Source organism: Anoxybacillus sp. FSL W8-0104 (genome assembly GCF_038004465.1).
GTDB lineage: Bacteria > Bacillota > Bacilli > Bacillales > Anoxybacillaceae > Anoxybacillus > Anoxybacillus flavithermus_G.
This window is the reverse complement of sequence record NZ_JBBOQU010000001.1, coordinates 1,976,696-2,034,366: the sequence shown is the minus strand read 5'-3', so window position 1 is coordinate 2,034,366 and position 57,671 is coordinate 1,976,696. Positions and strand designations below refer to the sequence as shown.

The following is a 57,671-nucleotide window of genomic DNA, read 5'->3' as shown; positions in this document are numbered from 1 at the left end:
AAAAGGGGTCGCATGGGACGAAAACGCTCGTGCGCGATTAATAGAAAACATGTAACCGTTCACGCCCTTCTTGCATACGATATGTCGACTAAATATATACCCATCCGTTTCGGTCTGGTAAAAGCAAGGAGGGTTATTCACTTGAATCAGAAGCCGCTGCTCACAAAAAGAGAAAGGGAAGTATTCGAACTGTTGCTCCAAGACAAGACGACGAAAGAGATTGCTAGTGAGCTCTTCATTAGCGAAAAAACAGTTCGCAACCACATTTCGAATGCGATGCAAAAGCTTGGAGTAAAGGGGCGCTCACAAGCTGTTGTTGAATTGCTTCGAATGGGGGAACTTGAACTATAGAGAGAACCGGCTCGCCTTTTCGTTTTAGGCAGCCGGTTCTCTATTGATTTGATGTATGATATAATGAAAAATGTTTTGTCATACATCAACAAAGAATGAGGCGAATACATTGGAAAGACCTATTGGAGTAATTGATTCAGGTGTTGGTGGATTAACAGTCGCAAAGGAAATTATGCGCCAGCTACCAAAAGAACAAATCGTATATTTAGGAGATACAGCACGTTGTCCATACGGACCGAGGTCGCGAAAAGAAATTCGGCAGTTTACGTGGGAAATGACGAACTATTTACTTGGATATGATATAAAAATGCTCGTCATTGCATGTAATACTGCCACAGCTGTCGCTTTAGAAGAAATTCGTGATACGCTCAACATTCCTGTGATCGGTGTCGTTCATCCTGGTGCACGCACCGCATTGAAAATTACAAAAAACTATCATATTGGTGTTATCGGCACGGTTGGAACGGTGAAAAGTGGTGCTTATGAGCAAGCATTAAAATCGATCAATAGCGATGTGAAAGTAGAAAGTTTAGCTTGTCCAAAGTTTGTTCCTTTAGTGGAAAGCGGACAATTTGAAGGAGAAGAAGCAAAGCAAATTGTTGCCGAATCTCTTGAACCATTAAAAGACCGACCAATTGATACGCTTATTTTAGGATGTACGCACTATCCACTTTTAAGCCCACTCATTCAACAATATATGGGCGAGCACGTGAAGCTCATTTGTTCTGGCGATGAAACAGCGCGTGAAGTGAGTACAATTTTACATCATAGCGGTTTGCTTTATACGGGGAATAAGCGCCGCGAGCACATATTTTTCACGACTGGATCGAAAGAAACGTTCCAACACATTGCATCGAAATGGTTCGGTCATCCGATTGAACATGTCGAAACGATTCGATTATCTTAAAAAATCCTTCGCATTCGCCGAAGGATTTTTTGTTCTATTTTTTTGAACGGCTCGTATACATAGTAGTACAAACCGTGTGAGGAGGGGAGTCCATGCGCCGTGCGTGGGTCATTGTAACAATGTTTATCTTTATGTTATCAGGATGTGGGCTATTTGGAGGTGAAAAAGCAACAAAGGAAATTGATCCGCCAAAAGATGTAACATACGTAGAAGATGAGAAGGCGCTGCAAGAGCAAGAAACGGCAGAAAAAGAAAAAGCGATAGAGACGGTACAACGCGAATTATATTTAATTGATAAAAATGGCTTCGTCGTCCCACAAACGTTTGCCTTACCAAAAACAAATGCAGCCGCAAAGCAAGTACTTGAATATTTAGTAGAAAACGGTCCGATTTCACAGTTGCTTCCGAACGGATTTCGTGCTGTTCTTCCTGCTGATACACAAGTATTAAGCGTTAACTTAAAACAAGACGGCACGCTTGTCATTGATTTTTCGAAAGAATTTGCGAATTATCGTCCAGAAGATGAAAAGCGCATTTTACAAGCGATCACATGGACAGTGACGCAATTTGATAATGTGAAACGTGTGAAAATTCGCATGAACGGACATGATCAAAATGTGATGCCGGTCAATGGAACGCCAATTAGCGAAGAACTAAGCAGAGATGACGGAATTAACATTGAAACGAACGGTGTTGTGGATATTACGAATACACATCCTGTCATCGTCTACTTTTTAGCGCAAGATGGGAAACAAACATATTATGTCCCAGTAACACGCCGTGTACCGAATAGCGAACAAGATGAGTTAGCTGCAGTTGTGAAGGAACTTATTAAAGGGCCAAGTTACGGTTCTGGATTGTTAAGCGATTTTCAAGCAGATGCGAAATTGTTAGAAGCGCCAAAATATGAAAACGGAAAAGTGACGTTAAACTTTAACGAAGCAATTTACGGTAGCGTTGAGAAAAATGTTGTATCGACACATGTCCTTAATTGTTTAGTCTTGTCATTAACAGAACAGCCAGGTGTGGAAAGCGTCGCAATTACAGTCAACGGAAAGGCAGAATTAGTTGATGAAAGTGGAAAACCGTTATCAGAACCGGTAACAAGACCGCAAAATGTGAACACAGGTAGTTTTTGAAACCAATTTTTTGCTATACTATATAAAGATTCATCGTCGAGAGGCAGCATCCCTGCCTCTTATTTCGTGAACATATATTGAGGAGGATTTTGTGTGAGAGTAGATGGCAGAACAAATGACGAACTTCGTCCCGTACATATTGAACCGAACTATTTAAAACATCCGGAAGGGTCTGTGCTTATTTCAGTTGGTGATACGAAAGTCATTTGTGCAGCAAGCATTGAAGATAAAGTTCCGCCGTTTATGCGCGGAGGCGGGAAAGGGTGGATTACTGCGGAGTATGCGATGATTCCACGTGCGACAGAACAGCGAAACATTCGCGAAGCAAGTAAAGGAAAGCTATCTGGGAGAACGATGGAAATTCAACGATTAATTGGTCGTGTGCTTCGCTCGGTTGTCGATTTGCAAAAATTAGGTGAAAAAACGATTTGGATTGATTGTGATGTCATTCAAGCGGACGGTGGAACGCGTACCGCTTCAATAACCGGTGCATTCGTTGCAATGGCGTTAGCGCTCGGGAAAATGGTCGAAGACAAAAAGTTGCCGATGCTCCCTATTACAGACTTTTTAGCTGCCACATCTGTTGGCATTGATGAAGAACATGGTATTATTTTGGATTTAAACTATATTGAAGATTCAAAAGCACAAGTCGATATGAATATTGTCATGACTGGATCAGGTCGCTTTGTTGAAATTCAAGGAACAGGAGAAGAAGCAACATTTTCATATGAACAGTTGCTCGATTTACTAACTGTTGCTGAAAAGGGCATTTATGAACTTATCGCCTTGCAAAAAGAAGCGCTCGGATCGCTCGCTGAACAAATTTTGCAAAACCGTTCGGAAGGAGAAGAAACGAAGTGAAACGAATGATTATCGCCACAAAAAACAAAGGGAAAATCGCTGAGTTTCAGCAACTGTTTGCCAAAAAGGGAGTCGAAATTCGTTCGCTTCTTGACTACGATGACGTGCCAGATGTTGAGGAAACAGGAAAGACGTTTGCAGAAAACGCGATATTGAAAGCGACGACAATAGCGAACATGTTTCATGAACCGGTCATTGCAGATGACTCAGGATTAATCGTTGACGCGCTAAACGGCGAGCCGGGCGTATACTCGGCTCGCTACGCCGGCGAAGGAAAAAATGATCAAGCAAACATTGAAAAAGTGCTTACAAAGTTACAAGGTGTGCCTTTTGAACAACGAACCGCCCGTTTTCATTGTACGCTCGCTGTTGCCAAACCAAACGGAGATGTGACGACAGTAGATGGCGTATGTGAAGGATATATAACAGAAGAACCGGTTGGTGAAAACGGTTTTGGGTACGATCCGATATTTTTCGTTCCAGAAAAACAACGGACAATGGCCCAATTGACGAAAGAAGAGAAAAATGAAATTAGCCATCGGGCAAAAGCGCTACAACATCTTTTGCATATATGGGACAAGCTGTTTGAAAAGGAGAATGAGTCGTGAACGTATTAATTGTAAGCGATAGCCACGGATTAACCAAAGAATTACAGACGATCGTTTCACGTCACAAACAACATGTTGATGCAATCATTCATTGCGGTGACTCTGAGTTAACAAGCGACCACGAAGCGTTGCAAGGCATGCTTGTTGTGCGAGGAAATTGCGACTACGAGCAGCGTTTCCCGACCGATCTTGTTGAAGAAGTAAACGGCGTTCGCTTTTTCATTACACATGGTCATTTGTACAACGTCAAAATGACGCTCATGAATTTATATTATAAAGCGAAAGAAGTCGGGGCACGCATCGTTTGCTTCGGCCATTCCCATATTGCAGGGTGTGAACAAATCGATGACGTTCTTTTCATTAATCCAGGAAGCATTTTCTTACCGCGCATGCGTCGCGAAAAAACATACGCCATACTTCATATAGACGAAGCAACTACAACCGTACATTTTTACAATATCGACGGCAAACCGCTCCATGATTTAACAACGACATATACAACAAAATAGGGGCAAGAAAATTCCATCGCCCCTATTGACTTTTTTCATAAACATCATTACAATAACAATTGTCCAAACCACGATGATATGTTTGTGATATGTCTATATATGTCCCAGTAGCTCAGCTGGATAGAGCAACGGCCTTCTAAGCCGTCGGTCGGGAGTTCGAATCTCTCCTGGGACGCTGACGATCCTCTTGCATAGGCAAGGGGATTTTTTTGTTTAGTCAAAAAATGTTCAAATTTTTTATTTTCACTCTTTTCCTTGATGTATCAATTATGTAAGCGGATACAAAACGTTTTAACTAATCGAAATAATCAAAAAATTCGATGAAATGGTATTGACTGTTTCAGTAAATGAGCGTATGATAATCTTCAAATAAATCTAACAAAAGTCGTAATCAACAGAAGAGGCAAGAGACGGCGAGCAGGGGAAGAGGGGAAAAGCATTGAGTGAACAGTGGATTTTTCTAAACGATGAATTTGTGACAAAAGAAAATGCAAAAATCTCTGTATACGATCACGGTTTTCTTTATGGGGATGGGGTGTTTGAAGGAATTCGAGTATATAGCGGTAATGTGTTTCGTATGAAAGAGCATATTGACCGTTTATACAATTCAGCGAAATCCATTTTGTTAAACATTCCGTACACAAAAGAAGAATTAACAAATATTATCGTCGAGACGGTGCAAAAAAACGGTTTTGAAGATGCGTATATTCGTGTCATTGTGTCGCGTGGTGTTGGCGACCTTGGGCTCGATCCGTACAAATGTCCGAAGCCACAAGTTGTTGTTATCGTTGAACCGCTCGCGATCTTCCCAAAACATTTGTATGAAACAGGCATTGAAGTAATTACCGTAGCAACAAGACGAAATCGTCCAGATGTATTAAGCCCGAAAGTAAAATCTTTAAACTACTTAAATAACGTATTAGTCCGAATTGAAGCACACTTAGCAAACGTCAGCGAAGCGCTCATGCTCAATGACCAAGGATATGTGACTGAAGGGTCAGCAGACAACGTGTTCATCGTTAAAAATGGCGTGTTATATACACCACCAGGATATGTCGGGGCGCTTGAAGGCATTACGCGCGATGCGATTATCGACATCGCTAAAGATCTCGGCTATGTCGTCAAAGAAGAGCCGTTTACTCGTCATGATGTGTACACAGCAGATGAAGTGTTTTTAACGGGAACCGCAGCAGAAGTGATTGCGGTCGTTAAGGTCGATGGTCGTGTTATCGGTGACGGAGTGCCAGGCGAACATACGAAACGACTGTTAGAAGAATTTCGCAAACGTGTTGTTTCTGAAGGTGTAAAAGTATATGCTTCACAAAATGTCAATGCTGGGTAACAAATCAATAAAGAAAAAGCGTTGAAGAGGATAAGTAGCTGACGGGTTAGGCATCCACAGAGAGCCGGGGTAGCTGAAAACCGGTGATGTCTCCGTTTGTGAACTCCCCTCGGAGCGCCGTCCTGAACGATCGACTCTAGTAGGGACGGACGGGTGCACGTCACTCGTTATTAAAACGAGCGATGCGACGATCGTCGCGCGCTCCTGAGGTGGCTTTGCCACGAAGAAGGGTGGTACCGCGGGAAGGATGCAAGCCTTTTCGCCCCTTTGGTCCGCACGGACTGATGGAGGGGTGAGAAGGCTTTTCTTATTTCACATTTCTTTTAGGGGTGAAAAAATGGCAGCGAATATGAAAGTGAAAGAAAGAGTGGCAAAAAAACAAACGTTATGTGGAGCACTTATGTTGATCGAGGCGCTCAAGGCAGAGAATGTGAAGGTGATTTTCGGTTATCCAGGAGGAGCTGTATTACCAATTTACGACAAATTGTATGAGTCGGGTGTGTTTCACGTGCTCACGCGTCACGAACAAGGTGCGATTCATGCGGCAGAAGGATATGCGCGCATCTCTGGAAAACCAGGTGTCGTTATTGCGACTTCGGGACCGGGTGCGACAAATATTGTGACAGGTTTAACGGATGCGATGATGGATTCTATCCCTCTCGTTGTTTTTACAGGGCAGGTAGCTTCTAGCGTCATTGGATCTGATGCCTTTCAAGAAGCGGATGTGCTCGGCATTACCATGCCAATTACAAAACATAGTTACCAAGTACGTGATGTACACGAGCTGCCAAAAATCATTAAAGAAGCGTTTCATATCGCAACGACTGGACGTCCGGGACCTGTATTAATCGACATTCCGAAAGATATGGCTGTCGCAGAAGAAGAGTTTGACTATGAACAAGAAGTCCAGTTGCCAGGTTATCAGCCAACTACAAAACCGAATCATTTACAAATTCGCAAGCTCGTTGAGGCGGTCAGTCAAGCGAAACGACCGGTCATTTTAGCCGGAGCAGGTGTTCTTCATGCGAATGCTCATGAACAGTTAAAACAATACGCTGAACAACAACATATTCCCGTGATCCATACGCTCTTAGGGCTTGGTGGATTTCCTGCTGATCATCCATTATTTCTTGGAATGGCGGGAATGCATGGGACGTACACAGCAAACATGGCGCTGTATGAATGTGATTTGCTCATTAATGTCGGCGCGCGATTTGATGATCGGGTCACTGGCAATTTAGCACATTTTGCACCGAAAGCGACAGTTGCTCATATCGATATCGACCCAGCGGAAATCGGAAAAAATGTACCAACAAAAATTCCGATCGTTGGCGATGCGAAAGAAGCGCTTATTCAGCTTATTGAACAAAATGGAAAACGACCAGATGTATCGGATTGGCTTAAACAGTTGAACGAATGGAAACGGGAATATCCGCTTATGTATAAACGTGAACCAGGTGTATTAAAACCGCAACGGCTCATTGAAATGATTCATGAATATACAAACGGTGAAGCCGTTGTCACAACGGATGTCGGTCAACATCAAATGTGGGTGGCTCAATATTATAAATTTAAACAGCCGCATCGCTGGGTGACATCCGGTGGGTTAGGAACGATGGGATTTGGATTGCCAGCGGCAATCGGAGCGCAATTGGCACAGCCAGAGGCAACGGTCGTATCGATCGTTGGTGACGGTGGGTTCCAAATGACGTTACAAGAGCTATCTGTCATTCAAGAGCTAAATTTGCCGATTAAAATTGTCATTGTCAACAATCAGGCGCTTGGTATGGTTCGTCAATGGCAAGAAATTTTTTACGAAAAACGATATTCTCATTCCCTCATTCCGAATCAACCAGATTTCGTTCGCTTAGCAGAAGCGTATGGGATGAAAGCGATGCGTGCAACGACCGAAGAAGAAGCGGAATACGTATTGAAAGAAGCGCTTGCAACAAATGCGCCAGTTTTACTTGATTTTCACGTTTGTCCAGGTGAAAACGTATATCCGATGGTTGCGCCTGGAAAAGGATTGCATGAGATGGTGGGGGTGAAATGGTGAAGCGCATTATTACAATGACGGTAAATAATCGTCCGGGTGTGTTAAACCGTATTACAGGTTTATTTACAAAGCGACATTACAACATTGAAAGTATTACAGTTGGTCATACCGAATCAGAAGGCATTTCACGTATGACGTTTGTCGTCAATGTAGAGGATGAACGCATTGCCGAACAAATTACAAAACAACTGAACAAACAGATTGACGTATTAAAAGTGGTTGATATTACTGATCAAGCGATTATTGTTCGAGAGCTTGCTTTAATTAAAGTGGCGGTTACCCCAGCGACGCGCAGTGAAATTTATACGCTCATTGAACCGTTTCGCGCAGCGATTGTCGATGTAGCACGAGATAGTCTCGTTGTTCAAGTGACAGGTGAACCAGAAAAAATTGACGCGCTTATCGACTTATTAAAGCCATACGGGTTAAAGGAAGTCGCAAGAACAGGAACAACAGCGTTTCCGCGCGGTTCACAACGCGCATCATCAACAAACAAATCACTATTTATTATTTAAAAGGAGAGGATTTTATTATGGTAAAAGTATACTACAATGGCGATGCAAACGAAGCTTACATTCAAGGGAAAAAAGTAGCAATTATCGGATACGGTTCTCAAGGCCATGCGCATGCACAAAACTTACGTGATAGCGGTGTTGAGGTGATTATTGGGCTGCGAAAAGGGAAGTCGTGGGAAAAAGCAGAGCAAGATGGCTTTGTCGTCTTGCCTGTCAGTGAAGCGACAAAACAAGCTGACGTTGTGATGATTTTACTTCCAGATGAACATCAACCGAAAGTATATAAAGAAGAAATTGCACCAAACTTGCAGTCTGGAAACGCGCTCGTGTTTGCGCACGGATTTAATATTCACTTCAATCAAATTGTTCCGCCGAGCGATGTGGATGTATTTTTAGTCGCGCCGAAAGGGCCTGGTCATTTAGTGCGTCGCACATATACGGAAGGGGCAGGTGTACCTGCATTGATCGCTGTATATCAAGATGTGAGCGGTGAAGCGAAAGAAACGGCGCTTGCGTATGCGAAAGCGATCGGTTCCGCTCGGGCAGGTGTGATTGAAACAACGTTTAAAGAAGAAACAGAAACGGATTTATTTGGTGAACAAGCGGTTCTTTGCGGTGGATTAACTGCCCTTGTCAAAGCAGGATTTGAAACGCTTGTTGAAGCAGGATATCAACCAGAGATTGCATATTTTGAATGTTTACACGAGTTAAAGCTGATCGTTGATTTAATGTATGAAGGTGGTTTGGCAGGCATGCGTTATTCAATCTCTGATACAGCACAATGGGGCGACTTTGTGACAGGGCCACGCATCATTAACGATGCAGTAAAAGTGGAAATGAAAAAAGTGCTTGAAGATATTCAAACAGGCAAGTTTGCAAAAGGTTGGATTTTAGAAAACGAAGCGAATCGTCCAGAGTTTAACGCGATCAACCGTCGGGAAAACGAACATTTAATTGAAGTTGTTGGGCGCGAATTACGAAAAATGATGCCGTTTGTCAACGCTAAACAGAAAGATGTGGTGACGGTCGGTGCGAAAAATTAACATTTTTGATACGACGTTGCGTGATGGTGAGCAGTCGGCTGGCGTCAATTTAAACTTGCATGAAAAGCTAGAAATTGCTCGGCAGCTAGAGCGCCTCGGTGTTGATATCATCGAGGCGGGATTTCCTGCCGCATCAAAAGGTGATTTTCAAGCTGTTCAAGCGATCGCACAAACGGTTCGTAACTGTTCAGTCACAGGTCTTTCACGCTCAGTTCAATCCGATATTGATGCGGCATGGGAAGCGTTAAAGGACGGAGCAGAGCCACGTTTACACGTATTTATTGCAACGTCACCTATTCATATGCAATATAAATTGCGAATGACACCCGAACAAGTCGTTGAAACAGCTGTCGAATCTGTTCGTTATGCGAAAAAATATTTTCCAATTGTACAATGGTCAGCAGAAGATGCATGTCGAAGCGATCTCCCGTTTCTAGCGACGATTGTTGAGAAAGTCATTGAAGCTGGGGCAAACGTCATTAACATCCCAGATACAGTCGGTTATATTACTCCAAAACAATATGGTGACATATTCTCTTTTTTAAAGAAAAATGTTCGGAATATTGAAAAAATTAGTTTATCTGCCCATTGCCATGATGATCTAGGTATGGCGGTCGCAAACTCGCTTGCGGCCATTGAAGCAGGAGCGACACAAATTGAAGGAACAATTAACGGCATTGGGGAACGAGCAGGCAATGCGGCCATTGAAGAGGTGGCGGTCGCGCTTTATATACGAAAAGATTACTATCAAGCAGAGACGCGCTTGAACTTGCAAGAAATTAAACGCACGAGCAGTTTAGTCAGCAAGTTAACAGGAATGATTGTTCCGCCAAATAAGGCGATTGTCGGCAAAAACGCTTTTGCTCATGAATCGGGCATTCATCAAGATGGTGTGTTGAAGGAGAAAACAACGTACGAAATTATTTCTCCCCAGCTCGTTGGGGTGCAATCAAACTCAATGGTACTCGGAAAACATTCCGGACGCCATGCGTTTCGAACACGCATTCAAGAACTTGGGTATTCATTAACAGATGAAGAGGTCAATCGTTTGTTTGGCCGTTTTAAAGATTTAGCAGATAAAAAGAAAGATATTACGGATGATGATTTAATTGCACTTATTTTAGATGAAAAGCTAGACATGTATAAAAACTTTTATCAATTATGTTCGATTCAAGTGCAATACGGAACAAATCAAATCCCAACGGCAGTTGTTGTATTGAAAGATGGAGAAGGAAACGACATCCAAGAAGCAGCGACAGGGGCTGGTAGCGTTGAAGCGCTGTATAACGCTTTAGAAAAAGCGTTGCAAATACCTGTTACGTTGCTTGATTATCGCATTGAATCTGTCGGAAGCGGAAGGGATGCTTTAGCACAAGTGTACGTGAAAGTGTCGCTCGATAGGAAAGAAGCGAGCGGTCGGGGAACGGCACAAGATGTGCTAGAAGCATCAGCAAAAGCATATATTCATGCGGTTAATCGCATGTTCGTCATCGAAAAAATGCGAGAAGAACAAGCGCTTGCGGCGCAATAACAAAGGGGGATTTTTTATGTATCGTATCGCTATATTACAAGGGGATGGCATTGGAAAAGAAGTGACAAAAGGAGCGGTAAATATTTTACAGGCGATTGGTGATCGTTTCGGACATACGTTTCATTTTTCATACGGCTTAATTGGTGGAGAAGCGATTGACCGTGAAGGAACGCCGCTTCCAGAACAAACGCTTCACATGTGCAAACAAAGCGATGCGGTATTGCTCGGTGCGGTCGGAGGACCAAAATGGGACAATAATCCACCGCACCTTCGTCCAGAAAAAGGACTATTGCAAATTCGGAAAGAAATGAATTTGTTTGCCAATATTCGTCCTGTTACATTTTACGCGAGTTTAGCCGCTTCTTCTCCGCTTAAACCACATGTCATTGAAGGAGCAGATTTTGTGATCGTACGTGAGTTAACCGGAGGCTTATATTTCGGGAAACCGAGTGAACGCCGTGTTGAAAAAGGCGAAGAAGTGGTTGTTGACACGTTGTTTTATAAACGCGCAGAAATCGAGCGGATTATTACGTTTGCTTTTATGCTTGCGCAAAAACGAAAGAAAAAAGTAACATCGGTGGATAAAGCGAATGTGTTAGAATCAAGCCGCATGTGGCGAGAAGTAGCCGAGCAAGTGGCTAAACGTTTTCCAGACGTTCAACTTGAACATATGCTTGTCGATAATGCTGCGATGCAGCTCGTCCGCTCGCCAAAACAGTTTGATGTCATCGTAACTGAAAATATGTTCGGTGATATTTTAAGCGATGAAGCATCGATGTTAACTGGTTCACTTGGCATGCTTCCATCGGCTAGCTTATCCGTTGACGGCCCAGCGTTGTATGAGCCGATTCACGGTTCGGCTCCAGATATTGCAGGAAAAAACAAAGCGAATCCACTTGCAACGATTTTGTCAGCAGCGATGATGCTTCGTCTATCATTCGGTTTGACAGAAGAGGCGGATGTCATCGAACGAGCGGTGAAACAAGTGTTAAATGCTGGGTATCGTACAGCAGACATCGCTCAACATGGAGATTTTGTATTATCAACGACAGAAATGGTCGAAAAAGTAAAATATGCCATTTTAGATGATGTAGCTATTGAACGAATTATGCAAGTGTATGTGTAGGAGGGGTTGAATTGGCGCCAAAGACGATTATTGAGAAAATTTGGGATGAACACGTCGTTTATCGTGAAGATGGGAAACCCGATTTATTATATATTGATTTACATCTCGTTCATGAAGTCACATCTCCGCAAGCGTTTGAAGGATTGCGACAAAAAGGAAGAAAAGTGCGTCGCCCAGATTTAACATTTGCGACGATGGATCATAATGTTCCAACGATTAATCGGTCCGTTGTTGAAGATGAAGTGGCGAAAAATCAAATGACAGCATTGGAGCGGAACTGTCGTGAGTTCGGCATTCCGCTTGCCGATTTAAACAGCCCAGAGCAAGGGATTGTTCATGTCATTGGTCCAGAACTTGGGTTGACGCAACCGGGTAAAACGATTGTGTGTGGGGATAGCCATACGTCTACACATGGCGCTTTTGGGGCGTTAGCGTTCGGGATCGGAACGAGCGAAGTCGAACACGTATTAGCGACGCAAACGTTATGGCAACATCGTCCAAAGACGATGCAAGTGAACGTTACGGGGTCGTTAGCACCAGGCGTATCAGCAAAAGACGTCATTTTAGCGATCATTGGCAAGTTTGGAGTTGATTTTGGCACAGGTTACGTGCTTGAGTTTACAGGTGATGTTATTCGTCGGATGTCGATGGAAGAGCGGATGACAATTTGCAATATGTCGATTGAAGCAGGGGCGCGAGCTGGGTTAATTGCCCCAGATGATGTGACGTTTGCATATTTAAGAGAGAGAAAATATGCACCGAAAGGAGAAGCATTTGAGCAGGCAGTTGAAAAGTGGAAGCAGTTATGCACAGATGAAGGAGCGGTATATGATCGTGTCGTTCATATTGATGGAAGTGAAATTGCTCCAACAGTGACATGGGGCACAACGCCAGCAATGAGCTCTCCGATCGATGGAACTGTTCCAGATCCGAACGAATTCGCGACAGAAACAGAGAGAAAAGCTGTACAGTTAGCGTTGCAATATATGGGATTAAAACCAGGAACGAAAATGACGGATATTGCGGTGCAACATGTGTTTATCGGATCATGCACAAACTCGCGCATAAGCGATTTACGGGAAGCAGCGCAAATTGTAAAAGGAAAAAAAGTCGCACCGGGCGTCAGAGCGCTCGTCGTTCCGGGCTCACAACAAGTAAAAAAGCAGGCAGAAGAAGAAGGGATCGCGCAAATTTTTATTGACGCAGGCTTTGAATGGCGCGATTCCGGCTGCAGCATGTGTCTTGGAATGAATCCAGATACTGTTCCAGCAGGGGAACATTGCGCCTCAACGTCAAACCGCAATTTCGAAGGGAGACAAGGAAAAGGGGCGCGCACGCATCTCGTGAGTCCAGCAATGGCAGCCGCAGCTGCGATTTACGGGCATTTTGTCGATGTGCGTACATTGTATAAAGAAGTGGTAAGATAGGAGGGAAAAAGTTGGAACCATTCGTCGTTCATAAAGGAAAAGTGGCTGGCTTAGATCGAGCAAATATAGATACGGATCAAATTATTCCGAAACAATTTTTAAAACGAATTGAACGCACCGGATTTGGTCAATTTCTTTTTTACGATTGGCGTTATTTGTCGGACGGAACACCAAACCCACATTTTGAGTTAAACCGTCCTGAAAACGAAGGCGCGACCATTTTAGTTGCAAATGAAAATTTCGGATGTGGTTCATCGCGCGAACACGCTCCTTGGGCGCTTGCGGATTACGGATTTCGTGCCATTATTGCTCCTTCATTTGCTGATATTTTTTACAACAACTGTTTGAAAAATAGTTTACTTCCTATTAAACTTCCAAAAGAAGACGTCGCTTATTTGTTAAAACAAGCGGAACGGGCAGATTACGAACTAACGATTTCGCTTGAACAACAAGTCGTTTTTGATGATGAAGGGTTTACAAGCTCGTTCGACATCGATCCTTATCGAAAACAGCTCCTTTTAAAAGGTTGGGACGAAATTGATTTAACGTTCATGTATGAACCATATATTATCGCCTACGAAAAAGCACGCTCTTGACATTTTGTCGAGGGCGTTTTTCGTTGAATTTATTCGCAAACATTGCTAAACTGAAAGGCAAATGTGAACGAAGGTGAGTATATGTGAAAAATCGAAAAATCGTTCCACATCCTTATCTAAAAGAGCGATTGTTGGCAGAAGGGATGGAAGCGTTAAAAGGAAAGCGATATAAAGAAGCGTATACGTATTTCGTGCAGTTAGAACAACTTCAATGGCATGATGATGATGTACAAATGGCGCTTGTTGTTTGTTTATTTGAAATGGGACAGATCGAAGAAGCGAAAGAAAGATGTGAACAACTGTTAGAGCGCGGCAGCGGGGATTGGGCCGTATACATCTCGATGCTCGTCCATTTACAACAATACGACGAGGTGGTTGCAGTTATTCACAAAATTCAACGAAAAGGAATCGATTGCACTCCATTTTTACCGCTTTTACAGTTTAGTGAAAAAATGATTCGTTCACAGTACGAACAACAAGCAAAACAATATGAAGCCATTTTTGAAAGCGAACAATGGTCAAAACAATTGCGCATTCTTCACCAATTAGATTCGCCCATCGTTTTGCGCATTGTTCCGATATTCGCTCGCTATTTGTGTGATGAAACAAAACACCCGATTGTAAAGACGACCATGTTGCACATATTAAAGAAAGAACAAGTGACAGAGCTGATAATCGTAAAAAAATTTGGTCAAACGATGACCGTTGTTCCAGTCGAGCTTGATGAGCAAAAACAAAACGATTGGATTGAACAAGCACTTGATATTGTCGAACAAACGTGGGCGAAACAAAATCCGACAATGTATGAATGGTGCAAACAAATATGGCTTCGTTACATGTTTGTGATGTATCCATTTCTCCCAACAGAATCGGTACAACAATGGGCGAATGCGCTATACACATATATCGAGCAATGTGAAACGGGACAGACGATATCGACAAATCCGCTCGTTTCCAAACTTTATGAAGTAGAAAAATTATGGCTCTCTGTTGAAAGTATATGATTGTATGGTATAATATAGTGGTTGTATTACACATAAAACCGTGTATGCCTACATATATGTAGTTCATTTACATGAATTTTTATTTTTGAAGTTGGAGGGAAAGAAGCATGTCGGCGAAATGGGAAAAACTCGAAGGTAACCAAGGCGTTCTTACAGTAGAAGTAGACGCTGAAAAAGTGAATGAAGGATTAGATGAAGCGTTTAAAAAAGTAGTGAAAAAAGTACAAATTCCAGGATTTCGTAAAGGAAAAATTCCTCGCTCTCTATTTGAAAAACGTTTCGGCGTTGAGTCATTATACGCAGATGCGTTAGATATTTTATTGCCAGAGGCATACGCAAAAGCTGTCGAAGAAACAGGTATTGAGCCAGTTGATCGTCCAGAAATCGACGTCGAGCAAATAGAAAAAGGAAAAAGCTTAATTTTCACTGCAAAAGTAACTGTGAAGCCAGAGGTTACACTTGGCCAATATAAAGGTCTTGAAGTTGAAAAATTGGACGATACTGTAACAGACGAAGATGTGGAGCAAGAATTAAAACGCCTGCAAGAGCGCCACGCTGAGCTTGTTGTGAAAGAAGAAGGAACAGTAGAGAACGGTGATACAGTCGTCATCGATTTCGAAGGATTCGTTGATGGTGAACCGTTTGAAGGTGGAAAAGCAGAAAACTATTCGCTCGTCGTCGGATCAGGTACATTCATTCCTGGATTTGAAGAACAATTAATCGGCATGGCTGCTGGAGAAGAAAAAGATATTGAAGTAACATTCCCAGAAGAATATCATGCAGAGCAATTAGCTGGTAAACCAGCGGTGTTCAAAATTAAATTGCATGAAATTAAAACAAAACAACTTCCAGCACTTGACGATGAATTTGCCAAAGACGTAGATGAAGAAGTCGAAACATTAGATGCATTGAAAGAAAAAATTAAAGAGCGCTTAACAAACGAGAAAAAAGAAGAAGCAGAAGCAGCACTTCGCGATGCGGTTGTTCAAAAGGCGACAGAAAATGCACAAATGGACATTCCAGAAGTGATGGTGAAAAATGAAACAGATCGCATGATTCGCGAGTTTGAACAACGTTTACAAATGCAAGGATTAAACCTTGACTTATACTATCAATTCTCTGGACAAGATGAAGCAGCACTTCGTGAACAAATGAAAGAAGAAGCAGAAAAACGTGTTCGTGTAACGTTGACGCTTGAAGCGATTGTAAAAGCAGAAAACATCGACGTCACAGAAGAAGAAGTAGAAAAAGAATTGCAAGAAATGGCGAGTCTTTACAACTTATCTGTTGATCAGTTAAAAGAGCTTCTAGGCACATTAGATGGCTTAAAAGAAGACTTAAAAATGCGCAAAGCGATCGATTTCCTTGTTGAAAACAGCAAAGTTGTTGCATAATGAGAGGAGAAAGAACAAGGTGCCACACGTGCCTTGTTCTTTCCACATATAAATCACTATGGAAGTTTTCTAACTTTTCACGCACATTTGCATTTTTATTGGCATACTTTTAAAGATTTATGATAAAATGACGAATACATAACGTTTTTTCATTTTTATGTACATATGATCGTAAAGGAATAAGGGGTGAAAACATGTTTAAATTTAATGATGAAAAAGGGCAGTTAAAATGCTCGTTTTGCGGCAAAACGCAAGAACAAGTGCGCAAGCTTGTTGCTGGCCCAGGCGTATACATATGTGATGAATGTATTGAATTGTGTACTGAAATTGTGCAGGAGGAGCTTGGATCGGAAGAAGAAGTAGAATTTAAAGATGTACCGAAACCGAAGGAAATTCGCGAAATTTTAGATGAGTACGTCATCGGACAAGATGAGGCGAAAAAAGCGCTTTCTGTGGCAGTGTACAACCATTACAAACGCATTAATTCAAACAGTAAAATTGACGATGTTGAATTAGCGAAAAGTAACATTTTAATGATCGGGCCGACAGGAAGTGGAAAAACGTTGCTCGCTCAAACGCTTGCACGCATCTTAAATGTGCCATTTGCGATCGCTGATGCGACATCGCTAACAGAAGCCGGGTATGTCGGTGAAGACGTTGAAAATATTTTGTTGAAGCTCATTCAAGCTGCAGATTATGATATTGAGCGAGCAGAAAAAGGAATTATTTACATCGATGAAATTGACAAAATTGCGCGGAAATCAGAAAACCCTTCCATTACGCGCGACGTATCTGGTGAAGGGGTACAGCAAGCATTATTAAAAATTTTAGAAGGTACTATCGCGAGTGTGCCGCCACAAGGGGGGCGCAAGCATCCGCACCAAGAATTCATTCAAATTGACACGACAAACATTTTATTCATTTGCGGTGGGGCGTTTGACGGTTTAGAGCCAATTATTAAACGCCGCCTCGGTAAAAAAGTGATCGGATTTAGTTCGGATGCACAAACGGAAGTTGAAGAAAAGGACTTGTTGTCGAAAGTGTTGCCAGAAGACTTATTAAAATTCGGATTAATTCCAGAATTTGTTGGACGTCTTCCGGTCATTACGAGCTTGCAACCGCTCGATGAAGATGCGCTTGTTGATATTTTAGTCAAGCCGAAAAATGCGCTTGTGAAGCAATATGAAAAAATGCTTGAGCTTGACGATGTTGAACTTGAATTTGAAGAAGAGGCACTTCGTGAAATCGCGAGACGTGCGATTGAACGAAAAACAGGAGCGCGTGGCTTACGTTCCATTATTGAAGGCATTATGCTTGATGTTATGTTTGAATTGCCATCACGTGAAGATGTGAAAAAATGTGTCATTACTGCACAAACGGTACGCGGAGAAAAAGCGCCGCTTCTCATTTTACACGATGGAACAATCGTCGAGTACGAACGAAAAACATCTGCGTAAATGGAAAAAGATCGATTTTCCGAATCGGAAAGTCGATCTTTTTTTGTTTATTTCTTTCCTCGCTCGGAGATACTATGCATACAGTACATATGCAGGAGGAACGGCCGTCAACTACCCCCACTTAGCTAACGCTTGAAGTGAGGGCTTGCAACTCCCCAGAAGTGCAAACGGACTTCTTCCTCCTTCCTTGACTTGGGGTTGCATCAGGGGCAGGTTGACGACTACCCAACGACGCAGGTCATGCCTGCATCGTTACCGATTCTCTCGGTGTGTCTGTTGGCAGTACTTGGCTTCCACACACAACAGACGGACCTACGCTCGATGTTTTACGGTTACAACGTTTCCTGTAACCAACTCCATACATCGAGTAGCAGTTATTGGAGTGCCTTTATTGAACGGTTTTCTCCACGCCTTTATTATATCATACACAAAAGAAAGGGGGAACGCGCATTCCTCTCCCACTTACTCCCTTTGGTCGTTGAAGTGGGAGTCTCCTGCGCGAAATAGGATGAATTGGACAAATATTGCGCTGCTTATTCAGTTGTTTTTCGGGATCATTATCGGTCTATATTTTTTAAACTTATTAAAAAGTCAACGGACGCAAAAAATTTCGATTGACAAAGAAGCACGAAAAGAGATGGAACAACTTCGGAAAATGCGTTCGATTTCGCTCACGGAGCCGCTTGCTGAAAAAGTGCGTCCAAAGACGTTTGATGATATTGTTGGTCAAGAAGATGGCATAAAAGCATTAAAAGCTGCATTATGTGGACCGAATCCGCAACACGTCATCATTTACGGGCCACCAGGTGTTGGAAAAACAGCGGCCGCTCGTCTCGTGTTAGAAGAAGCGAAAAAAAATCCTCTGTCCCCTTTTCGAAAAGATGCGGTATTCGTTGAGTTAGATGCGACGACTGCCCGCTTTGATGAACGCGGCATTGCGGATCCGCTCATCGGTTCTGTGCATGATCCGATTTATCAAGGGGCGGGTGCAATGGGACAAGCCGGCATCCCGCAACCGAAGCAAGGGGCAGTGACGAACGCCCACGGTGGCATATTATTTATTGATGAAATTGGTGAATTGCACCCTATTCAAATGAACAAGCTATTAAAAGTGTTAGAGGACCGAAAAGTATTTTTCGAAAGCGCATATTATAGCGAAGAAAATCCGAACATTCCAAACCACATTCATGACATTTTCAAAAACGGCCTGCCTGCTGATTTTCGGCTCGTTGGTGCAACAACGCGAACGCCAAACGAAATACCGCCAGCCATTCGCTCGCGATGTATGGAAGTCTTTTTCAGAGAGCTAGAACAAGAAGAAATTGCTCAAATTGTGAAAAAGGCAGCAGAAAAAGTAAACCTCCCGATTGAAGAACAGGCGGTTCATGAGCTTGCGATGTATGTTCGCAACGGAAGGGAAGCGGTCAATACGTTACAAATCGCGGCGGGAATCGTCATTTCTGAGAAACGTTCTAAAATTTTACGCCAAGATATTGAATGGGTTATTCAATCAAGTCAATTATCGCCACGCTATGAGAAAAAAGTGGGACAAGAAGCGAAAATTGGATTAGTGAATGGATTAGCAGTTTATGGCCCAAATAGCGGAGCGTTGCTAGAGATTGAAGTGGCGGTGTTGCCGACAAAAGAAAAAGGGACGATCAATATGACGGGCATTGTCGAAGAAGAACAAATTGGTGGCCAGGGCAAGTCGATTCGGCGCAAAAGTATGGCGCGCGGCTCGATCGAAAATGTCGTTACCGTTTTACGTTCACTCGGTGTTCCGGCAGATCAATATGATATTCATGTAAACTTTCCAGGTGGTGTTCCAATTGACGGCCCTTCTGCTGGTGTAGCGATGGCGATTGGGATTTACTCTGCGATTTATCGCTTACCTGTTCATCCAACAATAGCAATGACGGGAGAAATTGGTGTACATGGAAACGTGAAGCCAGTTGGGGGTATTTTTCCAAAAGTGAAGGCAGCGAAACAAGCTGGTGCAAAAACGGTTATCATTCCACGGGAGAATATGCAGTCAATTTTAAGGCAAGTAACGGGCATTGAAATTGTTCCAGTTGACCATATTGGCGATGTTCTTTCTTTCTTATTTCACGAACACGTTCGTTCTGTTCCGATGCGTCATCATTTACCAAAAACAGAGCGGATGTGAAAGCGATCGGCTTCAACGGAGCGTTGAAGTCGATTTTTTACGATGAAAGATTTTACAAACTCTATAATGTACTATACAATAGGGCAATAGAAGTATGATGGAGGTGCGGGTTGTGGCGAGAAAGAAAAATAAAGTGATTCCACTCTTGCCGTTAAGAGGATTACTTGTGTTCCCGACGACAGTATTGCATTTAGATGTTGGACGGGAAAAATCCGTGCAGGCGTTAGAAAAAGCGATGGTTGAAGACAATCTCGTGTTATTAACGTCGCAAAAAGACGTACAAATTGATGATCCGGAACTTGAAGATTTATATGATATGGGGACGGTTGCGCGGGTGAAGCAATTATTGAAGTTGCCGAACGGGACATTTCGTGTGCTCGTTGAAGGAATATCGCGCGGAAAAGTATTAAAATGGGTAAGTGAAGATCCTTGCTATGTCGTGCAAATTGAACAGTTTACCGACAATGAAAAGGACGATATGGAACTTGAAGCATTGCGCCGTACGATGCTTGAATATTTTGAGCAATACATAAAACTATCGAAAAAGTTGTCTGCAGATATTTATACATCTGTCATGGACATTCAGCAAGCGGGACGAATGGCGGATATTATCGCTTCCCATTTGCCGTTAAAGCTTGAAGAAAAACAACGATTGCTTGAAGCGGTCGATGTGAAAGAGCGTGTGCATCAAATCATTCAAATTCTTCATAATGAAAAAGAAATTTTACATTTAGAGAAACGAATTAGCCAGCGCGTGAAACAGTCGATGGAGCGGACGCAAAAAGAATATTATTTACGCGAGCAAATGAAGGCCATTCAAAAAGAGCTCGGCGAAAAAGAAGGAAAAGCTGGCGAGATTGAGTTGTTGCGTGAAAAAATTGAACAAGCAGGAATGCCCGAGCATGTTAAAGCTACGGCGTTAAAAGAATTAGATCGCTATGAAAAAGTACCTGCTGCTTCGGCAGAAAGCGGGGTCATTCGCAACTATTTGGATTGGTTGCTTGCCTTGCCATGGACGAAACAAACAGAAGATATTCACGATATTCACCGTGCAGAAAAAATTTTAAACGAAGAACATTACGGGCTCGAAACAGTGAAAGAGCGCGTTCTTGAATATTTAGCTGTGCAACAACTGACGAACTCGTTGCGAGGTCCAATTCTTTGTTTAGTTGGTCCGCCGGGAGTTGGAAAAACATCGCTCGCTCGTTCGATTGCAAAAACGTTAAATCGACATTTCGTTCGTATTTCGCTCGGTGGGGTGCGAGATGAATCGGAAATTCGTGGACATCGCCGCACGTACGTCGGGGCTTTACCGGGACGCATTATTCAAGGAATGAAAAAAGCAGGAACGATCAATCCTGTATTTTTGCTTGATGAAATTGATAAAATGTCAAGCGATTTTCGCGGTGACCCTTCTGCTGCACTATTGGAAGTGTTAGATCCGGAACAAAACCATTCCTTTAGCGATCATTATATTGAGGAGCCATATGACTTATCTAAAGTGATGTTTATTGCAACAGCGAATACACTCGCGACAATTCCGCGTCCACTGCTCGATCGAATGGAAGTTATCACGATTCCGAGTTATACAGAAATTGAAAAATTGCACATTGCAAAAGAACATTTATTACCGAAACAAATGGAAGCACACGGTTTGCAAAAACGCATGCTTCATATGCGCGATGATGCGATCATGCAAGTGATTCGCTATTATACACGCGAAGCAGGTGTGCGCAACTTAGAGCGCCAACTTGCATCGATTTGTCGCAAAGCTGCAAAAACGATCGTGTCAGAAGGACGAAAGCGCATCGTAGTCACAGAAAAAAATGTAAGTGAATTTTTAGGAAAACCGAAATATCATTACGGGCAGGCAGAGAATGAAGATCAAGTCGGGGTAGCGACAGGTCTTGCATATACTACAGCTGGTGGAGATACGCTAGCGATTGAAGTGTCCATTGCTCCTGGAAAAGGAAAACTGACGTTGACGGGTCAATTAGGCGATGTGATGAAAGAATCTGCTCAGGCAGCATTTACATACATTCGCTCGAAAGCAAAAGAACTCGGCATTGATCCGGAGTTTCATGAAAAACTAGATATTCATATTCATGTGCCAGAAGGAGCGGTACCAAAAGACGGTCCATCAGCAGGGATTACGATGGCGACAGCACTTATTTCTGCATTGACGGGAAAACCAGTCAGTCGCTTTGTCGGCATGACAGGGGAAATTACATTGCGCGGTCGTGTGCTTGCGATTGGTGGTGTGAAAGAAAAAGTGTTAAGCGCCCATCGCGCCGGATTAAAGAAAGTCATTTTACCGAAAGAAAACGAAAAAGATTTAGAAGATATTCCAGAGGTTGTAAAAAAACAATTGCAGTTTGTTCTCGTTTCACATATTGATGATGTACTTGAACATGCTTTGGTAGGTGGAGAAAAATGAAAATTACAAACGTAGAAATGGTCATTAGCGCTGTGAGGCAAGAACAATATCCAGCAGGCCAGCTCCCAGAGTTTGCGCTTGCTGGGCGCTCAAACGTCGGAAAATCGTCGTTTATTAATAAAATGATTAACCGAAAAAATTTTGCGCGCACTTCGTCAAAACCTGGAAAGACACAAACATTGAACTTTTATCGCATTAACGATGCGTTTTATTTTGTTGACGTGCCGGGATATGGATTTGCGAAAGTATCAAAAACAGAACGCGAAGCATGGGGGAAAATGATTGAAACGTATTTTACGACACGTGAACAGCTGAAGGCAGCGTTGTTGATCGTTGATTTGCGTCATCCCCCAACGAAAGATGATGTGATGATGTATGAGTTTTTAAAACATTACAACATTCCGACGCTCGTCATCGCAACGAAAGCGGATAAAATTCCACGCGGGAAATGGCAACAACATGAGAAAGTCGCCAAAGAAACATTGCGTCTTATTTCAGATGACGAACTTATTATTTTTTCGGCTGAAACAGGACAAGGGAAAGATGAAGCGTGGGGAGCATTGCAAAAATGGATGTAAAAAATGTGGGTGATTGACCCACATTTTTTGTATAGTTAGCCTTTTTTTATGAATAATAAGTACAATCCGATCAAAATGAACGACAATGGCCAAATATGAATGAGTGAATCAAACGTTACGGATGTGAACACTTGTTGAAGCCGATGTGAAAATAAAAAAATGATCGACAAAACAAAAAGTAAAACGGTAGGAAGCAATGCTTGTTTCGTTTTTATGTACTGTAGCAACAATCCGAGCGCGATAATAAAGGTGACCATGCTTATATGATCCGGCCATGATGAAAGGCGCGAAGCGAGATGAAAATGAACGCCAATTCCTGTGAACACAACACCGGATAAAATAGCGGAGTAGTCTTTTCCGATGTACGCTTGACCTAAAAAAGCGATTCCGGTAATGAACAACAACGTTGGCCACGTATGAAAAGATGGAAAAAGTGAAAATCGCTCAAGTAAAAAATACATCCCAAAACCGATTAAGATGATGCCAGAAAAAATACCACGTTTTTTCATTGAAAATCCCCCAATTCCATGCGACACTTAAAACAGCATCTGTTCCTAGTTTACTAAATGCGCGCCATTTAAGAAAGATCGAAAGTTGTCAAATTGTATTCACAGTTTATAAGGAAAAAACAATGTAGACGTGCTATAATGAAATGAGATGACTTTAAACTTCGGGGTGATGGGAAATGTATGTCGTCGTTGTCAGTGTGAACTATCGTACAGCCCCTGTCGAAATTCGTGAGAAATTGACGTTTAATCAAACGGAACTTGCTGAAGCGATGAAAGCGCTACAAAAGCAAAAAAGTATGTTAGAAAACGTCATCGTATCGACGTGCAATCGTACGGAAATTTATGCGGTCGTCGATCAATTAAACACAGGGCGTTATTATATAAAAACATTTTTAGCGGATTGGTTTGGTCTTGATAAAGAACAAATCGTTCCGTATTTACGCATTTATGAAGAACGTGAGGCGATTGAACATTTGTTCCGCGTTGCTTGCGGTCTTGATTCAATGATTTTAGGTGAAACGCAAATTCTTGGACAAGTGCGCACAAGTTTTCTTTTAGCGCAACAAGAAAACACAATAGGCACGGTGTTTAAACAACTATTTAAACAAGCGATTACATTAGCGAAGCGTGCCCATGCGGAAACAGAAATCGGCGCCAATGCCGTATCTGTCAGCTATGCAGCGGTGGAATTGGCGAAAAAAATTTTTGGTGATTTAAAAAATAAACATGTGCTTATATTAGGTGCTGGAAAAATGGGAGAATTGGCCCTGCAAAACTTGTACGGAAGCGGGGTTAAACGCGTGACGGTCGTGAATCGTACGTTTGAAAAGGCGCAGCAACTTGCCGAACGATTTAACGGAGATGCCAAGCCGTTATCACAATTGCAATGTGCGTTGTTGGAAGCAGATATTTTAATTAGTTCGACAGGCGCAAAGCAATACGTCATCACAAAAGAGACGATGGTAGTCATTGAAAAAATGCGCAAAGGTCGTCCATTTTTTATGATTGATATTGCCGTACCACGCGATTTAGATCCTGCGCTTGCTGAGTTAGATAGCATCTTTTTATATGATATTGACGACTTGCAAGATATTGTTGAAGCGAATTTAGCCGAGCGGAAAAAAGCGGCCGAGCAAATTGAACGTATGATTGCTGAGGAAATGGACGAGTTTCAACAATGGTTGCATATGCTCGGAGTTGTGCCGATTATTGCAGCTTTGCGTGAAAAAGCGATGCTTATTCAAGAAGAAACGATGAAAAGTTTAGAGCGAAAATTACCGCATTTATCGGAACGCGATAAAAAAGTGTTAAACAAACATACAAAAAGTATCGTCAATCAATTGTTGCGCGATCCGATTTTGCGCGCAAAAGAATTGGCTGCAGAGGACAATGCGGAAGAAGCGCTTCAGTTGTTTATGAAAATTTTCAATATTGAACAACAAGTGAAGCAGCAACAAAAAGAGATAAGCTGTGTTCACGAGCGAGCGACAGAACCGTCTTTTCAATCGTAAGGGAGATCACATATGTTTGATATGACGAGATGGTATGAACTCTCGCTTCTTTTACATGCATCGTCCGTTTTATTTTATTTTATTGATTTTCTTCATCACAACCGGAAGGCAAACCGCATTGCTTTCGGGTTGCTTTCTATTGTTTGGGGGATGCAAACATTTTTCTTTTTTGCGAGAATGGTCGAGACAGGGAAATTCCCTGTTTTAACACTTGCGGAGGGGCTGTCGTTTTACGCGTGGTTACTTATTACGTTATCGCTCGCGATTAATAGGTGGCTGCGCGTTGATTTTCTCGTCTTTTTCACAAACGTATTAGCGTTTTTTATTCTTTCATTGCATACGTTCGCACCGACGCCCTACACTGTTGGCATCGCAGAGCAACTAATGTCTGAACTGTTGTTTATTCATATTACGATGGCTATTTTATCGTACGGGGTATTTTCGATTTCGTTTATGTTTTCGCTTTTATATTTGCTCCAATACGAGTTATTGAAGAAGAAAAAATGGGGAAAGCGGTTATGGCGGCTTGGTGATTTAGCCAAGTTTGATGACCTTGCGTACGTGCTTAATGGTGTCGGTGTTCCGATTTTGTTATTGAGTTTAATTTTAGGTGTTGTTTGGGCATATATGAAAGTAGATCATTTCGTTTTATACGATGCAAAAGTGCTCGGTTCGTTTACTGTATTGGCAACATACAGTTTTTATTTATATAAGCGAGCTGTCAAAGGGATACAAGGGAAAGAAATGGCAGTTTGGAATGTCGGCTCGTTCCTTATTTTGCTTATTAATTTCTTTTTGTTTGGTACGTTATCGCAATTTCATTTTTAGCGATTGTTGGAGGAAAGAAAAATGAGAAAAATTATTGTCGGTTCGCGCCGTAGCAAGTTAGCGCTAACTCAAACAAATTGGGTCATCGAACAACTGAAACAACTCGGGGCCCCGTTTGAATTTGAAGTAAAAGAAATCGTCACAAAAGGCGATCAAATTTTACATGTGACGTTATCGAAAGTAGGAGGCAAAGGGTTGTTCGTGAAAGAAATTGAACAAGCGATGCTAGATCGCGAAATTGATTTTGCCGTTCATAGTATGAAAGATATGCCTGCTGTTTTGCCAGACGGATTAATGATCGGATGCGTACCGAAGCGTGAAGACCATCGCGATGTGCTTATTTCCAAAGGGCATATTCCGTTTGAACAACTACCAAGCGGAGCGGTTGTTGGAACGAGCAGTTTACGACGTTCTGCGCAGCTGTTAGCCGTTCGTCCAGATTTACAAATTCAATGGATTCGTGGCAACATTGACACTCGTTTGGCGAAATTACAAACAGATGCGTACGATGCCATTATACTTGCAGCTGCTGGATTGCATCGCATGGGATGGGCGAAAGAAGTCATCACACAATATTTATCGACCGACATATGCGTCCCAGCCGTTGGACAAGGGGCGTTGGCTATTGAATGTCGCGAAGATGATGCGGAGCTTTTACATTGGTTAAATAAGTTGACCGATAAGCAAACGGAACGAGCCACTCGCGCAGAGCGAGCATTTTTACAGCATATTGAAGGTGGCTGTCAAGTGCCTGTTGCCGGTTATGCGTACGTTGATGAAGATGCGATTGTGCTTACAGCACTTGTTGCAACACCGAATGGAACAGAAGTATTGAAAGAAGTCGTGCAAGGAACAGAGCCCGAAAAAGTGGGTACGGAAGCGGCAAAACGGCTAATTGAACGGGGTGCAAAACAACTAATTGGGCGTGTGTTAAAGGAGATGCAGTAAATGCTTATGGGGAAACGGGTGCTTGTGACGCGTGAGAAAGCGCAAGCGAAAGCGTTATCGCAAACGTTGGAACGGTACGGTGCGATTCCGGTTGAATTGCCGTTGATTCGCATTGAACGGGCAAAACAAGTAGGTCAAGACTTATTACACAAATGGCATACGTTTGATTGGATTGTATTTACGAGCCAAAACGGAGTTAAATATTTTTTCGAGCTGATTAGCGAAATGAAACCACCAACGTGGCCGAAAGTGGCTGCAGTAGGGGAAAAAACAGCGAAAGCATTGCAAAAACGAAACGTTGTTGTCGACCTCATTCCAAATGAATTTGTCGCTGAAAGTTTAGTTGAAGCGTTAAAACCGTTACTTTCTACGCATGCGCGCGTGTTGCTTGTGAAAGGAAACTTAGCGCGCGATACGTTGCGAGAGCAATTAAGCAGCATCGCAGACGTGACAGATTGGATCGTATACGAAACGACGATGAATGAAGAAGCGAAGCCACAACTCATTGCGCTCCTTCAACAACGAATGATTGATGTCGTTACGTTTACAAGTTCATCGACGGTACATAGTTTTGCGCACGCGATCGCAGGGGAAGACATCAATTTGTCTTTTGTTACGATCGCATGCATCGGTCCAATCACGAAACAAACAGCTCTTGATTTAGGCATTCCTGTTCACGTTTGTCCACATACATATACAATTGATGCAATGGTTGAAGAGATTAATCAATATTTGAAGATAAGAGGTGAGTAAATATGCAATTTGCACGTCATCGTCGTTTGCGCCAAACAGCAAATTTACGAGCTATGGTGCGTGAAACACATCTTCATATGGAAGATTTCATTTATCCGATTTTTGTGATTGAAGGAGAAAACATAAAAAACGAAGTACCTTCCATGCCGGGGGTGTATCAGCAGTCGCTTGACTATGCGCTTGAAGATGTAAAAGAGGCTGTTCAATTAGGTGTACGGTCGATTATCGTATTTGGTGTACCAAACGAGAAAAACGAAATCGCTTCGCAAGCGTATTGTGAGCACGGTGTCGTTCAACGTGCTATTCGCGCGATCAAAGACGCATTTCCGGAACTTGTCGTGATTGCCGACACATGTTTATGCCATTATACGAGCCATGGACATTGTGGTATCGTAGAAAACGGAACGATTGTCAACGACGATACGCTTGAATTATTGGCAAAAACAGCAGTCAGTCAAGCGAAAGCGGGGGCGGACATCATCGCGCCATCTAACATGATGGACGGGTTTGTCGCAGCGATTCGCCAAGCGCTAGATGAAGAGGGATTTACATATGTGCCAATTATGTCCTATGCCGTAAAATACGCATCAGCATTTTACGGTCCATTTCGCGATGCAGCCCATAGCGCGCCGCAGTTTGGCGACCGTAAAACGTACCAAATGGATCCTGCTAATCGGCTAGAAGCGTTTCGTGAAGCAGAAGCAGATGTGGAGCAAGGTGCTGACTTTTTAATGGTTAAACCGGCGCTATCGTATTTAGATATTATTCGCGACCTCAAAAATCATTTTCATTTGCCGATTGTCGCTTATAACGTAAGCGGAGAATATGCGATGGTAAAAGCAGCTGCGCAAAACGGATGGATTGATGAAAAAGCAGTTGTGCTTGAAATGTTAACAAGCATGAAGCGCGCAGGCGCCGACTTAATTTTAACGTATTTTGCAAAAGATGTTGCTCGATGGCTAAAGGAGGGGAAATGATGCGTAGTTATGAACGTTCCAAAGCGGCATATGCTGAGGCAGTTAAGCTTATGCCTGGCGGTGTAAACAGCCCAGTGCGCGCATTTAAGGCGGTAAAAATGGATCCGATTTTTATGGAGCGCGGAAAAGGTTCAAAAATTTACGACGTTGACGGCAATGAATATATTGACTATGTGTTATCTTGGGGACCGCTTATTTTAGGTCATGCGAACGATCAAGTTGTTGAAGCATTAAAACGAGTAGCGGAAACAGGAACAAGTTTCGGTGCTCCAACGTTAATTGAAAACGAACTCGCCAAACTCGTCATGGAGCGCATGCCGTCTATTGAAATCATTCGTATGGTTAGCTCGGGAACAGAAGCGACAATGAGCGCCCTTCGTTTAGCACGCGGCTATACAGGACGAAATAAAATCGTCAAATTTGAAGGATGCTATCACGGACATGGCGATTCGCTTTTAATTAAAGCGGGGTCAGGTGTAGCGACACTCGGTTTGCCAGATAGCCCAGGGGTGCCAGAAACGGTTGCTCAACATACAATTACTGTACCGTACAACGATTTACAAAGCGTACGTTACGCGTTTGAAAAGTTCGGTGAAGATATCGCGGCGGTTATTGTCGAACCTGTTGCTGGAAATATGGGGGTCGTTCCGCCAGAACAAGGTTTCTTGCAAGGTTTGCGCGATGTGACGAACGAATACGGTGCCCTTCTTATTTTTGATGAAGTGATGACAGGTTTCCGTGTCGACTATTATAGCGGTCAAGGTTATTACGGTGTCAAGCCAGACTTGACGTGCCTTGGAAAAGTCATCGGTGGTGGACTACCAGTCGGGGCATACGGTGGTCGGGCTGATATTATGGAGAAAATTGCACCGAGTGGTCCGATTTATCAAGCCGGTACGTTATCAGGAAATCCGATGGCGATGACAGCTGGCTATGAAACGCTCCGACAACTGATGCCAGAAACGTATGAGCAGTTTAAGAAAAAAGCGAATCGTTTAGCAGAAGGGTTAAGCGAAGCAGCAAAAGCGTATGATATTCCACATACGATTAACCAAGCCGGCTCGATGATCGGCATGTTCTTTACGAATGAGCGCGTCACAAACTACGAAACAGCAAAAACGTCCAATTTAGACTTATTTGCTCGTTATTATCAAGAAATGGCGAATGAAGGCATTTTCTTGCCACCATCGCAATTTGAAGGCATGTTTTTGTCCACTGCGCATACAGATGAAGATATTGAAAAAACAATTGAAGCAGCGCGACGTGCGTTTGCAAAAATTAGCGATTGCCTCTAGGGCATCGCTTTTTTTATGCATACTTCTTTTTTTCTTCTCATAACCATAGTAATGTGAAATGACTTGGACGTTGAAGGAGAGATGAGCATGTTGCGTTTTTCAATTGAAGAAGCGATTGCGTTTCGACGTGAGCATCACGTTGATCAGTTATTATCGATTTCGCTACAACCGACAATTACAATCGAGGAACAAGAAGATTACGTGTATATTCGCGGTGTGCTAGAACTATCTGGAGAATATACAAAACATGAAGAAGATGGAGAAGATGTTGAAACATTTGAACTCGGGCGATACATTGAACAAGTGCGTATGCGTGATGAGGAAACGGGTGAATTTTTACATCAATTTCCAATTGACGTAACTGTTCCAAAAGAGCGAGTCGATGATCTTGAACAAGTGTATGTGCTGATCGAATCATTTGATTATGACTTACGGAAAAACGAATTACTTCTTATTGCTGAAGTGGCCATTCACGGTATTCAAATGGATGATGATCGAGAAGACGAAGAAGAGTGGGATGCGTACAACGTAGACGACTTTGAACCGTTTGAAGCTGTTGCCCATCAAGAAGTATATGAAGAAGAAAAAGAAGAACAAGAAGAACGAGAAACAATCGTCAATGTACCGACATTTTATATGCTCCATGAAGAACAGGTAGCTGATAATGACGAACATAAAGAAGAACGGATTGATGTTCAAGGGGAGCATGAAGAAGAACAGGTAGCTGATAATGACGAACATAAAGAAGAACGGATTGATGTTCAAGGAGAGCATGAAGAAGAACAGGTTGATACTCAAAAGGGATATGAAGAAGAACAGGAGAGCAAGCGAGAAGAAACGTCTTTTCAACTTGAACTAAAAGGAAGGGAGACGAACGAAAAGCGGAATGAAAATGCGTTATATTTAACAAAACTATTTGGTAAAAATGAAGAACAGGCATTTGCTCGTTTGAAAATTTGTATTGTCCAACAGGGCGATTCGTTGGACAAGATCGCCGAGCGATACGACGTATCTGTTCAACAGTTGTTGCGTACAAATCATTTAGAAAGCGGTGCGGATATACACGAGGGGCAGTTACTATACATTCCAACGCCAAGTAAAGTATAAAAGGGCGGCATGGTGATGAAACAAGCGAGCGTGCAAAAATGGGAAACGATAAATGGAACATACGCGATTAAACGCATCGATTCATTTGCTTATTGGCAGGTGATTGAGCAAGCTTACCGCTTACGCATTCCGCTTGCTATTCCGATTTATGAAGCGAAAAAGCGAGATGGGCAATGGTATTATATGATGCCTTGGCTAAAAGAAAAAACGGATCCAACATCGTCATTTTTTCACGATTTAGCGCGATGGCATAAACATTCGTTAAAAGAAATACAAACGACTGAAACGGAAATCGAATCTTATTATGAGGAACGAAAAAGCTCACTTGAAAAGGCAAAACAAACATTAACTCATCATATTGAACAATGTGAAAAACAATGGTATATGTCGCCGTTTCAACTGCAATGTTGCACTCATTTTCTCGATATTATGCGCGCCATCTCGTTTTCTGAACATACGTTAAATGAATGGCGCGAGCGCATGCGTGAAAAAAAGACGGTGCGTATTTGTTATATTCACGGTCGACCATCGTTTCAACATTATGTGGAACGAGAAGATGGCACTGCGTATTTTATTAGTTTCGAACGGGCGCGCTGGGCTCCACCATTTCATGATTTGCTTTTCTTTTTCCGCCAATATTTGTATACGTATCCGTTGACGTGTGATGAAGCGGTACAGTGGCTTGCACAATATGAACAAACATTGGCGCTTGAAGAAGATGAACGGTTATTGTTTTTTCATTTACTTGTTGATCCACATCGGTTTGTTCGTCTCATTCATCGGTACGAACAACAACGTCATGACCGGCAACTGACCGCTGCTTGGCAACGGGCATATTGGCAAATGAAAAATATTGAATATGTCATTGGAAAATGGGAAGAAGAAAAGCAACAACATCAAATCCAATCGTAATGTAAAGCGAAGGAAAGCAAAATAAAAATGGCGAGTAAAATGACATCAATGGTTGTTGGAAATAAAATGGTACGAATCGCCTGAACGACGGTAATCGGGATGATGCATTGTTCAGCAATAAAGCGAAGTTTTCGTAGCCACGGTGGCCAGGCGTACGGATTGTAACGCTTACGCATATGCTCACCTCCTTTTCAAATGATTAGCTCCACATATTGGAGCTTTTCTTTTTTACCATATGTATAAAGAAGTGAAAATGTGGCAAACCTTATTGACGATTCATATGATTTTTATATAGTATTATGTATGAATAGAAAAAAGCGAAGATAGGGAAGAGTACGGCGCAACCCGCCTAGCAGAGAGGGAAATCAGTAGCTGCGAGATTTCCTAGGTTCGTGGTCGTCGGAAGGTCGCCCTGGAGCTGCTTCTTCGAACGAAAGTAGAAGAGGCCGGTGCATCGCCGTTATCGATTTGAGTGCTTAAGCGTTGCTTAAGAAAAAAGGTGGTACCGCGAAAGAGTCTCCTTTCGTCCTTTTCGGATGAAAGGAGTTTTTTATTTTAGCGAAGGAGGGATTTGTATGTTACCGCCGAAGTACGACCACCGTGCTGTTGAGGCAAACCGTTATGAATGGTGGCTAAAAGGAAAATTTTTTGAAGCAACAAGTGACGAAAGGAAGAAACCATTTACGATCGTCATTCCACCCCCAAATGTGACAGGGAAACTTCATTTAGGACATGCGTGGGATACGACGTTACAAGACATTATTACGCGCATGAAGCGCATGCAAGGGTACGACGTGTTATGGCTTCCGGGCATGGATCATGCGGGTATTGCTACGCAAGCAAAAGTAGAAGAAAAGCTGCGCAACGAAGGAAAAACACGTTACGACTTAGGACGTGAAAAGTTCGTTGAAGAAACGTGGAAATGGAAAGAAGAGTATGCTGGGCATATTCGCTCCCAGTGGGCAAAGCTTGGGCTCGGACTCGATTATACGCGAGAGCGCTTTACGCTTGATGAAGGACTATCTAAAGCGGTGCGTGAAGTGTTCGTTTCGCTATATAAAAAAGGACTGATTTATCGCGGCGAATATATTATTAACTGGGATCCGGTGACAAAAACAGCATTATCGGACATTGAAGTCGTATATAAAGATGTGCAAGGTGCGCTATATCATATACGCTATCCGCTTGCGGACGGCTCAGGTTATATCGAAGTGGCAACGACACGTCCAGAAACGATGCTTGGCGATACAGCCGTTGCCGTTCATCCAGAAGACGAACGCTACAAACATCTTATCGGAAAAACAGTCATTTTACCGATCGTCGGTCGCGAAATTCCGATTATTGGTGATGAGTACGTTGACATGTCGTTCGGTTCTGGGGCAGTAAAAATTACGCCAGCACACGATCCAAACGACTTTGAAATCGGAAACCGTCACAACTTGCCTCGCATTCTCGTCATGAACGAAGACGGTACGATGAACGACAACGCTCTTCAATATAAAGGGCTCGATCGCTTCGAATGCCGTAAGCAAATTGTGAGAGACTTACAAGAACAAGGCGTGCTGTTTAAAATCGAGGAACATATGCATTCGGTTGGTCATAGTGAACGTAGTGGTGCTGTTGTAGAACCGTATTTATCGACGCAATGGTTCGTCAAAATGAAGCCGCTTGCTGAAGCTGCGATTGAACTACAAAAAACAGAAGGAAAAGTGAATTTCGTTCCAGAGCGATTTGAAAAAACGTACTTACATTGGATGGAAAATATTCGCGATTGGTGCATTTCTCGTCAGCTTTGGTGGGGGCATCGTATTCCAGCATGGTATCATAAAGAAACAGGCGAAGTGTATGTCGATCATGAGCCACCAGCTGATATCGAAAATTGGGAACAAGATCCAGATGTATTAGATACATGGTTTAGTTCTGCGCTTTGGCCGTTTTCAACGATGGGCTGGCCGGATGAAACATCGGCAGACTATAACCGTTATTATCCAACGGATGTGCTTGTAACAGGATATGACATCATTTTCTTCTGGGTATCGCGCATGATTTTCCAAGCGCTTGAGTTTACAGGAAAACGTCCGTTTAAAGATGTGCTTATTCACGGACTAGTACGCGATGCACAAGGACGAAAAATGAGCAAATCGCTCGGTAACGGCGTTGATCCGATGGATGTGATCGATCAGTACGGTGCCGACTCGCTTCGTTACTTTTTAGCGACAGGAAGTGCACCTGGTCAAGACTTGCGCTTTAGCACAGAAAAAGTTGAAGCGACATGGAACTTCGTCAATAAAATTTGGAATGCTTCTCGCTTTGCGCTCATGAACATGGAAGGATTCACGTATGAAGACATTGATTTACATGGTGAAAAATCGGTTGCCGATCATTGGATTTTAACACGTTTAAATGAAACGATTGAGACGGTAACAAAACTTGCCGATAAATACGAGTTTGGTGAAGTCGGTCGCGTATTATATAACTTCATTTGGGACGACTTATGCGATTGGTATATTGAAATGGCGAAATTGCCGCTATACGGCGAAGATGAACAAGCGAAGAAAACGACGCGCTCTGTTCTTGCTTATGTGCTTGATCAAACGATGCGTCTCCTTCATCCGTTTATGCCGTTTGTGACGGAAGAAATTTGGCAACAACTTCCTCATGAAGGAGAGTCAATTACAGTTGCTTCGTGGCCACAAGTCCGTTCTGAACTAAGCAGTCATGAAGCGGCCGAACAAATGCGCTTGCTCGTCGATATTATTCGTGCGGTGCGTAACATTCGCGCAGAAGTGAATACGCCGCTAAGCAAGCCAATTACGCTGCATATTAAAGCGAAAGACGAGCAAATTGCGAATACGCTTCAGAAAAACCGCTCATATATCGAGCGCTTCTGTAATCCTAGCGAGCTTGTCATCGACACGACGATTCCAACGGTCGAGAAAGCGATGACCGCTGTTGTGACAGGGGCAGAACTAAGCTTGCCGCTCGAAGGGTTAATTAATATTGAAGAAGAAGTGAAACGTCTCGAAAAAGAGTTACAGAAACTCGATCAAGAAGTCGAGCGCGTGCAAAAGAAACTAAGTAATGAAGGATTTTTAGCGAAAGCGCCAGCGCACGTAGTTGAAGAGGAACGGAAAAAAGAACGAGATTATCTCGAAAAGCGTGAAGCGGTCCGCGCCCGTCTTGCACAATTAAAACAATAGTTTTATGATGAAGACGAATCCATTTTGGATTCGTCTTTCACTTTAGTAAAAGGGGGATTTTTTTTCATGGTTCGTACATATAAAGAAGCAGTCGATTGGATTCATAGTCGCTTAACGTTAGGTGTGAAGCCGGGACTTAAACGAATGGAATGGATGATGGAGAAGCTCGATCATCCAGAGCGTCGCATCAAGGCGATTCATGTTGGTGGGACGAACGGAAAAGGATCGACCGTTTGCTTTTTACGTCACATTTTACAAGAAGCAGGCTATCGTGTCGGAACTTTTACATCGCCGTATGTGGAGCAATTTAACGAGCGAATAAGCATCAACGGCCAACCGATTAGCGACGTCGATCTCATTCGCCTTGTCCAAGTCATTCAGCCTTTAGCGGAAGAGTTAGAACAAACGGAATTAGGCGGGCCGACAGAGTTTGAAGTTATTACCGCCATGGCACTTTATTATTTTGGCAAAATGAACGTGCAAGACGTCGTCATTTTTGAAGTAGGACTTGGCGGACGCTTAGATTCAACGAACGTTATTTATCCGCTTTTATCGGTGATTACAAATGTCGGTTACGACCATATACATATATTAGGGAATACACTTGAACAAATTGCGTTTGAAAAAGCGGGAATTATTAAAGCAGGCATCCCTGTTATGACAGCGATTGATCAGCGGGAGGCTCTACAAGTAATAAAAGAGAAAGCGACATCGGTACGCTCAAAAGCATATGTGCTCGATCGCGATTTTACCATTTTCGCTCATGAACCAACAACCGATGGAGAACGTTTTTCATTACAAACACCTTTCGCTTCATATGACGATGTGACAATAACGATGCTCGGTGCACATCAAGTGAAAAACGCAGCGCTTGCGCTGATGGTTGCCGACTATTTACGTACGTATTATTCGTTTCTGATTGAGCGTGAACATATGTACAACGGCATTCGAAAAGCAGCATGGCTCGGGCGATTTGAAAAAATGGATGAACGTCCACTTATCATTATTGATGGGGCGCATAACGAAGAGGGAATTGATAGCCTCGTTGCGACAATAAACGCTCATTATCCGAATCGCGGTGTACACGTACTGTTTACAGCGTTAGGGGATAAACCGGTTGCTGCGATGATTCGAAAGTTAGAAACGATTGCCGAGACGATGACGTTTACAACATTTGATTTTCCGCGTGCCCTTTCTGCTGAGCAACTAGCTGAACAAGCGACGCATCGAAACGTTCAATGCGCAACTGACTGGAAACAATGGCTGAAAGAAAAGCGAAAACAAATCGCAACTGATGACATCATTTTAATTACAGGTTCACTTTATTTCATCTCAAATGTGCGAAATTTTATAAAAAATAAATATAACTAAACGAGAGATTGTTGGTATAATAGATAAAAAGTAGGATTTTTGAAAGGGGGAGAGGTAGGTGAGGAGAAGCTTGCTACATTTCTTTTTTGTTTTCTCTTTTGTTATCCTCTTCAGCTGTTATTTTCCTGTACTGGGTCACGCTCAGACATCTCCGTCATTAGATTTCACAGTTGTTCCGTCCCAAAATGAATATGCAAAGCCTCCTAATGAGGATGCTAAGGGACGGCTGGATATAACCATTACTCCAAAAGGAAAAATTGATAACATCGTTCGCCCGCCGATTGATGTCGTGTTTGTTTTTGACATCTCCGGCTCAATGGATGAATTGGGAACGGATCCTATGAAATTTCAAAGTGCTAAACAGGCATTAGCTTCGTCTATACATTATTTCAAGGCAAATGCTAATCCAAGTGACCGATTTGCTCTAGTCCCCTTCTCAGATGGTGTTAAGTATGATCGAGTTGTTCCATTTCCATCGGGTGTGTATAATGTTTCATCCCACTTAGAGACTATTTTAAAAACAGCCAATGGTTTAGTTGCTGGAGGGGGAACAAACTACTTAGCTGCGTTGCAAACAGCTCAGTCCTTTTTTGATGATTCTACTCGAAAAAAATATGTTATATTTTTAACTGATGGTAAGCCAACGGTATCAAAGGTAAAGGAAGAAGTGACATATAATAACCAGACAGCCAATTTAGATGTTGAATATAGATTGTTTAGTAATGGTATAACCTCTGAGAGAGTGATCTACTATCCAAGTGGAAGACAGTCAACTTTATCACGAAATTCAACAGATTATGCAAAATATAAAGAGAAAATACGTAGTCATGCGTTGAATATGTCTAAGGAACTTGGTAGTAGTAATGTCACACTTTACTCGATTGGATTCGGAAATAATCGAGATGTTGACTTAAATTATCTAGAGCGGTTATCGGCGATAACTGGTGGGATTGCCAAACAAGGCACAACACAAAACTTAGTAGAAATTTTCCGGGAATTTTCAAAACTTGCAATAGATCCAGTATTGTCAGGGACAATTCGCATTCCTCTTCATTCGTTCGATGGAAAGGTGCAAATTTTTGAAAATGGTAATGTATGGATTGATGATACTAAGACGAATGCTTACATTTCATTTAACGTCAATTATAACGTTGGTCAGTCTACACCTTCCCCAATAAATGTATCTGTGCCGATCGCGTTCAAGGAAAAAGGAACATATACGCTGAATGCAGAGATGGTTTATAGGGATGTGTATGGTGTAACACAACCGTCTATTAATAAGCAAGTTACGATAGTAGTAAAGGATGAAGTTCCACCGACATTTGACGGAAAAGTAGAGCTTCAAGGGGTTTCCCACGATGTTAGCGCCCTAATTAAATATGGAAATACTAACGGTGATTCTAACCAATTTGTTGCACGATATACGCTAATTCCTAGTGGCTATGTTGGAAGTGGTAAGTCAGGCTATTTAAGCAATATAAAAATTATTCAACCGCTTCCACAAGGAGTAACAACGGTGGCTTCTTCTCAAAATGTTAATGTTTACACTAAGGACGGTACAATGTATGCGGAACTTTTGTTTCCAGATAAGAAAGTTGATTATACAGAACTGAATAATACGTCGTTGAATGTTGATTTAAAATTACAGGTAAACTGGGCGATGGATGCAGTGCAATTGCCTCGGGCGACAGTTTCTTTTGAAGATAGTATCTATGGTCTAAGATCATCTGTATTGCCAATAGCTTCAAAGTTAATCGGGATGAAGGTGAGACTTTTAGAGTTCCCAAACATTTATTATGAAGGAGATAGCCGAGGACTCGTTTCTAAATGGCAGACACTTCCATTGACAACGAATTTGATTGCTGAAACGAAGCATCCTAATGATTATGGGTTACGAATGTTGCCAATCCAGTCATTATCGTTTAAGCCGGACAGCGACAATTATATTATTTTGGTAACTTACAAGGATGGCGAATCGGTTGAATTAAATCTTAAACCTCAGTTAAAAATATTGAAGTCTGACAACGTAGAGATTCCAAGTGGATCTGTGGTAACAGAGCCTGTGAAGGTTCGTATTGTTGGATTTGTGGCAGGTGAAAATGTTTCTTATCAATATCAAATGGCTAACTTAAAGCAAAATATCAATTGGAGTTCACTAGTTGAGCCGTATGAAATTCCGATTACTGTTGACGGTTTAACGACGATTTCTGTTAAGTCATTTGGTGGATTTACAAAAGAGCCTAGCCTCTCATCTGTTTCTGTGACATACAACAAGTTGATTAGTAGCATCAGACTTGAGTACAATAGGGAGATGAATGTGGGAGATGAGCAGATTATTCGACCAGTCATTTCTCCAATTGATGCAACGAACCAGCAGTTACAGTGGAGTTCAAGTGACCCGAATATTGCTACTATTGATCAACAAGGAAAAGTGGTGGCGAAGAGAACAGGTGTTGTGAACATCACAGTTAGAACATTAGATGGAAGTAATTTGTATGAAAGTGCACAAATTCGAGTCATAGATCCTATTGTTTTGCTAGAAGGAATTCGTTTTAAACGTTCGATTTTGTATGTAACAGTTGGCACGAAGGTTTACCTCAATGAAGAAATTGAATTCATACCGGGTAATGCAACAAATAGAAAAATTGATATGAGTTCGAGCTCTCCAAGTTATGTTGCTGTTTTTGAACAAAACGAAAAATGGGTTTTAGAGGCAAAGGAGTTAGGATATGCAACAATCACGGCGAGAGCTAGAGATAACGAGAGGATTTCGGCATCTATGCTTGTCATTGTAAGAGATGGGGATTTAGGAGATGAGTTTGAAGATAAAAGGAATAAATGGTAAAAAGCAGACGCGAGGGTTTAACTCGTGTCTGCTTTTTATTTTACGCTTAATTCATCAATAATTACATGCAACCTTTTTGAAAATGGAAGACCTAATCCGCGAGCGATCAAGACGTTTTTGTCGTGTCGAATGATAAAACGTGATTCGGACACATTTGTGAGTGTTGGATCGGAATTAGGAGGTTCTGACAGCGATGTTACCACTCCGCGATAAGCGTTTATGGTCACTCCCTCGCTGAATCCATCAGCGATTGTTTGTTCACTATTTCCCCTAGCGAACAATCCTCCTTTAATATTGATATACGAACCAACTGCATAAATTACAGCATTGCTCTCGGTATAGAAGTACCCTTGAAGATTTTCTTTTTCGAAACTGAAGCTGTTATTAAAATCATTCACTCGATAAAGCTCTAGACGTCCTTTTGAAAGAATGACAACTTGTTCATTATCTAGACCTGAAATATTGGTATCATATATTGACGTTTTCCCTGTCACGTATATTGTAGAAGCAAGCTGTACTCCGGATTTTCCATTTATAATCAAATCCCCAAACACAATGATGTTTCCCTTAAACTTACTGTTGTTTCCTAAATATAGATCCCCATCTACAATAAGCCATTTGTCTTCTAAGTTAAGCTCTTCGTTTTCAAACACATAGGAAGGAGCAGATTGTAGAACGATAGATTTGCTATTCTGGTTGTTTTTAATAAAGTCTTTAAAAAGCATGACATCATCTATAAGAGAAAAAGCATCATTTGATCTCAGTTGGTTAAAAAGGAGTTCAGGATCTCCCGAATTTTTAATGTAGTTAGCATACTCAGGGCTAAAAGGTTCAACTCCAGCTGCTAGCAATAGTTTATCCTTTAGCGTCCATGAGAAATCCACGTCAATAAAATCTTCTGTCTCCTTTTGAATAAGAAGAGAAGGTGGTAGCTCATGTTCTGAGTAATTTAGCAATGAGTACTCGAATCTATTGTTATTTAGGTTGTAACAGCTTTTTGCCCCATTTCCGTGGTCGCACGTATAACGGTTGCCCTCAACAAACAATATACTTCTTTCACTTGTCGTTGGAAACGTTGTCTGTACCGAATAAAGCGTTGAGTTATAAATATAGTTCGCGACGTTTGTGACGTATATATCTTTTCCTGCGTATATGTCCCCGTCAATATAAGCCCCACCATTTAACGTCACATTTTCTCTTGAACCGAGGGCGTATTTTAAAAAGCTCGGTGCATTTGTAATAATTACTTCACGTGATACCGTTTTTTTTCCGTATGGGGCGGAGATGCGAAATACGCGCGTAAATAATTTATTGCGATTGCGTGCGATTCCTTTTGCATCGGTGATATCTTCAATTGTGACGCTATGGCGTTTCATGAGTTCACTTAAAAAGCCAGTTTGTGCATTTCCTAAATCGAGGTCAAGCTGCGTTGGGGTCGATAGCGGCAATGTTTCAACTTTCGCTTTTAACTCCGCTACTGTTTCTTCTACCGATTTTACAGCTTCGTGGAGCGAGGCGACATCTTCTACGCGCACTTGTGTAAATTTCGCTTGATATATGCTTACTGATACAATCGTCAAACCGATTACAAAAAAGACTGTAACGGTTAACATCACGAGCACAAGACTATATCCTTTTTCGTTCATATGTGCTCCACCCCATTTCAAAATCCGAATTTTGTTTCTAATGTGAAAGGTTCAATATATAGCGGATCATTTGGATCGCGATGGTCTTCGTCTTGCACCGATAAGCGAATCGTAACGACGCCGCTTTTACATATGTTTTGATGTTCTCGCATGCATTTGTATTGAAATTCAGACTGTTCGGGAACGATACGTAAATTGGATGGCGTGACTTGTTTCCCATTTATAAGTAATGTCTCGTTTTTTTTATCTATCATGATTTGTAACGTTTGATCTGCTTTTTCTTTCTCTTCGACGAGCCCTGTACTCGTATCAATTTCTTTTTTCATTCGATTGACGAACGTGAGCGTATAGTCGTTTGATTCATCCTTCTTTAAGCCGTCTGGAGCAAGGGCATATAGTTCGTTAAAAATCGTTGTCATTAATATATCCGCTTCGCTTCGTAGCTGATTTTCAATGCCGATCCGTTTATACGCTTTCGTTCCGGCTGTAAATACGCCATATGCAGAAGCGGCAATAATCGATGTGATCGCTAAGCCGACAAGCAATTCAATAAGCGTCAGTCCACGTTCATTAGCGAATACTTTCATTGGCGATCACTCCTTTTAAGACGATCAGTTCGTTATTTGAACGGACAGTGACATATAAACGAAGTAAGTAGTTGCTGACGTCTTCGGCCATCTCTTTCTCTTGTTGGATCGTTCGTTTTAATTCGTTAGGAAATTCGTTTGGCGGGTTCGTTTTGATTTCTGACCATATCGTTTGATTGTACGGAATAATCCAAGCTTGTACGTCTTCTTTATCGTATGTGACGTTGTTTACTGTCGGTGAAAAAACGGCTTTACATACAGTTTCGTCCGGGAATATGGACGTATTTGAACATGATGAAGCATCTAAACGAATAAAAGGTGTTTGTTTCGGATCGTTTACATATGACGCAATTGGTTGAAAATCGAGACGTGCCATATAATGAACGACCCCACGCGCGATATTGACAGCAACCGTTTTCGATTGATTATATGTTGTGTATGTCATCGCGTTTGTAAAAAACATAAACATGCCGCCCATAACGAATGATAAAATAACAACGGATAATAACACTTCAATTAACGTAAATCCACGTTCATTATAAAAAATATTTATTTTCTTTTGACACATTTTCCTTCCCCTTCTTTTAAAATACATAACTTTATTATACAATATGTTAGAGTTAGGTGTTGTATCATTTGCGAATGGGGGGAACGATTTGCCATATTTATTTTTCGCTATCTTTTTTCTCATATTAATCCCCATCTATATGCGGCTGCCTTTTGGGTGGACAAAAAAAGGAGTAGCTCTTTTATTAGCGGTCGCTTGTTTATTAAGCATGTTTGGGATGATTGCGATCGAGCAATTTCCACTTTGGCAAGCCTCATTATTCCTTTTTCTTTTAGTCATTGCAAGCACATATTTACTTGAACGAAAGCTCGGTCATTTATTTTATGTACGCATTCATGAACATGATTTAATTGTTGAAGGCGACGAAAAAGACGAGCAAGAAAACGAACTACCGTCTGCTATAGAAGAGGTGGTGGAGCAACAAAATGAGGAGATTCGACAAGAAGAAATCGAAAACGTCGATGAGGAATGGTTTCAAAGGGAATGGCCTGAAGAAATTGAACAACAAACCTCTATTGAACCGCTCCGAGAAAATGACTTCGATCATATGATTGAGCCGATAGAAAGTGTAGATGACGTCATTGAGCCGTTACGTATGGTAGACAGTGACGATACAAGTGTAAACGAAACAACCGAAGACGTGGCAGAACAACAGTGGCTTGATTTGCTCAGTGAAGAAAATATGGAGATCATACATGATCAAAATGAAATGAAGGAAGAAAAAGATAGTCAGCTACTCGACATCGAAACGATTGCTGTCGTCGAAGAAACAAGTGAGCATATGGTAGATGAATCGTATCGCATTGAGCCGATTGTAGAAGACGATGATATACATACGGAAGCGAGTGCTGATATGGTAGAAGAACAAGAAAGTATTCAAAGCGTTGAGGAAGCAGTAGAGCAAGTGAGCGAAGAAGAACAAGGAACGGCCGATGATGAATGTGTAACAGTAGAAGAAAACAATGAAGAAGTGCATATGCTCCCGAGACCGTTCATGAAAAATTTACTCGCTTCTTTACACGCGATGCGTCCATTGTTGTCGGACGAACAATATGAACAGCTTATTCATAAACATTTACATCCTCGCTTACACGAACAAGATTATTACACATTTGCGAATGTATTAATGGAGCATTACGTTGCTTCAAAACAATATGAAAAGCTATATGATGTTGCTAAACAATTGTACGGGCAATATGAGCTTTACCCGATGATCCAACAACAATTAGCACATATGATACATTATGCTGAACAAAAAATGGGGTGGAAAAAATGAAAAGTAGTACACAAGTTATCGGTCTTCCAGTCATTAGCATTCAAAATGGTGTTCAACTTGGGCAAGTGAAATCGCTCGTTGTAAACCCAGAAAAAGGAACGATTGATTTTCTAATCGTTGATCAAGAAAATTGGGAAATTAGTATGAAAGCGATTCCGTTTCGCCATATCATTGGGATTGGTGAATTTGCGGTAACAGTAGAGGAAGAAAAAGCTGTTCTTGATTTAAACGTCATTCCGATTGCAAATGAGCTTGTCAACAAAAAAATTGCGATTAAACAAGCGAAAGTAATGACGAGAAAAGGACAATTGCTTGGGGAGGCAACAGAGTTTTATATCGATGAAGAAACAGGGAAAATTACAGGCATTGAAGTACAAATCGGATCGGATGTTCGTATCGTTCGTGCCGATCACGTCATTACATATGGAAAAGAGTTGTTAATTGTTCATGAACATGCGCAACAAGAACTCGTCTCCAATGTTGACGCGTTATTGTCTCTAAAAGGAACACAAGTCGAGCCGCTCATTAAACAAATGCTTCCAGAAACGGTAGGGAACGAGCTAGATGAATTGCGTCAAAAACAAATTGAGATGTTAACAGGAAAACGATTATTAAAAGATATTGTTGATGCAAATGGTCAAGTGTTGCTTCCAAAAGATACGGTGTTGACGAAAGAACATGTGATTCGCGCGCAAGAAGAAGGCCCAGATGTTGTAATTGAGCTGTCGATGAATGTCGAGTAAGGAGGCGTATGTCATGCGCCAAAACGTTTCGCTAAAGTTGTTTTTTACGTTGCTTTTGACCGTTTCATATTTACTGACAACTACAAAAGTGGCGACGTGGGCGTACGAGTCGTTTGCTGGCGGGGACAAATTTGCTGAAGGGACGATGATTGGTCCGATCGATGTATCGAATCGTTCGGCTGATGAGGCGTATAAACAAGTGAACGAAAAAGTGAACGAGTGGAAGCAATCAGCAACGATGACGCTCGTGCTAGAAGGAAAAGAAGCGACGCTGCCAACGAATGCGTTTACATTTCATATCAAGGAGAGCATGAAACAGGCGGTAAGCGGAAAGCGCACCCCTCTCCTCGTTTCTGTTGATCATGAAGCGTTACAACAGGCGATCACTTCCATCGACGCATTAAGCGATTGGATGGATGTTGAAAAAGTAAAAGCTCAGTTAGAACATGAGGCTGCTTCCCTTACATCTGCTCAACTATCGCTTCAGCAATACGTTCGGGAAGATATGCAACAAGAAACGGTTTTATCGCAAGCCACGATTCCATTGCATGAAGAGCTTCGTGCAATATCACAAACAGCAATGACAATTGAGCCAAAGCAAATATTTTCTGTTTTGGACTTTTTCAAAAAACAAGGTTTAAGTATATCTAAAGAAGCGATGACGTTATTTGCATCTGCACTATATGAAGCGATAATACCGACAAATTTTGAAATTGTTGAACGGCATACGAGCGCCGTATTGCAAAACGGAGTGAAAGCAGGGTTTGAAGCGGCTGTTGAACAAAATAAAAAAGACTTTATATTTTTTAACCCGAATGATCAATCGTATACGATCGAAGTAAGAGCGGAAGATGGACAAATGAAAGTTGCCTTAGTGGGCATTCCGTTTATTTACCAATATGCAGTAAAAACAGATCCAATTGAATATTATGATCCGAAAACGATTGTGCAATATAGTGCATTGCTGAAGCCGAACGAAAAGCGGGTAAAAGAAGAAGAAAAAAAAGGAATGCTTATTCGCTTATATAAAGAAGTGTACGATCGAAACCGCACATTAGTTGAAACAGTGCTCGTTTCGGAAGATTTTTACCCGCCGATTCATCGTGTGGAAGTGCGTGGATTACGGTCCGGGACAAGTGAGACACCAAATGAATCACCAAATGAATCACCAGCACCCAATGAATCATCAACACCAAACGAAACGCCTTCAACAGAACTAACAGAGCAAGAAGACATATGGGGAAATGAAAACGAGCAAATCAAAGGAAATGAGGATGAGACCTCATGAAAAAGCAAGAACGAAAACGATTAGGTGATTTGTTAATTGAAGCAGGGCTCATTACGAAAGAACAGCTTGAAGAAACGTTAAAAGAAAAAGCCCCTGGGCAAAAATTAGGCGATGCGTTGTTGCAACGTGGCTATATTACAGAACAACAATTAATTGAAGTATTAGAGTTTCAGCTCGGTATTCCACATGTCAGCTTATATCGTTATCCAATTGATCCGAAATTAATGAACCTTGTGCCGAAAGAATTTGCGAAACGAAATATGCTTATTCCTTTAAAGCAAGAAGGAGATCGTTTATTTGTTGCGATGGCAGATCCGATGGATTTTTTTGCGATCGATGATTTGCGCCTGTCGACAGGTTTTCATATCGAAGTGGCCATTGCCTCAAAGGACGATATTTTACGAGCCATTAATAAGTATTATGATATTGACGACACGGTTGAAGAGTTTTTAAACATCGTTCCTCAACAAGAGCCGCGTGAACAAGAGAACATTGTCGAAGATGATTCGCCGATCGTAAAGCTTGTCAATCAAATATTACAAATGGCTGTTGAACAGCGAGCGAGCGATATTCATATTGACCCGCAAGAGACGAAAGTCGTTATTCGTTATCGCATTGACGGAATTTTACGCACGGAGCGGGCGTTGCCAAAACATATGCAAGGAATGTTAACGGCGCGCATTAAAATTTTAGCGAATATGGATATTACGGAACATCGTGTCCCACAAGATGGGCGCATAAAAATGAATATTGATTTTCATCCTGTCGATTTGCGTGTATCAACATTGCCGACCATCTATGGCGAAAAAATCGTTATGCGCGTCCTCGATTTAGGGGCAGCGTTAAATGATTTAAATAAGCTCGGTTTTAATAAAGTTAATTTACAACGGTTTATTCAACTCATTGAACAGCCGACAGGCATCGTGTTAATTACAGGACCGACTGGTTCGGGAAAATCGTCGACACTTTATGCCGCGTTAAACCGTTTAAACGGAGAACATGTGAACATTATTACAATTGAAGATCCAGTTGAGTATCAGCTTGAAGGAGTCAACCAAATTCAAGTCAATCCAAATGTCGGGATGACATTTGCGGAAGGGCTGCGCTCCATTTTACGTCAAGACCCGAACATTATTATGGTAGGGGAAATTCGCGACCGGGAAACGGCGGAAATAGCTATTCGTGCGTCGTTAACAGGACATCTAGTGTTAAGCACGCTGCATACGAATGACGCATTAAGCACGGTCGCGCGTTTAATTGATATGGGCGTTGAACCGTTTTTAGTTGCAACATCGCTATCTGGTGTTGTGTCGCAACGTCTCGTGCGCCGCGTTTGTCGAGATTGCCAAGAGGAACATGAACCGACGAAGCGGGAGGTGGACATTTTTGCTCGCCGTGGTTTGAAAATTGAAAAAGTGATGCGCGGTCGTGGCTGCCCAATGTGCAATATGACCGGATATAAAGGGCGTATTGTCCTGCATGAATTAATGGTCATGTCTGATGAAATGAGAAAGGTCATTTTAAATGGCGAACCGCTTTCGAAATTGCGTGAAATAGCGATAAAAAATAAAATGATTTTTTTAATTGATGACGGATTGTTAAAAGTGAAACAAGGGCTGACGACAACAGAAGAAGTGTTGCGTGTAAGCATTGTATAAGGTAAGGTGATGAGCATGAAACAAAAAGTAGATGCGATGTTGCGTGCTGCATTTGAATTAAAAGCATCTGATATTCATTTAACGGTCGGTATTCCTCCGATTTTTCGCATTAACGGAGATTTGAAACGATATGGGCAAGATGTATTGTCGCCAACCGATACAGAACAAATGGCAAAAGCGATCGTTCCAGAGCATATGTGGACGCGCTTTGAAACAGACGGCGAATTAGATTTGTCATATAGTCTTTCAGGCGTTTCACGTTTTCGTGTGAACGTATTTAAACAACGTGGATGTATATCGTTAGCCATTCGTATCGTACCGACGAAAATTCCAACGCTTGATGAACTGCAATTGCCGGACGTATTAAAAAAGATGGTGGCGAAACCACAAGGGCTCATTCTCGTCACGGGGCCGACAGGGAGCGGAAAATCGACGACGTTAGCCGCGATGATCGATTATATGAACAAGACGATGCGCAAACATATTATTACGCTTGAAGATCCGATTGAATATGTGCATAAGCATGACAGCTGCATCATTGATCAGCGCGAAGTCGGAACGGATACGAGCAGCTTTGCAAACGGGTTGCGCGCTGCTCTTCGCCAAGACCCTGATGTCATTTTAGTCGGGGAAATGCGCGATTTAGAAACGATTCAAACGGCAGTGACTGCTGCTGAAACGGGGCATCTTGTATTCGGAACGCTTCATACGTCAAGCGCACCAGCAACGATTGACCGAATTATTGATGTATTTCAACCAGAACAACAGGCACAAATTCGCATTCAGTTGGCGACAGTTTTAGTTTCAATTATTTCGCAAAGATTATTTCCGCGCGCCCAAAACAACGGGCGGATTGCCGCGACGGAAATTTTAATAAACAATGCAGCAGTCGCCAATTTAATTCGCAACGGGAAAATTCATCAAATTCCGAGCGTTATGCAGACGAATCGCGCGCTTGGCATGCATACACTTGAGGCGAACATTAAAGAGCTTGTCCAACAAGGACTGATTGCAAGAGAAACGGTTGAGCCGTACTTGCAGGAAGGATGATGACAAATGGCGCAATTTCGCTATGAAGCGCGTGATATGCGCGGACGAGTAAAAAAAGGGACGATCGTCGCTCCATCGCGGCGAGATGTCATCATGAAGCTGCGTGAGCAACGGCTAAAAGTGATCGACGTACGCGAAGTGCCACAAACGTTATTAACGAAAGAAATTACATTCGGTAACCCCGTCAAACTACAACATTTCGTTATTTACTTGCGCCAATTTGCGACGCTTTTAAAAGCGGGAGTGACGATTGTAGATGCTACGCGCATTTTAGCGGAACAAACGGAAAGTAAAGCGCTAAAAAAATCGTTGTTGCGCATCGAAGAGCAACTAAGAAACGGACAACCGTTATCTGTAGCGATGATGAACGATTCAAAAATTTTCCCTCCGCTCGTCATTAATATGATTCGAGCAGGAGAGGCGAGCGGAAGTATCGATGAAACGCTAGAGCGATTAGCTGATCATTTTGAAAAAGTGCACCGCACGCGGCAAAAAATTGTTTCCGCTCTAGCGTATCCGATTGTTGTCGGCATTATTGCTGTGATTGTTGTCATCTTTTTACTCGTCGGTGTCGTTCCAACATTCGTTTCAATGTTTGCAGATTTTGGTGCGGATTTGCCGAGCATTACGAAGTTTGTATTACGTGCAAGTGAAGTGATGCAAACGTATTGGTGGGGCGTTCTTCTTTTGTTGCTTAGCACGTATGGGGTACTGATGCTGCTGAGAAGGCAAAAAAAGACGAAATATTATATCGATGTCATCGTGTTGCGCATGCCGATTTTCGGTGGAATGATGCAAAAGGCGGTGCTTGCCCGCATGACGCGCACGTTAAGCTCGTTATTTTCAAGCGCGGTACCGATTTTACAGGCGCTTACGATCGTTGAAGCAGTCGTTGAAAATGAAGTTGTTGCTCGTGTCATTCGCACATCTCGTGATGCGCTTGAGCGCGGAGAATCGTTAACGGAACCGATGAAACGACATTGGGCGTTCCCCCCTCTTGTAACACAAATGATTGCGATCGGAGAGCAAACGGGTTCACTTGATGCGATGCTTGCGAAAGTTGCCGACTTTTATGAAGCGGAAGTCGAAGCGGCTACCGATCGGTTAAAATCGCTTATTGAACCGCTTATGATCGTCTTGCTTGCCGGCGTTGTCGGGACAATCGTCACATCCATTTTAGTCCCGATGTTTGATATATTTAATCACATTCAACAATAAAAACAATAAAATAGTACTTTTCAACTAGATTGTTAATGTTGTAAAATGATAAGAGAGATTATAAAAATTGCAAAGGAGTGGAATTATGTTAAAGAAATTGATTCGCAATGAAAAAGGTTTAACGTTAATTGAGTTGTTGGCGGTTATCGTTATTTTAGGGATTATTGCAGCTATTGCAATTCCGAGCATCGGGGGATTAATTGACAATTCGAAAAAAGATGCGCACGTAGCAAACGCCCAGCAAATGATTAACGCGGCGAAAATTGCTGTAACGGCGGATAAGAGCTTAATACCTAGTAGTGGCCAAAGCAAAAACATTACGCTGAAACAGCTCGAGAATGATGGGTACTTAGAGACAATGAAAGACCCTGATAATGGGACTTATAATAAAGAAGGATCATTTGTTAAGATAACTAATAATAATAACAAGTTATCTTATAGTGTTAAACTAATTAATGATGAGCGTGGTGTCCAAGATTCTTCTACTGGAGATCCGGTTGCTGAGGGAGACCTAGCACGCAGTAAGGTAGTTAATAACCCAGCCAAGTCAACAAAGCCATAAATTATGATTTAGGTACAATGAAGAGTGATCGCATATGTTGTTCTTTATTTCTTTCCTCCTCGGTCTTTTTCTTGGCTCATTTTATAACGTTGTTGGGTTAAGGGTGCCGAGAGGGGAGTCGATTGTTGCGCCGCGTTCGCATTGTCCGTCTTGTAAGCGAACGTTGACGGCGTTTGAATTAATTCCGGTCGTTTCGTATGTGTTACAAAAAGGGAAATGTCGCGCATGTTTAGCGCACATTTCCTTTGTTTACCCATTCGTTGAGCTGTCCACGGCGATATTGTTTGCGCTTGCCCCACTTTTTGTCGGTTGGTCGGCGGAAATCGTCGTTAGTTGGACGCTCATTTCTTTATTCGTTATTATTTTCGTTTCTGATGTGCATTATATGATTATTCCAAACCGTGTTTTATTATTTTTCGCCCCGCTTCTTCTTATTGAGCGTCTATGGTTTGCGCCGCTTACTCCGTGGTGGGATAGTTTGTTAGGCAGCATCGTTGGATTTTTGATGTTATTTATTATCGCGCTCATAAGTAAAGGTGGCATGGGCGGTGGAGATATTAAACTGTTTGCCGTGATCGGTTTGGCGCTTGGGGTCAAACTGACGATTTTAGCGTTCTTTTTATCGACGCTCGTCGGGACAATATTCGGGCTTGTCGGCATGGCGATGGGGCGTGTGAAGCGTGGTGAACCGATGCCGTTTGGACCAGCCATTGTCGTTGGTACACTTGTCGCTTATTTTTTTGGTGAAACGATCATCGATGCGTATGTTAAGGTTATGATGTAAGGAGAACAAACTATGCGGTTTTTTTCGATGAAAAATAAAGTAGGCAATATCGTTATAAAAGATCATGTTATTCGCTACGTTGAACTGAAACAAAAGCAACCGCTCGTCTTGCATACGTGCGAGGAATGGCCGCTTCCAGAAGGGATTGTGCGCGATGGGAAAATTGTTAATGAAGAACAGCTTACTGAAGTGTTAGAACAATGCGTGGACGAATGGAAAATAAAACATCGCCGCGTTCGTTTTCTCGTTCCTGATCCGCTCGTCGTCATTCGAAAAATATCGTTGCCAAAAAACGTGGACGTCGAAGATATACGCAGTTATTTATTTATGGAAATTGGCGCGACCATTCCACTTCCGTTTGAAGATGCGGTATTTGATTATGCGGTGCTTGAAAAAACGAAAGAAGCGCTCCACGTTTTATTATTTGCAGCTCCAGAAGCAAACGTGATGCAATATGCAGAACTGTTTGAAGCGGTGAAATTAAAACCGATTGTGGCCGATATTTCTCCGCTTAGTTTATATCGCTTATTTTACACGTTTGATTTAGCGAACGACGTCGATCACTTTTTATTCGTTCAATTTGATTTATCATCGTTAAACGTCAGTGTCTTTCATCAGCACCGTCCGATGTTTACACGACAGCTTGCCTTTGATTCACAATGGATATATTGGGAAAAAACGAATGAAGGATGGAAATGGTTAAAAGAAGGTGAGCCGGAGTGGCAGCTTGAAGACGTATATAAAGAGCTCGAGCGTGTCATGAACTTTTATCGTTTTTCATTGCAAAAGGGCGAAGCGCAAATTACGCGCATCGTTATAACCGGCGATCATCCACTCATTCATACGTTTTCCCATTTGTTACAAGAGCGGCTTGATGTTGTTGTAGAAATGTTAACGTTGCCGCTTGCGATTGACCCTGCTTACTACTTACCAATCGGACTCGGATTAAAAGAGGGTAATGCACATGCTAGTAGAAATTAACTTATTGCCAAAACGTGAACGGAAATCTCAAATCATCCCAATGATATCGATTGTGGTAGCTGTTTTATTGATCGTTGGCGCGACAACGTTTTATTTCGTTATTCAACACATGGAACAGCAAATATCGCAATTAAAAACGGAACTCGATCAAACGAAAGCGCTTCGTATCGCGGAAGAAGAAAAACAAAAAACAGCCTCGAATGCTTCCGTCGGCGCACAGTTACAAGAAGCGATTCAATGGGCGGAACAATATCCTGTTCATACGGTCGCGCTTTTACATGAATTGATTGAGCGATTGCCAGAGCGCGGCTTTTTAATGAGCATTTCGTACGCCCGTGATGGTGCCATTCAACTAACGGCCCAATTTGATACAACACGTGAAAGCGCTGCTTATTTACAAGCGTTAAAAGAAGCCTCGTTTATTGCTGACGTAAAACTAACGAGTTTAACAGCGGTAGAAGGAAAGGCGGAAGAAGAAGGAACAATGCCGCGATACATCGGACAATTTTCGCTTCAGTTAAATATGGAGGAATGGAAAAAACAGCAACAAGGAGGGGAAACATGAGAAAGGCTTTAATGATTATCCTCTCTCTTTTGTTGCTTATCGTGCTGTCATTTGCGCTTTATATATATGTGTACAAACCGCTCGATGATCGGCAAGAGCAATTAAAAACGGAATTACAAACGGAAAAAAAGTTGCTGCAAGCGTTGCAAAGTAAACAAACGCCAGATGAGTTGCGCGTCAGCATCGTCGAACTGCAAAAACGCATTCCCGTACAACCGTTCGTTGAACAATTTTTATTAGAAATTGAAAAAGCGGAAGCGGTATCAAATAGCATCGTGCTGTCGCTTTCATTTCAAGAGGGCGAACAAATCGAAGGAGCTCCAACACCTATTCAAAAATTGACGGTCAGCATGTCTGTTCGTTCTCCTTCGTACTTTGCGCTCGAACAATTCATCGACGTACTAGAGCGATCGAAGCGCATTGTTTCTGTTGATTCATTATCGTTTACCGGATATGAAGAATGGACGACAGTGATGGATGAAGTGCCAGAGCTTTCTTATTCCCTTACGGTTTCAACGTTTTACGCACCAGAATTGCGTCAATGGATTGAGCAATTGCCACCGCTTGACTTACCACAACCGAGTGAAAAGCGAAATCCATTCCCTTCACTAACGGAACAATAAAGGGGTCGGTCGGATGCAAGATGAGCGGGGAATGACGTTAATCGAACTGTTAGCTGTCGTTGTGATTTTGAGTATTTTAATGATGATTGCGACCATTTCTGTCATTGAGGTAATAAAAAAGTCGCGCGATCAAGCGTTTGTTGCGACCGCGTATTCGCTTTATGAAGCGGCGCGTCTTCATGTCGGCGCACAAAAGGTAGAGTTTTTAACGCCGAATCAAAGCGAAACATTGACGTACAAACAATTAGTCGATGATGGGGTGTTTGAACCGATCATTGACCCATACACATCGAAACGGTTGCAACCGAGCGGTGATTCGTACGTCATTGTGACAAAACAAAGCGACGGTACGATCACATATGCTGTTTGTTTAAAAGGGGAAACGAAGCAAATTTGTGAAGAAAACGGCGTGCCTGTCGATCAATTGTCGGTACGTGACATTCAAGATCGACAAGACAAGTAGTGCGAAATTTGACGAAAACCTTCCGCAACGAGACGACAAATGTCTCGTTTTTTTTTTCTTTTTTTGTGTTACGATGGGCGAAGAATGACAGCGGGAGGGGAAAAAGATGGACAAGCCAGCGAAAAAAGCGATTATTATTAAAGTGAATGGCAAAGAACAACCGTACACGACTGCGATGAGCGCGTTACCGCAATGGTCAAGTGAGCAAAATGAGGAACAAAGCGAAGAACAACATGATTTCATTGAATGGGATAAACAATATAAAACAAAACGATCACCTTGGCGCTCCTTTCTGTTCGCGATTGCTTTAGCAGTCGTTCTTGGGACAAGCTTTGGCTTCCTTGTGTTAACAATTATTCCGACAGCAGAGAAGACAGCATCGCCAGCGACGTTGCAACAAGAACAAAAAGAAGAAGCCCCGATTGCGCAACGAACGGAAACGGTTTTTGTCATTCAAGGTGGAGTGTTTCAAGATGAAAAAGCAGCGAATGTATATGTACAAAAAATAAAGGCACAACAACGTCCGAGTGTCATGATTGGAAAACAGCCTGTTTATGTATTTTTAGGTATGGCATTGACAAAAGAGGAGGCAAAGCAAATCGCAAGTTTATACGAATCGCTCGGCATTGACACATATGTGAAAGCATGGAATGTATCCATCGACGAAAAAGAAAGTGAACCTTTTGTGATGGCCGTGTCCGCTATTAGTCGATTATTAAATGGACAGCAACTTCAAAATGAACAATGGAAACAGCTACAATCGTATTCACCTCACAATGAGCAAGTGAAAAAAGCATATGAAGCGCTTTTTACTTTTCGTCAATCAAATGACCAAAAGCAATTATGGAAAGCTCAACAACATATATTACACGTTTTACAATAAGAAGCGATTTGCTTCTTTTTTTTTCTTTGTCGAACTGTTGTATATTGTGTATAAATTTGGTACGATACAAGTGTATCTTCCTTGAAACAAACGCTCATGACAGAAAGGTGATGACGATGCAACTTGTGTTAGCTTCTAGTTCTCCTCGTCGAAAACAACTTCTTCGTATGCTTGGACTTCCGTTTGACATCCTCGTTAGCGATGTCGATGAATCATTCGATGACGACCTATCCCCAAGTGAAATTGTGCAGCAGCTCGCGTATAAAAAAGCGTATGCGGTATGGCAACAAGCAAGCGATGCGTGTGTCATCGGTGCTGATACGATCGTTGTATGCGAGGGAGATGTGCTTGGAAAGCCAGCGAGCGAACAAGACGCCTTTCGCATGTTAAAACGTTTATCAGGGACGACGCATGAAGTATGGACAGGTGTAGCGATTTGCACGAAAAAAGAATGCGTCACATTTGCTGAGAAGACGGATGTCACATTTTGGCCGCTCACAGATGAAGACATTTGGGCGTATATTACGACGAAAGAGCCGCTTGATAAAGCGGGGGCATATGGCATTCAACACCGCGGGGCACTTTTCGTTCAAAAAGTGAATGGGGATTATTTTTCCGTTGTTGGCTTGCCGATCGCTAGGCTTGCCCGCGAATTAAAAAAATTCGGATTTTACCCATTTCGTTAAAAAACGGTTAAAATAGAGGGGGGGAACGTATGCTTATTCGTCATGTTCCGCCCGATGACCGTCCGCGTGAACGCTTGCTTTCTGAAGGACCGCAAAGCTTATCAAATCAAGAACTGTTAGCGATATTGCTTCGCACGGGGACAAAGCAATATTCTGTTCTCACACTTGCACAACATTTACTCACCCATTTCGAAGGACTTCGTCAGCTAAAAGATGCGACTATCGAAGAAATGACAAGCATTAAAGGAATTGGAAAAACAAAAGCTATTCAAATTATTGCAGCGCTTGAACTCGGTCGGCGTGTACACCAAATGCAATATGACGATCGTTACGTCATTCGCTCCCCAGAAGATGGTGCGCGATACGTCATGGAAGATATGCGTTTTTTAAGTCAAGAACATTTCGTTGTGTTATATTTAAATACGAAAAATCAAGTGATGCATAAAAAGACGGTATTTATTGGCAGTTTAAATGCGTCGATTGTTCATCCGCGCGAAGTATATAAAGAGGCGATAAAACGTTCGGCAGCATCGATTATTTGCATTCATAATCATCCGTCAGGAGATCCAACACCGAGCCGGGAAGATATTGAAGTGACGCGCAGGCTCGTGGAATGTGGTCGTCTCGTCGGTATTGAGCTACTCGACCATTTAATCATTGGTGATAAAACGTATGTTAGCTTAAAAGAAAAAGGATATGTGTAAATCATTCTCTTTTTATCACAATTGCGTTATAATAAATTGTCATGAGTTTTTGAAAGCATTTTGTTTCAGAAAGGAAGATACGAACATGTTTGGCATTGGATCAAAAGATCTCGGAATAGATTTAGGTACGGCGAATACGCTTGTTTATGTGAAAGGAAAAGGAATTGTGTTGCGCGAGCCTTCTGTCGTTGCGCTACAAAAAGATACGAAGCAAATTGTTGCGGTCGGTAATGAAGCAAAACAAATGATCGGGCGCACGCCAGGAAACGTAGTTGCGCTTCGTCCGATGAAAGATGGAGTTATTGCCGATTATGAAACGACAGCCATTATGATGAAGTATTACATTAAGCAAGCAACGAAAAACAGCGGATTGTTTGCTGGAAAGCCATATGTTATGGTTTGCGTTCCATCGGGGATCACCGCAGTAGAAGAGCGTGCCGTGATTGATGCGACGAGACAAGCTGGGGCTCGCGATGCTTACACAATTGAAGAACCGTTTGCCGCGGCAATCGGTGCGAACTTACCTGTATGGGAGCCGACAGGAAGCATGGTCGTCGATATTGGGGGTGGCACAACGGAAGTCGCTGTCATTTCTTTAGGTGGCATTGTAACGAGTCAATCCATCCGTGTCGCTGGCGATGAAATGGATGAGGCAATTATCCAGTATATTCGCAAGACGTACAATTTAATGATCGGGGAGCGCACAGCGGAAGCGATTAAAGTCGAAATTGGCTCAGCAGGCAATCCGGAAGGAATCGGAAGCATGGAAATTCGCGGTCGAGATTTATTAACAGGGTTGCCAAAAACGATTGAAATTCATGCGGAAGAAATTGCAGAAGCATTGCGTGATACAGTATATGCTATTGTTGATTCCGTAAAAAATACGCTTGAAAAAACGCCACCAGAACTTGCAGCCGATATTATGGATCGCGGAATCGTGTTAACAGGTGGAGGAGCGTTGTTACGGAACTTAGATAAAGTCATTAGCCAAGAAACGAACATGCCGGTCATTATTGCTGAAAATCCGCTCGACTGCGTTGCGATTGGTACAGGAAAAGCGCTTGATCATATTCATTTATTTAAAAATAAAGCGCGAGACCATCGCTAATGCATAAGAAGGTGTTTTTATGCCGAAGTTTTTCTTAAATAAACGGCTCATCATATTGCTTGTCAGTATCATGCTTCTCGTCGCCTTGATCGGTTTTTCATTGAAAGAGCGAAACGAATTAAGCTGGATGGAAAAGTTTGTGAAAGACACTGTTGTTTTTATGCAATCGATCGTGCACAAGCCCGCACAGTTTGTTGCGGGCTTCTTTGAAAATGTGAGTGATTTGCGCCATACATATGAGGAAAACAAACGTTTAAAAGAGCATTTAGAACAATACGTTCTTTTGCAATCAGAAGTGGAGTTGCTAAAAAAAGAAAACGAACGTTTGCGTGAGCTTTTGAATAAAAAAGAAAGTTTACGTGACTTCGTTGCTATTCAGGCGACAGTCATTGGGCGCAACCCAGATCGTTGGGAAGAGACGTTAATTGTCAATAAAGGATCACAGCACGGTGTGGAAAAAAATATGGCGGTTATTACACCACAAGGACTAATCGGAAAAGTGCGGAGCGTATCGCCATTTAGCGCCACGGTGCAACTGCTAAGCGCAAAAGATCGGCAAAATCGCATTTCAGCGTTCATTCAAGGGGATGAAAACGTATTCGGCTTAATTGAGGGGTATGATGAAGAGCGGGAAGCATTGTTGCTTAAGCGCATTCCGTATGATGCGAAAGTAGAGAAGGGACAGCGTGTGTTTACATCAGGACTTGGTGGGATTTTCCCAAAAGGATTATTTATCGGAGAGATTGAAGAGATCGTTGCAGATGAGTACGGGCTTACACAAATTGCCTACATCAAGCCAGCAGCGAATTTTTATGATATTGAAGATGTCATTATTGTGAAAAGAAAAATTGATATGGTGCAAGAGGAGGAAGAGCAATGAATCGCTTCTTTCTTTCTTCTCTTGTGACCGTTGTGTTTTTATTTGAAAGCATCATTGTCCAATTGCTTTCCTACCCGCTATTTGATGTTTATTT

Annotated in this window: 55 protein-coding genes, 1 tRNA gene and 2 other annotated features (2 of these 58 running past the window's edge); of the genes, 51 read left to right on the top strand and 5 right to left on the bottom strand. The window is 42.2% G+C overall.

Going from position 1 to position 57,671, the window contains the following annotated elements; all coding sequences use genetic code 11:
• The 22 genes from NST18_RS10750 to yihA form a co-directional block, all read left to right on the top strand.
• Positions 1-55, top strand: partial view of an acyl-CoA thioesterase gene (locus NST18_RS10750; RefSeq protein ID WP_064214117.1) — the 3' end only. The gene continues 395 nt to the left of window position 1, outside the view; the window shows 55 of its 450 coding nt (coding positions 396-450); its start codon lies beyond the left edge, outside the window; it ends in the stop codon at positions 53-55.
• 80 nt (positions 56-135) lie between these two features.
• Positions 136-351 carry a helix-turn-helix domain-containing protein gene (locus NST18_RS10745; RefSeq protein WP_032100525.1) on the top strand — a complete coding sequence of 72 codons (216 nt, stop codon included), beginning with the start codon at positions 136-138 and terminating at the stop codon, positions 349-351.
• A 109-nt stretch (positions 352-460) separates the two neighbouring features.
• Positions 461-1,258 carry a glutamate racemase gene (gene racE, locus NST18_RS10740; protein ID WP_004889168.1) on the top strand — a complete coding sequence of 266 codons (798 nt, stop codon included), beginning with the start codon at positions 461-463 and terminating at the stop codon, positions 1,256-1,258.
• A gap of 92 nt (positions 1,259-1,350) precedes the next feature.
• A complete protein-coding gene (locus NST18_RS10735; RefSeq protein ID WP_004889169.1) occupies positions 1,351-2,397 on the top strand; it encodes a GerMN domain-containing protein in 1,047 nt (348 codons plus the stop codon).
• Positions 2,398-2,490: 93 nt separating this feature from the next.
• Positions 2,491-3,258 (top strand): ribonuclease PH, encoded by a 768-nt coding sequence (gene rph, locus NST18_RS10730; protein ID WP_004889171.1) that lies wholly within the window; start codon positions 2,491-2,493, stop codon positions 3,256-3,258.
• Positions 3,255-3,866, top strand: a complete 612-nt coding sequence (locus NST18_RS10725; RefSeq protein WP_340721431.1) for an XTP/dITP diphosphatase — start codon at positions 3,255-3,257, stop codon at positions 3,864-3,866. The genes rph and NST18_RS10725 overlap by 4 nt, the downstream gene beginning before the upstream one ends.
• The gene (locus tag NST18_RS10720; protein WP_004889174.1) at positions 3,863-4,375 is read left to right on the top strand and encodes a metallophosphoesterase family protein; all 513 of its coding nucleotides are present in this window, start codon (positions 3,863-3,865) and stop codon (positions 4,373-4,375) included. The genes NST18_RS10725 and NST18_RS10720 overlap by 4 nt, the downstream gene beginning before the upstream one ends.
• Positions 4,376-4,476: 101 nt before the next feature.
• Positions 4,477-4,550 (top strand) — tRNA-Arg (locus NST18_RS10715).
• A gap of 264 nt (positions 4,551-4,814) precedes the next feature.
• Positions 4,815-5,717 carry a branched-chain-amino-acid transaminase gene (ilvE, locus tag NST18_RS10710; RefSeq protein WP_340721430.1) on the top strand — a complete coding sequence of 301 codons (903 nt, stop codon included), beginning with the start codon at positions 4,815-4,817 and terminating at the stop codon, positions 5,715-5,717.
• 12 nt (positions 5,718-5,729) lie between these two features.
• Positions 5,730-5,987 (top strand) — a binding site (T-box leader).
• Between the two features lie 67 nt (positions 5,988-6,054).
• Entirely contained in the window at positions 6,055-7,773 is a 1,719-nt protein-coding gene (gene ilvB, locus NST18_RS10705; RefSeq protein ID WP_064214112.1) for an acetolactate synthase large subunit, read from the top strand.
• On the top strand, positions 7,770-8,288 hold the full coding sequence (ilvN, locus tag NST18_RS10700) for an acetolactate synthase small subunit (protein WP_064214125.1): 519 nt from the start codon (positions 7,770-7,772) through the stop codon (positions 8,286-8,288). The genes ilvB and ilvN overlap by 4 nt, the downstream gene beginning before the upstream one ends.
• Positions 8,289-8,305: 17 nt before the next feature.
• Positions 8,306-9,331 carry a ketol-acid reductoisomerase gene (gene ilvC / locus NST18_RS10695; RefSeq protein WP_004889180.1) on the top strand — a complete coding sequence of 342 codons (1,026 nt, stop codon included), beginning with the start codon at positions 8,306-8,308 and terminating at the stop codon, positions 9,329-9,331.
• Positions 9,318-10,862 (top strand): 2-isopropylmalate synthase, encoded by a 1,545-nt coding sequence (locus tag NST18_RS10690; protein ID WP_064214111.1) that lies wholly within the window; start codon positions 9,318-9,320, stop codon positions 10,860-10,862. Before ilvC ends, NST18_RS10690 begins: the two co-directional genes overlap by 14 nt.
• Before the next feature lie 16 nt (positions 10,863-10,878).
• A complete protein-coding gene (gene leuB, locus NST18_RS10685) occupies positions 10,879-11,988 on the top strand; it encodes a 3-isopropylmalate dehydrogenase (protein WP_064214110.1) in 1,110 nt (369 codons plus the stop codon).
• Between the two features lie 11 nt (positions 11,989-11,999).
• Complete coding sequence (leuC, locus tag NST18_RS10680) at positions 12,000-13,415, top strand: 3-isopropylmalate dehydratase large subunit (protein ID WP_004889185.1); 1,416 nt, start codon at positions 12,000-12,002, stop codon at positions 13,413-13,415.
• A gap of 11 nt (positions 13,416-13,426) precedes the next feature.
• Positions 13,427-14,011 (top strand): 3-isopropylmalate dehydratase small subunit, encoded by a 585-nt coding sequence (gene leuD / locus NST18_RS10675; RefSeq protein ID WP_004889186.1) that lies wholly within the window; start codon positions 13,427-13,429, stop codon positions 14,009-14,011.
• 83 nt (positions 14,012-14,094) lie between these two features.
• A complete protein-coding gene (locus tag NST18_RS10670; protein WP_004889188.1) occupies positions 14,095-15,015 on the top strand; it encodes a DUF3196 family protein in 921 nt (306 codons plus the stop codon).
• A gap of 107 nt (positions 15,016-15,122) precedes the next feature.
• Complete coding sequence (gene tig / locus NST18_RS10665; protein ID WP_004889189.1) at positions 15,123-16,409, top strand: trigger factor; 1,287 nt, start codon at positions 15,123-15,125, stop codon at positions 16,407-16,409.
• 194 nt (positions 16,410-16,603) lie between these two features.
• Positions 16,604-17,866, top strand: a complete 1,263-nt coding sequence (gene clpX, locus NST18_RS10660) for an ATP-dependent protease ATP-binding subunit ClpX (RefSeq protein WP_004889191.1) — start codon at positions 16,604-16,606, stop codon at positions 17,864-17,866.
• A 508-nt stretch (positions 17,867-18,374) separates the two neighbouring features.
• A complete protein-coding gene (gene lonB / locus NST18_RS10655) occupies positions 18,375-20,033 on the top strand; it encodes an ATP-dependent protease LonB (protein WP_004889192.1) in 1,659 nt (552 codons plus the stop codon).
• Between the two features lie 97 nt (positions 20,034-20,130).
• Entirely contained in the window at positions 20,131-22,470 is a 2,340-nt protein-coding gene (lon, locus tag NST18_RS10650) for an endopeptidase La (RefSeq protein ID WP_192948206.1), read from the top strand.
• Positions 22,467-23,048 carry a ribosome biogenesis GTP-binding protein YihA/YsxC gene (gene yihA, locus NST18_RS10645; protein ID WP_004889195.1) on the top strand — a complete coding sequence of 194 codons (582 nt, stop codon included), beginning with the start codon at positions 22,467-22,469 and terminating at the stop codon, positions 23,046-23,048. The genes lon and yihA overlap by 4 nt, the downstream gene beginning before the upstream one ends.
• 35 nt (positions 23,049-23,083) lie before the next feature.
• On the opposite strand, the gene NST18_RS10640 is transcribed toward yihA, so the two are convergent.
• Positions 23,084-23,557 carry a LiaI-LiaF-like domain-containing protein gene (locus tag NST18_RS10640; RefSeq protein ID WP_035018485.1) on the bottom strand — a complete coding sequence of 158 codons (474 nt, stop codon included), beginning with the start codon at positions 23,555-23,557 and terminating at the stop codon, positions 23,084-23,086.
• A gap of 176 nt (positions 23,558-23,733) precedes the next feature.
• Here NST18_RS10640 and hemA point away from each other — a divergent pair, with 176 nt between their 5' ends.
• From hemA to NST18_RS10600, 8 genes are all read left to right on the top strand, one after another.
• Complete coding sequence (hemA, locus tag NST18_RS10635) at positions 23,734-25,068, top strand: glutamyl-tRNA reductase (RefSeq protein ID WP_004889198.1); 1,335 nt, start codon at positions 23,734-23,736, stop codon at positions 25,066-25,068.
• A 12-nt stretch (positions 25,069-25,080) separates the two neighbouring features.
• Positions 25,081-25,896 (top strand): cytochrome C assembly family protein, encoded by an 816-nt coding sequence (locus tag NST18_RS10630; protein WP_004889199.1) that lies wholly within the window; start codon positions 25,081-25,083, stop codon positions 25,894-25,896.
• A gap of 21 nt (positions 25,897-25,917) precedes the next feature.
• Positions 25,918-26,844 carry a hydroxymethylbilane synthase gene (gene hemC, locus NST18_RS10625; protein ID WP_004889201.1) on the top strand — a complete coding sequence of 309 codons (927 nt, stop codon included), beginning with the start codon at positions 25,918-25,920 and terminating at the stop codon, positions 26,842-26,844.
• The gene (locus NST18_RS10620; RefSeq protein WP_004889202.1) at positions 26,845-27,597 is read left to right on the top strand and encodes a uroporphyrinogen-III synthase; all 753 of its coding nucleotides are present in this window, start codon (positions 26,845-26,847) and stop codon (positions 27,595-27,597) included.
• 2 nt (positions 27,598-27,599) lie between these two features.
• Positions 27,600-28,574 (top strand): porphobilinogen synthase, encoded by a 975-nt coding sequence (gene hemB, locus NST18_RS10615; protein WP_077427980.1) that lies wholly within the window; start codon positions 27,600-27,602, stop codon positions 28,572-28,574.
• A complete protein-coding gene (gene hemL, locus NST18_RS10610) occupies positions 28,574-29,869 on the top strand; it encodes a glutamate-1-semialdehyde 2,1-aminomutase (RefSeq protein WP_088223677.1) in 1,296 nt (431 codons plus the stop codon). Before hemB ends, hemL begins: the two co-directional genes overlap by 1 nt.
• Positions 29,870-29,956: 87 nt before the next feature.
• A complete protein-coding gene (gene spoVID / locus NST18_RS10605) occupies positions 29,957-30,976 on the top strand; it encodes a stage VI sporulation protein D (RefSeq protein WP_340721429.1) in 1,020 nt (339 codons plus the stop codon).
• Between the two features lie 15 nt (positions 30,977-30,991).
• Positions 30,992-31,888, top strand: a complete 897-nt coding sequence (locus NST18_RS10600; RefSeq protein WP_340721428.1) for an aminoglycoside phosphotransferase — start codon at positions 30,992-30,994, stop codon at positions 31,886-31,888.
• Here the strand turns inward: NST18_RS10600 and NST18_RS10595 are convergent.
• A complete protein-coding gene (locus tag NST18_RS10595) occupies positions 31,873-32,064 on the bottom strand; it encodes a hypothetical protein (protein WP_003396391.1) in 192 nt (63 codons plus the stop codon). The genes NST18_RS10600 and NST18_RS10595 overlap by 16 nt on opposite strands.
• A 135-nt stretch (positions 32,065-32,199) precedes the next feature.
• Positions 32,200-32,422: a binding site (T-box leader), on the top strand.
• Positions 32,423-32,463: 41 nt separating this feature from the next.
• On the opposite strand from NST18_RS10595, the gene NST18_RS10590 reads away from it, so the two are divergent.
• From NST18_RS10590 to NST18_RS10580, 3 genes are all read left to right on the top strand, one after another.
• Positions 32,464-35,088 carry a valine--tRNA ligase gene (locus NST18_RS10590; RefSeq protein ID WP_340721426.1) on the top strand — a complete coding sequence of 875 codons (2,625 nt, stop codon included), beginning with the start codon at positions 32,464-32,466 and terminating at the stop codon, positions 35,086-35,088.
• 66 nt (positions 35,089-35,154) lie between these two features.
• Complete coding sequence (locus tag NST18_RS10585) at positions 35,155-36,459, top strand: bifunctional folylpolyglutamate synthase/dihydrofolate synthase (protein ID WP_340721424.1); 1,305 nt, start codon at positions 35,155-35,157, stop codon at positions 36,457-36,459.
• Positions 36,460-36,517: 58 nt separating this feature from the next.
• The gene (locus tag NST18_RS10580) at positions 36,518-39,304 is read left to right on the top strand and encodes a VWA domain-containing protein (RefSeq protein WP_340720652.1); all 2,787 of its coding nucleotides are present in this window, start codon (positions 36,518-36,520) and stop codon (positions 39,302-39,304) included.
• A gap of 35 nt (positions 39,305-39,339) precedes the next feature.
• Here the strand turns inward: NST18_RS10580 and NST18_RS10575 are convergent, their stop codons facing one another.
• The 3 genes from NST18_RS10575 to NST18_RS10565 are packed head-to-tail and all read right to left on the bottom strand — an operon-like array spanning position 39,340 to position 42,105.
• Positions 39,340-40,950, bottom strand: coding sequence for a hypothetical protein (locus NST18_RS10575; RefSeq protein ID WP_340721423.1), 1,611 nt, complete (start codon positions 40,948-40,950; stop codon positions 39,340-39,342).
• 17 nt (positions 40,951-40,967) lie between these two features.
• Positions 40,968-41,537: a PulJ/GspJ family protein gene (locus NST18_RS10570; protein ID WP_064214447.1), complete on the bottom strand. Its 570-nt coding sequence runs from the start codon at positions 41,535-41,537 to the stop codon at positions 40,968-40,970.
• Positions 41,521-42,105, bottom strand: coding sequence for a type IV pilus modification PilV family protein (locus NST18_RS10565; RefSeq protein WP_340721421.1), 585 nt, complete (start codon positions 42,103-42,105; stop codon positions 41,521-41,523). Before NST18_RS10565 ends, NST18_RS10570 begins: the two co-directional genes overlap by 17 nt.
• A 139-nt stretch (positions 42,106-42,244) precedes the next feature.
• On the opposite strand from NST18_RS10565, the gene NST18_RS10560 reads away from it, so the two are divergent.
• The 18 genes from NST18_RS10560 to mreD form a co-directional block, all read left to right on the top strand.
• Entirely contained in the window at positions 42,245-43,381 is a 1,137-nt protein-coding gene (locus NST18_RS10560) for a hypothetical protein (protein WP_340721420.1), read from the top strand.
• A complete protein-coding gene (locus tag NST18_RS10555; protein WP_004889219.1) occupies positions 43,378-44,124 on the top strand; it encodes a PRC-barrel domain-containing protein in 747 nt (248 codons plus the stop codon). Before NST18_RS10560 ends, NST18_RS10555 begins: the two co-directional genes overlap by 4 nt.
• A 13-nt stretch (positions 44,125-44,137) precedes the next feature.
• Entirely contained in the window at positions 44,138-45,412 is a 1,275-nt protein-coding gene (locus NST18_RS10550) for a VanW family protein (protein WP_340721419.1), read from the top strand.
• The gene (locus NST18_RS10545) at positions 45,409-47,070 is read left to right on the top strand and encodes a GspE/PulE family protein (protein ID WP_340721418.1); all 1,662 of its coding nucleotides are present in this window, start codon (positions 45,409-45,411) and stop codon (positions 47,068-47,070) included. Before NST18_RS10550 ends, NST18_RS10545 begins: the two co-directional genes overlap by 4 nt.
• 15 nt (positions 47,071-47,085) lie before the next feature.
• On the top strand, positions 47,086-48,120 hold the full coding sequence (locus tag NST18_RS10540; RefSeq protein WP_340721417.1) for a type IV pilus twitching motility protein PilT: 1,035 nt from the start codon (positions 47,086-47,088) through the stop codon (positions 48,118-48,120).
• A 6-nt stretch (positions 48,121-48,126) separates the two neighbouring features.
• A complete protein-coding gene (locus NST18_RS10535) occupies positions 48,127-49,338 on the top strand; it encodes a type II secretion system F family protein (protein ID WP_340721416.1) in 1,212 nt (403 codons plus the stop codon).
• A gap of 85 nt (positions 49,339-49,423) precedes the next feature.
• Positions 49,424-49,900: a prepilin-type N-terminal cleavage/methylation domain-containing protein gene (locus NST18_RS10530; RefSeq protein ID WP_340721415.1), complete on the top strand. Its 477-nt coding sequence runs from the start codon at positions 49,424-49,426 to the stop codon at positions 49,898-49,900.
• Positions 49,901-49,934: 34 nt separating this feature from the next.
• Positions 49,935-50,684, top strand: coding sequence for a prepilin peptidase (locus NST18_RS10525; protein ID WP_340721414.1), 750 nt, complete (start codon positions 49,935-49,937; stop codon positions 50,682-50,684).
• Positions 50,685-50,696: 12 nt separating this feature from the next.
• Positions 50,697-51,665 (top strand): type IV pilus biogenesis protein PilM, encoded by a 969-nt coding sequence (pilM, locus tag NST18_RS10520; protein ID WP_004889230.1) that lies wholly within the window; start codon positions 50,697-50,699, stop codon positions 51,663-51,665.
• Positions 51,649-52,230, top strand: a complete 582-nt coding sequence (locus NST18_RS10515; protein WP_004889231.1) for a PilN domain-containing protein — start codon at positions 51,649-51,651, stop codon at positions 52,228-52,230. Before pilM ends, NST18_RS10515 begins: the two co-directional genes overlap by 17 nt.
• On the top strand, positions 52,227-52,853 hold the full coding sequence (pilO, locus tag NST18_RS10510; protein ID WP_004889232.1) for a type 4a pilus biogenesis protein PilO: 627 nt from the start codon (positions 52,227-52,229) through the stop codon (positions 52,851-52,853). The genes NST18_RS10515 and pilO overlap by 4 nt, the downstream gene beginning before the upstream one ends.
• 13 nt (positions 52,854-52,866) lie before the next feature.
• Positions 52,867-53,316: a type IV pilin protein gene (locus NST18_RS10505; protein WP_064220460.1), complete on the top strand. Its 450-nt coding sequence runs from the start codon at positions 52,867-52,869 to the stop codon at positions 53,314-53,316.
• Positions 53,317-53,422: 106 nt separating this feature from the next.
• On the top strand, positions 53,423-54,199 hold the full coding sequence (locus NST18_RS10500) for an SPOR domain-containing protein (protein WP_064214438.1): 777 nt from the start codon (positions 53,423-53,425) through the stop codon (positions 54,197-54,199).
• A gap of 116 nt (positions 54,200-54,315) precedes the next feature.
• A complete protein-coding gene (locus NST18_RS10495; RefSeq protein ID WP_340721413.1) occupies positions 54,316-54,885 on the top strand; it encodes a Maf family protein in 570 nt (189 codons plus the stop codon).
• Between the two features lie 29 nt (positions 54,886-54,914).
• Positions 54,915-55,589 carry a RadC family protein gene (gene radC / locus NST18_RS10490; RefSeq protein ID WP_003396335.1) on the top strand — a complete coding sequence of 225 codons (675 nt, stop codon included), beginning with the start codon at positions 54,915-54,917 and terminating at the stop codon, positions 55,587-55,589.
• A gap of 85 nt (positions 55,590-55,674) precedes the next feature.
• Positions 55,675-56,697, top strand: a complete 1,023-nt coding sequence (locus NST18_RS10485; protein WP_003396333.1) for a rod shape-determining protein — start codon at positions 55,675-55,677, stop codon at positions 56,695-56,697.
• 19 nt (positions 56,698-56,716) lie between these two features.
• A complete protein-coding gene (mreC, locus tag NST18_RS10480) occupies positions 56,717-57,577 on the top strand; it encodes a rod shape-determining protein MreC (RefSeq protein ID WP_004889238.1) in 861 nt (286 codons plus the stop codon).
• Positions 57,574-57,671, top strand: the 5' end (the start) of a protein-coding gene (mreD, locus tag NST18_RS10475; RefSeq protein WP_004889239.1) for a rod shape-determining protein MreD. It continues 427 nt past the right edge of the window; only the first 98 of its 525 coding nucleotides appear in the window; the start codon lies at positions 57,574-57,576; the stop codon falls past the right edge of the window. The genes mreC and mreD overlap by 4 nt, the downstream gene beginning before the upstream one ends.

Coding starts and splice junctions, on each gene's coding strand:
- NST18_RS10735 (WP_004889169.1), top strand. CDS start 1,351: ATGCGCCGTGCGTGGGTCATTGTAACAATGTTTATCTTTATGTTATCA.
- ilvB (WP_064214112.1), top strand. CDS start 6,055: ATGGCAGCGAATATGAAAGTGAAAGAAAGAGTGGCAAAAAAACAAACG.
- ilvC (WP_004889180.1), top strand. CDS start 8,306: ATGGTAAAAGTATACTACAATGGCGATGCAAACGAAGCTTACATTCAA.
- leuB (WP_064214110.1), top strand. CDS start 10,879: ATGTATCGTATCGCTATATTACAAGGGGATGGCATTGGAAAAGAAGTG.
- tig (WP_004889189.1), top strand. CDS start 15,123: ATGTCGGCGAAATGGGAAAAACTCGAAGGTAACCAAGGCGTTCTTACA.
- clpX (WP_004889191.1), top strand. CDS start 16,604: ATGTTTAAATTTAATGATGAAAAAGGGCAGTTAAAATGCTCGTTTTGC.
- lonB (WP_004889192.1), top strand. CDS start 18,375: ATGAATTGGACAAATATTGCGCTGCTTATTCAGTTGTTTTTCGGGATC.
- lon (WP_192948206.1), top strand. CDS start 20,131: ATGGAGGTGCGGGTTGTGGCGAGAAAGAAAAATAAAGTGATTCCACTC.
- yihA (WP_004889195.1), top strand. CDS start 22,467: ATGAAAATTACAAACGTAGAAATGGTCATTAGCGCTGTGAGGCAAGAA.
- NST18_RS10640 (WP_035018485.1), bottom strand. CDS start 23,557: ATGAAAAAACGTGGTATTTTTTCTGGCATCATCTTAATCGGTTTTGGG.
- hemA (WP_004889198.1), top strand. CDS start 23,734: ATGTATGTCGTCGTTGTCAGTGTGAACTATCGTACAGCCCCTGTCGAA.
- NST18_RS10630 (WP_004889199.1), top strand. CDS start 25,081: ATGTTTGATATGACGAGATGGTATGAACTCTCGCTTCTTTTACATGCA.
- hemC (WP_004889201.1), top strand. CDS start 25,918: ATGAGAAAAATTATTGTCGGTTCGCGCCGTAGCAAGTTAGCGCTAACT.
- NST18_RS10620 (WP_004889202.1), top strand. CDS start 26,845: ATGCTTATGGGGAAACGGGTGCTTGTGACGCGTGAGAAAGCGCAAGCG.
- hemB (WP_077427980.1), top strand. CDS start 27,600: ATGCAATTTGCACGTCATCGTCGTTTGCGCCAAACAGCAAATTTACGA.
- hemL (WP_088223677.1), top strand. CDS start 28,574: ATGCGTAGTTATGAACGTTCCAAAGCGGCATATGCTGAGGCAGTTAAG.
- spoVID (WP_340721429.1), top strand. CDS start 29,957: ATGTTGCGTTTTTCAATTGAAGAAGCGATTGCGTTTCGACGTGAGCAT.
- NST18_RS10600 (WP_340721428.1), top strand. CDS start 30,992: ATGAAACAAGCGAGCGTGCAAAAATGGGAAACGATAAATGGAACATAC.
- NST18_RS10595 (WP_003396391.1), bottom strand. CDS start 32,064: ATGCGTAAGCGTTACAATCCGTACGCCTGGCCACCGTGGCTACGAAAA.
- NST18_RS10590 (WP_340721426.1), top strand. CDS start 32,464: ATGTTACCGCCGAAGTACGACCACCGTGCTGTTGAGGCAAACCGTTAT.
- NST18_RS10585 (WP_340721424.1), top strand. CDS start 35,155: ATGGTTCGTACATATAAAGAAGCAGTCGATTGGATTCATAGTCGCTTA.
- NST18_RS10575 (WP_340721423.1), bottom strand. CDS start 40,950: ATGAACGAAAAAGGATATAGTCTTGTGCTCGTGATGTTAACCGTTACA.
- NST18_RS10570 (WP_064214447.1), bottom strand. CDS start 41,537: ATGAAAGTATTCGCTAATGAACGTGGACTGACGCTTATTGAATTGCTT.
- NST18_RS10565 (WP_340721421.1), bottom strand. CDS start 42,105: ATGTGTCAAAAGAAAATAAATATTTTTTATAATGAACGTGGATTTACG.
- NST18_RS10560 (WP_340721420.1), top strand. CDS start 42,245: ATGCGGCTGCCTTTTGGGTGGACAAAAAAAGGAGTAGCTCTTTTATTA.
- NST18_RS10555 (WP_004889219.1), top strand. CDS start 43,378: ATGAAAAGTAGTACACAAGTTATCGGTCTTCCAGTCATTAGCATTCAA.
- NST18_RS10550 (WP_340721419.1), top strand. CDS start 44,138: ATGCGCCAAAACGTTTCGCTAAAGTTGTTTTTTACGTTGCTTTTGACC.
- NST18_RS10545 (WP_340721418.1), top strand. CDS start 45,409: ATGAAAAAGCAAGAACGAAAACGATTAGGTGATTTGTTAATTGAAGCA.
- NST18_RS10540 (WP_340721417.1), top strand. CDS start 47,086: ATGAAACAAAAAGTAGATGCGATGTTGCGTGCTGCATTTGAATTAAAA.
- NST18_RS10535 (WP_340721416.1), top strand. CDS start 48,127: ATGGCGCAATTTCGCTATGAAGCGCGTGATATGCGCGGACGAGTAAAA.
- NST18_RS10530 (WP_340721415.1), top strand. CDS start 49,424: ATGTTAAAGAAATTGATTCGCAATGAAAAAGGTTTAACGTTAATTGAG.
- NST18_RS10525 (WP_340721414.1), top strand. CDS start 49,935: ATGTTGTTCTTTATTTCTTTCCTCCTCGGTCTTTTTCTTGGCTCATTT.
- pilM (WP_004889230.1), top strand. CDS start 50,697: ATGCGGTTTTTTTCGATGAAAAATAAAGTAGGCAATATCGTTATAAAA.
- NST18_RS10515 (WP_004889231.1), top strand. CDS start 51,649: ATGCTAGTAGAAATTAACTTATTGCCAAAACGTGAACGGAAATCTCAA.
- pilO (WP_004889232.1), top strand. CDS start 52,227: ATGAGAAAGGCTTTAATGATTATCCTCTCTCTTTTGTTGCTTATCGTG.
- NST18_RS10505 (WP_064220460.1), top strand. CDS start 52,867: ATGCAAGATGAGCGGGGAATGACGTTAATCGAACTGTTAGCTGTCGTT.
- NST18_RS10500 (WP_064214438.1), top strand. CDS start 53,423: ATGGACAAGCCAGCGAAAAAAGCGATTATTATTAAAGTGAATGGCAAA.
- NST18_RS10495 (WP_340721413.1), top strand. CDS start 54,316: ATGCAACTTGTGTTAGCTTCTAGTTCTCCTCGTCGAAAACAACTTCTT.
- radC (WP_003396335.1), top strand. CDS start 54,915: ATGCTTATTCGTCATGTTCCGCCCGATGACCGTCCGCGTGAACGCTTG.
- NST18_RS10485 (WP_003396333.1), top strand. CDS start 55,675: ATGTTTGGCATTGGATCAAAAGATCTCGGAATAGATTTAGGTACGGCG.
- mreC (WP_004889238.1), top strand. CDS start 56,717: ATGCCGAAGTTTTTCTTAAATAAACGGCTCATCATATTGCTTGTCAGT.